General features: G+C 39.9%; 46 protein-coding genes, 1 tRNA gene and 1 pseudogene (1 of these 48 running past the window's edge). 18 read left to right on the top strand and 30 right to left on the bottom strand.

Features of this window, described 5'->3' with window-relative positions:
* Positions 1-1,183, top strand: the 3' portion of a protein-coding gene (gene eno / locus NEE14_RS00240; protein WP_251966270.1) for a phosphopyruvate hydratase. 98 nt of this gene lie to the left of the window's left edge; only the last 1,183 of its 1,281 coding nucleotides appear in the window; its start codon lies beyond the left edge, outside the window; its stop codon occupies positions 1,181-1,183.
* Positions 1,184-1,274: 91 nt separating this feature from the next.
* Here the strand turns inward: eno and NEE14_RS00235 are convergent, their stop codons facing one another.
* From NEE14_RS00235 to NEE14_RS00220, 4 genes are all read right to left on the bottom strand, one after another.
* Positions 1,275-2,669 carry a glycoside hydrolase family 27 protein gene (locus tag NEE14_RS00235; protein ID WP_251966269.1) on the bottom strand — a complete coding sequence of 465 codons (1,395 nt, stop codon included), beginning with the start codon at positions 2,667-2,669 and terminating at the stop codon, positions 1,275-1,277.
* 114 nt (positions 2,670-2,783) lie between these two features.
* A complete protein-coding gene (locus NEE14_RS00230) occupies positions 2,784-4,121 on the bottom strand; it encodes a Gfo/Idh/MocA family protein (protein ID WP_251966268.1) in 1,338 nt (445 codons plus the stop codon).
* 273 nt (positions 4,122-4,394) lie between these two features.
* On the bottom strand, positions 4,395-5,252 hold the full coding sequence (gene nadC, locus NEE14_RS00225) for a carboxylating nicotinate-nucleotide diphosphorylase (protein WP_251966267.1): 858 nt from the start codon (positions 5,250-5,252) through the stop codon (positions 4,395-4,397).
* Between the two features lie 9 nt (positions 5,253-5,261).
* Positions 5,262-5,633 carry a DUF4783 domain-containing protein gene (locus tag NEE14_RS00220; protein ID WP_251966266.1) on the bottom strand — a complete coding sequence of 124 codons (372 nt, stop codon included), beginning with the start codon at positions 5,631-5,633 and terminating at the stop codon, positions 5,262-5,264.
* 84 nt (positions 5,634-5,717) lie between these two features.
* On the opposite strand from NEE14_RS00220, the gene rlmH reads away from it, so the two are divergent.
* Positions 5,718-6,191 carry a 23S rRNA (pseudouridine(1915)-N(3))-methyltransferase RlmH gene (rlmH, locus tag NEE14_RS00215; protein WP_251966265.1) on the top strand — a complete coding sequence of 158 codons (474 nt, stop codon included), beginning with the start codon at positions 5,718-5,720 and terminating at the stop codon, positions 6,189-6,191.
* 21 nt (positions 6,192-6,212) lie between these two features.
* A complete protein-coding gene (locus NEE14_RS00210; protein ID WP_251966264.1) occupies positions 6,213-7,169 on the top strand; it encodes a D-2-hydroxyacid dehydrogenase in 957 nt (318 codons plus the stop codon).
* Positions 7,170-7,228: 59 nt separating this feature from the next.
* Here the strand turns inward: NEE14_RS00210 and NEE14_RS00205 are convergent, their stop codons facing one another.
* On the bottom strand, positions 7,229-7,954 hold the full coding sequence (locus tag NEE14_RS00205; protein WP_251966263.1) for a hypothetical protein: 726 nt from the start codon (positions 7,952-7,954) through the stop codon (positions 7,229-7,231).
* A gap of 821 nt (positions 7,955-8,775) precedes the next feature.
* Between NEE14_RS00205 and NEE14_RS00200 the strand changes: the two genes are divergently transcribed.
* The gene (locus tag NEE14_RS00200; RefSeq protein ID WP_251966262.1) at positions 8,776-10,110 is read left to right on the top strand and encodes a tetratricopeptide repeat protein; all 1,335 of its coding nucleotides are present in this window, start codon (positions 8,776-8,778) and stop codon (positions 10,108-10,110) included.
* 69 nt (positions 10,111-10,179) lie between these two features.
* On the opposite strand, the gene aroC is transcribed toward NEE14_RS00200, so the two are convergent.
* The 5 genes from aroC to NEE14_RS00175 form a co-directional block, all read right to left on the bottom strand.
* The gene (gene aroC / locus NEE14_RS00195; RefSeq protein WP_251966261.1) at positions 10,180-11,256 is read right to left on the bottom strand and encodes a chorismate synthase; all 1,077 of its coding nucleotides are present in this window, start codon (positions 11,254-11,256) and stop codon (positions 10,180-10,182) included.
* Between the two features lie 28 nt (positions 11,257-11,284).
* Positions 11,285-11,863: an FKBP-type peptidyl-prolyl cis-trans isomerase gene (locus NEE14_RS00190; protein WP_251966260.1), complete on the bottom strand. Its 579-nt coding sequence runs from the start codon at positions 11,861-11,863 to the stop codon at positions 11,285-11,287.
* 82 nt (positions 11,864-11,945) lie between these two features.
* A complete protein-coding gene (locus tag NEE14_RS00185) occupies positions 11,946-13,118 on the bottom strand; it encodes a MalY/PatB family protein (RefSeq protein ID WP_251966259.1) in 1,173 nt (390 codons plus the stop codon).
* A 91-nt stretch (positions 13,119-13,209) separates the two neighbouring features.
* The gene (gene ung / locus NEE14_RS00180) at positions 13,210-13,878 is read right to left on the bottom strand and encodes a uracil-DNA glycosylase (protein ID WP_251966258.1); all 669 of its coding nucleotides are present in this window, start codon (positions 13,876-13,878) and stop codon (positions 13,210-13,212) included.
* 26 nt (positions 13,879-13,904) lie between these two features.
* On the bottom strand, positions 13,905-16,406 hold the full coding sequence (locus NEE14_RS00175; protein ID WP_251966257.1) for a glycoside hydrolase family 95 protein: 2,502 nt from the start codon (positions 16,404-16,406) through the stop codon (positions 13,905-13,907).
* Between the two features lie 357 nt (positions 16,407-16,763).
* Here NEE14_RS00175 and NEE14_RS00170 point away from each other — a divergent pair.
* The 6 genes and pseudogenes from NEE14_RS00170 to NEE14_RS00145 all read left to right on the top strand — a co-directional run.
* Positions 16,764-17,198 (top strand): annotated as a pseudogene (locus NEE14_RS00170) (DUF4186 domain-containing protein); the annotation flags it as partial.
* A gap of 45 nt (positions 17,199-17,243) precedes the next feature.
* A complete protein-coding gene (locus tag NEE14_RS00165; protein WP_251966349.1) occupies positions 17,244-17,780 on the top strand; it encodes a GNAT family N-acetyltransferase in 537 nt (178 codons plus the stop codon).
* Between the two features lie 207 nt (positions 17,781-17,987).
* Positions 17,988-18,674 (top strand): response regulator transcription factor, encoded by a 687-nt coding sequence (locus tag NEE14_RS00160; protein WP_251966256.1) that lies wholly within the window; start codon positions 17,988-17,990, stop codon positions 18,672-18,674.
* Entirely contained in the window at positions 18,671-20,041 is a 1,371-nt protein-coding gene (locus tag NEE14_RS00155) for a HAMP domain-containing sensor histidine kinase (protein ID WP_251966255.1), read from the top strand. Before NEE14_RS00160 ends, NEE14_RS00155 begins: the two co-directional genes overlap by 4 nt.
* A gap of 147 nt (positions 20,042-20,188) precedes the next feature.
* Positions 20,189-22,837 carry a magnesium-translocating P-type ATPase gene (gene mgtA / locus NEE14_RS00150; protein WP_251966254.1) on the top strand — a complete coding sequence of 883 codons (2,649 nt, stop codon included), beginning with the start codon at positions 20,189-20,191 and terminating at the stop codon, positions 22,835-22,837.
* Between the two features lie 6 nt (positions 22,838-22,843).
* Complete coding sequence (locus NEE14_RS00145; protein WP_251966253.1) at positions 22,844-23,920, top strand: carbohydrate porin; 1,077 nt, start codon at positions 22,844-22,846, stop codon at positions 23,918-23,920.
* Positions 23,921-24,107: 187 nt separating this feature from the next.
* On the opposite strand, the gene NEE14_RS00140 is transcribed toward NEE14_RS00145, so the two are convergent.
* A tRNA-Ser gene (locus NEE14_RS00140) sits at positions 24,108-24,192 on the bottom strand.
* A gap of 199 nt (positions 24,193-24,391) precedes the next feature.
* Between NEE14_RS00140 and trxA the strand changes: the two genes are divergently transcribed.
* Positions 24,392-24,886 carry a thioredoxin gene (gene trxA / locus NEE14_RS00135; RefSeq protein WP_251966252.1) on the top strand — a complete coding sequence of 165 codons (495 nt, stop codon included), beginning with the start codon at positions 24,392-24,394 and terminating at the stop codon, positions 24,884-24,886.
* A gap of 183 nt (positions 24,887-25,069) precedes the next feature.
* Here the strand turns inward: trxA and NEE14_RS00130 are convergent, their stop codons facing one another.
* A complete protein-coding gene (locus NEE14_RS00130) occupies positions 25,070-25,612 on the bottom strand; it encodes a 30S ribosomal protein S16 (RefSeq protein WP_251966251.1) in 543 nt (180 codons plus the stop codon).
* Positions 25,613-26,107: 495 nt separating this feature from the next.
* Between NEE14_RS00130 and NEE14_RS00125 the strand changes: the two genes are divergently transcribed.
* Genes NEE14_RS00125 through NEE14_RS00115 form a run of 3 tightly spaced genes read left to right on the top strand, consistent with a single transcriptional unit; the run spans position 26,108 to position 27,611 of the window.
* Positions 26,108-26,656 carry an RNA polymerase sigma factor gene (locus NEE14_RS00125; protein ID WP_251966250.1) on the top strand — a complete coding sequence of 183 codons (549 nt, stop codon included), beginning with the start codon at positions 26,108-26,110 and terminating at the stop codon, positions 26,654-26,656.
* Between the two features lie 49 nt (positions 26,657-26,705).
* Complete coding sequence (locus NEE14_RS00120; RefSeq protein WP_251966249.1) at positions 26,706-27,113, top strand: hypothetical protein; 408 nt, start codon at positions 26,706-26,708, stop codon at positions 27,111-27,113.
* 45 nt (positions 27,114-27,158) lie between these two features.
* Positions 27,159-27,611 carry a hypothetical protein gene (locus NEE14_RS00115; protein WP_251966248.1) on the top strand — a complete coding sequence of 151 codons (453 nt, stop codon included), beginning with the start codon at positions 27,159-27,161 and terminating at the stop codon, positions 27,609-27,611.
* A 99-nt stretch (positions 27,612-27,710) separates the two neighbouring features.
* Here the strand turns inward: NEE14_RS00115 and mazG are convergent, their stop codons facing one another.
* From mazG to NEE14_RS00100, 3 genes are all read right to left on the bottom strand, one after another.
* Positions 27,711-28,499: a nucleoside triphosphate pyrophosphohydrolase gene (gene mazG / locus NEE14_RS00110; RefSeq protein WP_251966247.1), complete on the bottom strand. Its 789-nt coding sequence runs from the start codon at positions 28,497-28,499 to the stop codon at positions 27,711-27,713.
* An 83-nt stretch (positions 28,500-28,582) separates the two neighbouring features.
* The gene (locus NEE14_RS00105) at positions 28,583-30,643 is read right to left on the bottom strand and encodes a protein-disulfide reductase DsbD family protein (RefSeq protein WP_251966246.1); all 2,061 of its coding nucleotides are present in this window, start codon (positions 30,641-30,643) and stop codon (positions 28,583-28,585) included.
* Positions 30,644-30,660: 17 nt separating this feature from the next.
* The gene (locus tag NEE14_RS00100; RefSeq protein WP_251966245.1) at positions 30,661-31,578 is read right to left on the bottom strand and encodes an RluA family pseudouridine synthase; all 918 of its coding nucleotides are present in this window, start codon (positions 31,576-31,578) and stop codon (positions 30,661-30,663) included.
* 106 nt (positions 31,579-31,684) lie between these two features.
* On the opposite strand from NEE14_RS00100, the gene NEE14_RS00095 reads away from it, so the two are divergent.
* The 3 genes from NEE14_RS00095 to NEE14_RS00085 are packed head-to-tail and all read left to right on the top strand — an operon-like array spanning position 31,685 to position 35,173.
* Complete coding sequence (locus NEE14_RS00095) at positions 31,685-32,464, top strand: GDSL-type esterase/lipase family protein (RefSeq protein ID WP_251966244.1); 780 nt, start codon at positions 31,685-31,687, stop codon at positions 32,462-32,464.
* The gene (locus NEE14_RS00090; RefSeq protein ID WP_317259000.1) at positions 32,461-33,915 is read left to right on the top strand and encodes a DUF4153 domain-containing protein; all 1,455 of its coding nucleotides are present in this window, start codon (positions 32,461-32,463) and stop codon (positions 33,913-33,915) included. Before NEE14_RS00095 ends, NEE14_RS00090 begins: the two co-directional genes overlap by 4 nt.
* 22 nt (positions 33,916-33,937) lie before the next feature.
* Positions 33,938-35,173 (top strand): sugar MFS transporter, encoded by a 1,236-nt coding sequence (locus NEE14_RS00085; RefSeq protein WP_251966242.1) that lies wholly within the window; start codon positions 33,938-33,940, stop codon positions 35,171-35,173.
* 189 nt (positions 35,174-35,362) lie between these two features.
* Here the strand turns inward: NEE14_RS00085 and NEE14_RS00080 are convergent, their stop codons facing one another.
* From NEE14_RS00080 to folB, 13 genes are all read right to left on the bottom strand, one after another.
* Positions 35,363-36,934, bottom strand: coding sequence for a RagB/SusD family nutrient uptake outer membrane protein (locus NEE14_RS00080; RefSeq protein WP_251966241.1), 1,572 nt, complete (start codon positions 36,932-36,934; stop codon positions 35,363-35,365).
* A gap of 29 nt (positions 36,935-36,963) precedes the next feature.
* Complete coding sequence (locus tag NEE14_RS00075) at positions 36,964-40,095, bottom strand: SusC/RagA family TonB-linked outer membrane protein (RefSeq protein ID WP_251966240.1); 3,132 nt, start codon at positions 40,093-40,095, stop codon at positions 36,964-36,966.
* 621 nt (positions 40,096-40,716) lie between these two features.
* A complete protein-coding gene (locus NEE14_RS00070) occupies positions 40,717-41,553 on the bottom strand; it encodes an OmpA/MotB family protein (RefSeq protein WP_251966239.1) in 837 nt (278 codons plus the stop codon).
* A 119-nt stretch (positions 41,554-41,672) separates the two neighbouring features.
* Positions 41,673-42,086: a DUF3836 domain-containing protein gene (locus tag NEE14_RS00065; RefSeq protein ID WP_251966238.1), complete on the bottom strand. Its 414-nt coding sequence runs from the start codon at positions 42,084-42,086 to the stop codon at positions 41,673-41,675.
* A 584-nt stretch (positions 42,087-42,670) separates the two neighbouring features.
* Positions 42,671-44,806 carry a SurA N-terminal domain-containing protein gene (locus tag NEE14_RS00060; protein ID WP_251966237.1) on the bottom strand — a complete coding sequence of 712 codons (2,136 nt, stop codon included), beginning with the start codon at positions 44,804-44,806 and terminating at the stop codon, positions 42,671-42,673.
* A 112-nt stretch (positions 44,807-44,918) separates the two neighbouring features.
* On the bottom strand, positions 44,919-46,175 hold the full coding sequence (locus tag NEE14_RS00055; protein WP_251966236.1) for a hemolysin family protein: 1,257 nt from the start codon (positions 46,173-46,175) through the stop codon (positions 44,919-44,921).
* Positions 46,176-46,177: 2 nt separating this feature from the next.
* Positions 46,178-46,822 carry an LPS export ABC transporter periplasmic protein LptC gene (gene lptC, locus NEE14_RS00050; protein ID WP_251966235.1) on the bottom strand — a complete coding sequence of 215 codons (645 nt, stop codon included), beginning with the start codon at positions 46,820-46,822 and terminating at the stop codon, positions 46,178-46,180.
* 12 nt (positions 46,823-46,834) lie between these two features.
* On the bottom strand, positions 46,835-48,199 hold the full coding sequence (locus NEE14_RS00045; RefSeq protein WP_251966234.1) for a tetratricopeptide repeat protein: 1,365 nt from the start codon (positions 48,197-48,199) through the stop codon (positions 46,835-46,837).
* Positions 48,200-48,230: 31 nt separating this feature from the next.
* Positions 48,231-49,529, bottom strand: coding sequence for an outer membrane protein (locus tag NEE14_RS00040; protein ID WP_022455703.1), 1,299 nt, complete (start codon positions 49,527-49,529; stop codon positions 48,231-48,233).
* A complete protein-coding gene (locus tag NEE14_RS00035; protein ID WP_251966233.1) occupies positions 49,516-50,244 on the bottom strand; it encodes a type III pantothenate kinase in 729 nt (242 codons plus the stop codon). The genes NEE14_RS00040 and NEE14_RS00035 overlap by 14 nt, the downstream gene beginning before the upstream one ends.
* A gap of 103 nt (positions 50,245-50,347) precedes the next feature.
* Positions 50,348-51,094, bottom strand: a complete 747-nt coding sequence (locus tag NEE14_RS00030) for a copper homeostasis protein CutC (RefSeq protein ID WP_251966232.1) — start codon at positions 51,092-51,094, stop codon at positions 50,348-50,350.
* A gap of 165 nt (positions 51,095-51,259) precedes the next feature.
* A complete protein-coding gene (locus tag NEE14_RS00025; RefSeq protein ID WP_251966231.1) occupies positions 51,260-52,708 on the bottom strand; it encodes a monomeric [FeFe] hydrogenase in 1,449 nt (482 codons plus the stop codon).
* 37 nt (positions 52,709-52,745) lie between these two features.
* A complete protein-coding gene (gene folB / locus NEE14_RS00020; protein WP_251966230.1) occupies positions 52,746-53,099 on the bottom strand; it encodes a dihydroneopterin aldolase in 354 nt (117 codons plus the stop codon).
* Positions 53,100-53,216: 117 nt separating this feature from the next.
* On the opposite strand from folB, the gene NEE14_RS00015 reads away from it, so the two are divergent.
* Positions 53,217-53,603 (top strand): bactofilin family protein, encoded by a 387-nt coding sequence (locus NEE14_RS00015; RefSeq protein ID WP_251966229.1) that lies wholly within the window; start codon positions 53,217-53,219, stop codon positions 53,601-53,603.
* A gap of 83 nt (positions 53,604-53,686) precedes the next feature.
* Here the strand turns inward: NEE14_RS00015 and NEE14_RS00010 are convergent, their stop codons facing one another.
* Positions 53,687-56,227, bottom strand: coding sequence for an adenosylcobalamin-dependent ribonucleoside-diphosphate reductase (locus NEE14_RS00010; protein WP_251966228.1), 2,541 nt, complete (start codon positions 56,225-56,227; stop codon positions 53,687-53,689).
* 49 nt (positions 56,228-56,276) lie between these two features.
* On the bottom strand, positions 56,277-57,671 hold the full coding sequence (dnaA, locus tag NEE14_RS00005; protein WP_251966227.1) for a chromosomal replication initiator protein DnaA: 1,395 nt from the start codon (positions 57,669-57,671) through the stop codon (positions 56,277-56,279).

The raw sequence follows: 57,671 nt of genomic DNA, 5'->3' as shown, positions 1-57,671 counted from the left end.
GGCATCAGTGCCATCTGGTGCATCAACTGGTGAACACGAAGCCTTGGAATTACGGGATCAAGACAAAAACAGATATGGAGGAAAAGGAGTCTTGAAGGCTGTCAAGAACGTCAATGAAGTGATTGCTCCTGCGTTAAAAGGAATGTCGGCATTAGATCAAATGGGTATTGATCACGCTATGTTAGCTTTGGACGGGACTCCTACGAAATCTAATTTAGGAGCCAATGCCATTTTAGGAGTATCCTTGGCAGTTGCCAAAGCGGCAGCCAATTATCTGGATATTCCTTTGTATCGTTACATCGGCGGAACGAATACATATGTAATGCCGGTTCCGATGATGAATATCATCAATGGTGGTTCACATAGTGATGCGCCTATTGCTTTTCAGGAATTTATGATACGTCCGGTTGGAGCCAGCTCATTCCATGAAGGATTGCGAATGGGAGCAGAAGTATTTCATGCTTTGAAGAAAGTATTGCATGATAGAGGATTAAGTACAGCTGTAGGAGACGAAGGTGGTTTTGCTCCGGCATTGGAAGGAACCGAAGATGCTCTGAATTCTATCTTGAAAGCTATCGAGGCTGCCGGATACAAACCGGGTAAAGACGTTATGATCGGTATGGATTGTGCCTCTTCCGAATTCTACAAAGACGGTGTTTACGACTATACTATCTTTGAAGGAGAAAAGGGCGTGAAACGTACATCCGACGAACAGATTGATTATCTGGAAAAGCTTATCAATACTTATCCGATTGATTCGATTGAAGATGGTATGAGCGAGAATGATTGGGATGGTTGGAAAAAGCTGACTCAACGTATTGGTGACCGTTGTCAATTAGTAGGTGACGATTTGTTTGTTACCAATGTTGAATTCTTATCTAAGGGAATTCAGGAAGGATGTGCCAACTCTATCTTGATTAAAGTTAATCAGATCGGCTCACTGACTGAAACGCTTAACGCCATCGAAATGGCACATCGCCATGGCTATACGACAGTAACTTCTCACCGCTCTGGCGAAACGGAAGATGCAACTATTGCAGACATCGCTGTAGCCACCAACAGCGGTCAGATTAAAACCGGTTCGTTGAGCCGTTCAGACCGTATGGCTAAATACAACCAATTGCTTCGTATTGAAGAAGAATTAGGTGAACGCGCTGTATATGGCTACAAGCGATTGAAATAACACTGTTCAATAATCATTTGAGATTTAGTTCTAAAAAAGCCCGAAGGTGCAATATCCTCCGGGCTTTTTCATGGTTTATAAAGTCACGATGCTAATTCGTTACTTCATCAAGATTAGAACTAATCTTGCACAAGATTGAAGCATGAGGTTTCAATTCCCGTTCAATCTTATCAGAGACTTTTCCTAAATTTTGTCCTGTCCATAAATCAACCACTTCGACGGGACCTTCTATTCCAAGCTGTTTTAAATCCGCACCAACTGACAGCTCTTTATCATCTGAAGTATTAAACAAAGCCAAATAAATTGCTCCCGTTTGAGGATGACGAGATGTAATGACCACTTTTTCTGTATCATAATACAGCATACGGGTATCAACAGATTTTTTATGCATCTTTAGAACTTCTTCATTGGTCAGCAATGATAAAGTAAAATCATCACAACTCGGTAAATCCCCGCCAAACATCAAGGGTGAACGGAAAATCGTAAATAACGTCATTAACGAATATTGCTCATCTTTAGTAAGACGAGTCATTCGGTCTTCTCCTCTTTCCCCACGAATAGAGATTCGTCCCAAAGGTATCATATCGCAATCAGGCCAAGTTCCCGGCGCAATATAAGGATACCATTTCTGGCAAACAGACAATAGATGCTCCACATCTCCCCAAACATCCCATACATCATTTACCATACGCCACATATTCGCATGATTACGTACATGTTCGGCCTCCTCTACCGGCGTTTCACCAGGTGATGTACTAAAAACAATGGGGCGACCACAATGATCGATTGCATAACGTATCATCTCTATTTCATCCTTATGGTAAAATGGAGCCGACAAGTCATCCACTTTTATAAAATCAACGCCCCAATCAGCATACATATTAATGATAGAATTATAGTACTCCTGTGCTCCGGGTTTAGAAGTATCAACCGTATAATTATCAGAGAGCCATTGGCATAAATTCTCTTTTGAATAAATCTGATCGGCAGTGATACCATCCGTACCTTTTATTGGCCTTTTTTGAGCTACAGCTTCTTTCGGTATTCCACGCATAATATGTATTCCAAACTTCAAACCTTTCTGATGTACATAATCGGCCAATTCCTTAAAACCTTTACCTCCTTTAGCTGAAGGAAAACGATTCACTGCCGGCTGATATCGTCCATACGCATCCAACACATAATGCGGGTCTGTCTGGTTATATCCTCCTGCTTTATCATTCTCTACATACCAACGGATATCCACCACAATATATTCCCACCCGTATTTCAACAGATGTTCTGCCATATAATCCGCATTAGCCCTTACCTCATGTTCCTCCACAGTTGGGCCATAACAATCCCAACTGTTCCATCCCATCGGAGGCGTCTGTGCCCACTCTTTAAACTCATTTTCAGCAAAAGCCTTTCGCTCTGCTTCTTTCTTCTCTGTACAAGATAACATAAAAACTACAGAGAATAAACTCAATGCAATTTCTTTTATCATATTCAACAATTTTTATCCTTCCAAAAACACGCCAGCTTTTGATGAAAAGCCGGCGTGTTTTGATGAAAAGCTGGCGTATTTTAAATCATTCCTAGGCAGGAAATAAATCAGTTGTCATTTATCCCAATAAGGTAAGGTATAAGGATTCCTATATTTATAGTAATAAAGCCGATGATTGGCTGCTTCTTCGTCATCGCCAAAGCTTAATGTGGCTGGATCCCACTTCACCGGACGTCCCAGCTCGTGAGCGATATTATTCAGACAACACATGATATTGGTACTGCAACCTACTTCAACCGGAGCAATCGGATTCCGGCGTGAACGGATACAATTAACAAAATTCTGCATGTGTGATACTTCTGCTCCCATCGGGGTATCTTTCACCAGAGAAGGATCTGAACATTCAATATAACCGCGAGCCACTTTCAGCCAACCCTTTGTTCCTATAAACTTAATGCCAAGTTCGTTGGGATTATCCTTCCGGAAGTTTTCTATCACCTGCTCGGTTACGACTGTTCCATCCGCATATTTCATCGTGCAATATTTCGTTCCGTTATATCCGGCCGGAATATATTCAACAGGACCAGATCCATCCATACCCAATGCAGCTTGTGTTATATCATAATGATGGGCACCCCAATCGCCTGTTAAACCGTTTCCCGTCTCCCGATAATAACGCCAAACTGCCCACGGACCTTTTTCTTCCATTTCCGGATTATCAATTGGCGGACACATATCCGGATGATAATGCACATTCGGACTCGTAAGCGGTCCCATCCAGGCATTGAAATTCAAATAAGGAGGAACAGGTACTTCCGGCAGATCAAACGGTTTAGGAGGCTCACCAATATGAACCTGAACACTTTCAATATGACCGATTGCACCGGCACGTACCAATTCTATCGCCCGCTGGAATTCCCGGTCCGAACGTTGCTGGCTTCCCACTTGCAATACCCGGTCGTTGGCCCGGACAGCCCGCACCAAAGCTATACTTTCAGAAATCGTATAAGTCAGCGGTTTCTGCAGATAAACATCTTTAGATGCCTGGCAAGCATGGATGGCAGCTAAAGCATGCCAATGATCGGGTGTAGCAATAGATACGACATCAATATCCTTCCGGTCCAACAGTTCCTCATAAAACTCATAAGTATCACAACGAGGATTCCAGCCGGCTTTCTTTTGCCATTCTGTAACTCGCTTCATAAAACGCTCTCTTTTCAAAGCATCTACATCACATCCGGCCACTATTTGAATGCCCGGACAATTCGAAGCCGAGTAGAAATCACTCATTCCCTGACGGCCCAAACCAATAAAACCAAAGACAATCCGATCGCTGGGAGCATATTTTTGTCCGTTAACTGACCAACTGGGTAAAATCGTTAAGCTGGCTAATCCTAAAGCTGATAAACCTAAAAACTCACGGCGGTTCATCTTTTTCGTTTGTTTTTCCATGACATGTTATAATAAAGTTCTACAATAAAGACTCTCTTAGATTTAAGTGTATCCAACCACATCCGTATCAAAAATAATGCATTTCTTTTACATTTCCTATTATTCCTGAAGAAAATATAATAGCGATCTAACATTCTGAATAGTAAGAGATACTGATTCTGAAAAACAAAATAAACGAGAACCGTTTTCAAAACCCATTAATTTCGAAAACGGTTCTCGTTTATTTTAAGAAGAGGTGTTATCCTCTCTCCTTTTCTATATCGTAAAAGATTATCAACAAGCCTTGAAGCTCATATCCAAACCTTTTACAGAATGAGTCAAAGCTCCTACAGAAATGTAATCAACTCCACACTCAGCGTACTGACGCAACGTATCAAAAGTGATTCCTCCGGATGATTCAATTTCAAAGCGTCCGCCAATCATTTCAACAGCTTTCTTCGTATCTTCAGGTGTAAAGTTATCCAGCATAATACGGTCAACGCCTCCAATTTTCAATACCTGCTGAATTTCATCGAAGTTGCGGACTTCAATTTCAATCTTCAAATCCTTATGTTTTTCTTTCAGATACTCATGGCAACGAGTGATAGCAGCCTCTATACCGCCAGCAAAGTCAACATGATTATCCTTCAACAAGATCATATCAAACAAACCGATACGATGGTTTACACCACCACCGATACGAACGGCTTCTTTCTCAATCATACGAAGTCCCGGCGTTGTCTTGCGCGTATCCAACACGCATGTTTTGGTTCCTTCCAAAGCCTTAACATATTTGCGAGTTGTTGTAGCAATACCGCTCATACGTTGCATGACATTCAGCATCAGGCGCTCAGTCTGTAACAACGACTGTACTTTACCTTCAACTACAAAGGCAATATCTCCTTTTTTAACTTCAGCACCATCCTGTATAAAAACGGTCATTTTCAAATCCGGATCAAACGTATGGAAAATCAACCGGGCCATTTCTACACCAGCCAAAACGCCGTCTTCTTTTACGATCAATTGACTTTTACCCATCTCCGTAGCCGGAATACAACACAAGGTTGTGTGATCGCCGTCGCCAATATCTTCGGCAAACGCCAGACGAATCAGTTCGGCAATAAGCTGTTCTTTTGTTTCTTTTACGTTCATCTTCTGAAATTATTCTATTCTTATTGATTGTATTACTACTTTATCCCCTTCCACCTTATACGTTACATTAACCCGGTATGACTTGTTTCCCGCAGTCAGTTTTGCTACCAAAAAACCATTGTCTTTTTTATCTGCATGATGTAATAAAGAAAAAGAAGAAGGTTTGTTCGAACTAAAAAAGCCATTCAACATCGAAACAGCCTCCTGTGCGTTACAAGTCTTTGACTTATCCGCCAGAGCCATATCGACCGATTTATCCATACATGACTGTAAAGTTGTAGCATTTCCCGTTTTTAAGGCCGTCGTAATGGTTGTTATGTCTGCTGCTTGTACATGAATTGCCGCCACAACCAAGGCAATTAACAGTAAGAGTCGTTTCATCACTGATCTTTTTTGTGAATACTGGTTACAAAGATAAGAATTTTCCCTAACTTCGTCTTTGTAAATATAGAAATATAAAATCAAATGAAAATTTGTTTAGTAGTCATCGGAAAAACAGACGCTAATTACTTTTCGGAAGCGATCCGGGAATATCAGAACAGACTTGTCCATTATATTCCTTTTGAGATGCAGGTAATTCCTGATATCAAGAACGTCAAGAACTTATCTGAAAACCAGCAGAAGGAAAAAGAAGGCGAATTAATCTTGAAATCGCTACAGGCAGGTGATTATCTGGTATTGCTTGATGAAAAAGGAAAAGAATTTACGTCCATGCAATTCGCGTCCTATTTAGAAAAGAAAATGAACACGGTTTCCCGAAGACTGGTATTCGTTATTGGCGGTCCGTATGGATTCAGCGAAGCAGTTTATCAGGCAGCTTCCGAAAAAGTCTCACTCAGCAAAATGACGTTCTCACATCAGATGATTCGCCTAATCTTCGTTGAGCAAATCTATCGGGCCATGACCATATTGAATAACGAACCTTATCATCATGAATAATTTTATATATACAGATCAGATATGAAAATAGTAGTTTTAGATGGCAGAACACTCAACAAAGGAGATTTATCCTGGGATAGCCTACAGGCATTAGGAGAGTGTCATATCTACGAAAACACGCAAGAAGGCGAAGTAATTGAACGTTGCCAGGGCGCAGAAATAGTCCTGACCAATAAAGTCCGTATCCTGAAAAAGGAAATGGAAGCTCTTCCCGCATTGAAATATATCGGTGTTTTGGCGACAGGCTACAACGTGATTGACATTGAAGAAGCGAAAAAACGTGGAATCATTGTCACGAATATTCCAGCCTACAGTACAGACTCTGTCGTTCAAATGGTATTTGCCCACATCCTCAATATTGCGAATCAGGTAGAACATTATACACAGGAAATCAGAGAGGGAAAATGGACGCAGAATCCGGATTTCTGCTATTGGAACACCAAGCTGTTTGAGCTGGCGGGTAAAAAGTTGGGTATTGTGGGACTCGGACATATCGGTATGTCGGTAGCTCACGTAGCTCATGCGTTTGGAATGCACGTACTGGCACTTACATCTAAGTCTAAAGATCAGTTGGAAGATTATATCACTCCGGTTGATAAAGAAACCCTTTTCCGTGAAAGTGATATACTGACGCTCCACTGTCCGCTCACAGCCGATACTCATCATTTCGTCAATAAAGAAATGCTTTCGCTTATGAAACCTTCGGCTATCTTGATCAATACAGGCAGAGGACCTTTGATTGACGAACAAGCCGTAGCAGAAGCACTCAACAACCGGACTTTATTTGCGGCTGGCATGGATGTGATGTCAACAGAACCGCCATTAGCCGATAATCCGCTTCTGACGGCAACCCAATGTTATATCACGCCCCATATTGCCTGGGCTACTTATGAAGCACGCGTACGTCTGATGCAGATCGCCATTCAAAACATACGTTCTTTCCAGGAAGGACACATCATTAATAATGTAGCTATCTGAAAAGGATAAAAAGGAAACAAGGCTTGGCAGCAAACTGCCAAAGCCTTGTCCATTACAATTCACACACTCTCTTTTACGGATATTTTTCTTTTATCATAATAGCATATCGTCATCTCTCCCTTGGCCGGCAGATCATTGTCTTGTGTCTCAGAAACAACTATCCGGCGAAGTGTCAGCACATAATCCCCTTTCGGTACATTGGTAAAAGTAACCTCTCTTCCATCGTCTGATAAACTGCCATAATAAATCGCGTAGTTATCTTTCTCTGTTTCCAATGTTACTTCTATCTTTTCACCGGTCTTCAGCGCATCTCCTTCCCATTTCCAAGCCACATTATTCTGAATAGCGGCCAGATTTGCAGGAATGGCTACCGGAAGAACAGATGATTTTAATGCTGTATTTTTATATTGTTTGTTTTTAGCGCGCTGAAAAGTAAAATCCACCTGATCTACCTTTCCTAATTTTAAGGAATAACTATAATCAATCGGAGCTTTATCATTTACGTAATGATAGGCCATTGACTTATCATTCGCCATAATCTGTTGCTCTCCTGTCAGTTTTAACTCATTAAAAGCCTTATCTTTGTCTTTGACAAAACGGGCATAAACCCATGTATCCTGTGTGCTGGAAAATTCAACCCGATACTTCTGAAAAACGACATCTGTAGCTTTCAGATCTTCCGATAATTCTTCTGTACAAGAGAATAAACAGCTACACATAAGTAATGCCAATACACAGCTCACTATATATCCACTCCTTTTCATCCAAAAATTTACACGTTTCATAAATCTAATTATTAAATAATTCAATACAAGTTTTTTGCTCAAGCAGGTCTCAATGAATGTACCTAAAAGACTTCAGTCGAGAAACCTTGCTTCCCATTTCAATTTATTGAAGGGAAGGCAGCCGGCGTTCGCCTTACCTAACAATAAACGGAACAACAAAACTTAACTAAACAATCTATTTTAATTTAAGACCTTAGTCCTATCATAAATGGAAATACAGTAAGACGAAATCATATTCTTATGTATGGAAAAAGCTTTTATCCGAAAACATATCGTCTTGCGTTGATTTCCGGATGCAAAGATAGAGTACTTATTCCTTCGAAAGCAAAAAAATCGATGTACATAGGTGTTATCATAAATATATAATTATCAGTTGATTAATACAAATATATTATATAACACAATGTACAACTGCTATTTTATGCCCAATTTATTTCCATCGTAAAGCCAATATTCATCATATTTTATATATTTGCAACATGGGAAAAAAACTCAACATAATACGAATAACAAGACAACAATATCTAGGTATATTTATTTCTTTAGGATTTATCTTGTCCTTGTTTTTATCAGCTTGCAACGAAAAGAAGAACAAGACATACTTATTAACTCTTGAAGAAAAGATAAATCAACCGGACTCTGTGCTTTTAGCTTTACAGCAAATTGATTCTACTCAACTGAAAAAAGGCGATAAAGCATTGTATACCTATCTTCAATACGCCTGCTTAGATAAGCTAAAAAAGTTACCAGAAAACAGTCAGCCATTAGAACAGGCCTTGTCTTTCTTTATAAGCCAAAATGATTCTGACAGGCTGTGTAACATGTATTATCTTAAAGGGAAAATCAATCATAAACATTTTTACCTGTTAAAAGCGCAAGATGATTATGAAACAGCCTGTCAATATATTACGCCGCATACGGATTATAAATTGAGAATTGATCTAAAAATCAGTATGGGGAAATTGTATCATTTCTACCGCATTTACAATCAGGAGGAAACCCTTTTAGACGAGGCATCGCAATTAGCCATCCAGAATCAGGATTCATCCCTGATCACCAAATTATATATACTAAAAAGTAATCTGCTGAAGGAACAAAAGCGATACAAAGAAGCTTTAGCGTTTTTACATAAGACACAACCTTATACAAAGGCTGTTTCGACAAAACAAAGGGCTAAATTATATAACGAGTCGAGTATCATTCATTTATTCCTGTTACAAACAGATTCTGCCTATTATTATATGAACTTAGCTGCCCAAACAGATAGTCTGAATCCTCGATACAGACTACAACGAGAGGGACTGAAAGCCTATATCCAAAAGAAGGAATCAGCTATCGATTATTTCTGGAAGGTCATAGAAGCTATGCCGTTAGAGAAAAGAATCTTAGCCTACCGGTACGCTGCCAATGAAATGAAGCAGCAAGGCAAATTGGACGAATCACGTAAATTCCTGGAAGAACATGTACGCTTGCGGGATTCGACATATTTTGGTCGTAAGGAAGAATTACTGGAAAGAATACAAAACCTGCGTGAATACAAAACTCAGCAAGAGCATATTGTGCAGGTTGAGAAGGATCTGGCCGACAAAGTATTGCTTTTGCATCGGGTTGTAGCCTTTTTCGTCATTGTCATTTTATCTGTCTTTTTGTTTTATTACCGGATCAAACAGAACAAGAACAAATTGAAGATCCAGTTGCTTCGGACTGAACAAGAAAGAAACCAAAGTGATCTTAAAAGGAAAGAAGCGGAAATTCAATACCTGAAAGAGAAGGAAGAAAAAGAAGCGATTGCCCTTGCAAGATTGAATCAACGGCTTGAGTATTTCAAGCAGCTGAACGAAATAACTATTCCCATCTTGATGCAAAACCGGAATAAATCCGGAGCTTTGCATTTACAGGAAAATGACTGGACCATTATCCGTAATAATACAAATGCCTGTTTTGATCATTTTACCGACAGGCTGAAGGGACTTTATCCACAACTGACAGAAGAGGAAATCAATTTCTGCTGTCTGGTAAAAATGGAATTGCCTTTATCTGTCCTGGCTGAAATCTATCATATAGCTAAAGGCAGTATCTCACGCAAGAAAATGAGACTAAAGGAGAAAATCGGCATTGAAAATAGGAGTTTCGATGAGTTTATTACGTCCTTATAACAGCAGAAGAGTCAGACCAAGATCTTCTTGATTCTGACTCTCCTACTATATATGATTCGATTACGAACTTTACCAACAATTTCTCGTCTGCTGCATCAGCCAATAATCCAATATCGTCATGGCGGCCATTGCTTCCACGATAGGAACAGCCCGAGGTAATACACATGCATCATGCCTTCCACGAGCTTTCAGGATCGTATCATTACCTTCCATATCAACGGTCTCCTGTTCTCTTAATAAAGTAGCAACCGATTTAAATGCTACCCGGAAATAAATAGGTTGACCATTAGAAATGCCACCTTGGATACCACCTGAATGGTTGGTACGAACATTGATCTTCCCATTATCATTAAAGAAACAATCGTTCCGCTCTGATCCGCGGTATCCGGCCGCAGCAAAACCATCTCCATATTCAAAACCTTTGACGGCATTGATTGAAAGCATCGCATTTCCCAGTGCAGCGTGCAGTTTACCAAAGACCGGCTCGCCCAATCCCACAGGTACTCCCGTAATGACACCGGATATAATACCACCAATCGTATCACCTTGTCCTTTAACCTTGGCTATTAATTCTTCCATTTCAACAGCCTTTTCCGGGTCAGGACAACGCACCGGATTTTCTTCAATCCGGCTCAAATCATATGCTTCCCAGGATTTATCCAGACAAATATTCCCGACCTGAGATGTATAAGCATTGATATCGATTCCCTGCTTTGCCAAGATTTGACGGGCAATTGCACCGGCTACACAACGGGAAATCGTTTCTCGTGCTGATGAGCGGCCTCCGCCTCTCGGGTCACGAATGCCATATTTCATCTGATATGTATAATCAGCATGCGACGGACGATACACCTGCTTCATATTATCATAGTCGGCAGAATGCTGATTCTTGTTCCAGACAATAAATCCGATGGGTGTTCCCGTTGTCTTTCCTTCGTAAATACCGGAAAGGAACTGCACTTCATCATCTTCCTTTCTTGGAGTCGTAATCCGGGACTGTCCGGGTTTTCTTCGGTTCAATTCTCTCTGAATTGCTTCCATATCCAGTTCAAAGCCCGAAGGACAGCCATCAATCACACCTCCAATACCAGGGCCATGCGACTCGCCAAACGAAGTAAGTCTGAATATATTTCCAAATGTATTCATAAAACCCGAACTTGTATGATAGATTTATTTAATGACAACCACCGCAACCACAGCTATCTCCATGGTCATGGTCTCCACAACCACCACCGCAGCTATCGCAACCGCAGCCACAGCCTCCGGCCGGAGCAGTCATCGCAGCGATTTCTTCAGCTGTAGGATCATGCACGTCGATTACCTCTCCTTTGAAATGCAAAGTTTCACCTGCCAACGGATGATTGAAATCCATGACAACTACATCATCACGTACTTCCAGAACAGAACCATTCATCCGGTTTCCGTTTGAATCCATCATCGGAACTGTACGTCCTTCCTGAATCATCTCAGAGTCGAATTTACCATCTACTTCAAAGATATTCTTCGGCAGATCCAGTACGTAGTCTTCTTTGTATTCTCCATAGGCGTTTTCCGGAGCAATTGTAAAATCAAATCCGGCTCCTGATTCCAAACCCATTAAAGCATCCTCAAATGCCTGGATCATCGATCCGGTTCCATAAATAAACTTCAATGGAACTTCGCGTGTTGCTTTTTCCATCAATTCACGTTCTTCTCCTTCACCGACATACAGGTCATAGGTTACTGCAACGAATTTGTTTGCTGAAATTTTCATCTGTCTTTTTTATTTTGATTGATATATTGAGGACAAATATACAACTTATTTTCAACTGGTCCTTATACCTTCATTGAAAATCCTACCCGATAGCTTTCTTCAAAGATTCAAGTGCCTTGCTCAAAATAGAACGCGGGCAGCCTACGTTCAACCGCATGAAGCCTTCTCCTTCTTTTCCAAACATGGTTCCGTCGTTCAAGGCTAATCCTGCCTTGTCTTCAAACAGGTGAACCAAATCCGGTTGTGACAAACCAAGCTCCCGGCAGTCAAGCCAAATCAGGAAAGATGCCTGCGGACGATAGGCCTTTATCTGCGGAATGTTTTTCTTCAGATACTCATCTACGAAATTGACATTCTCAATGACATACGAACGCATCTGCTGTAACCATTCCGCTCCATAGGTATAAGCCGCTTTGGTGGCGGTGAAAGCAAAGATCGTTCCTGCATTCAATTCACCAGCTTCCAGGAAGGAATAAAATTTCTCCCGCAATTGGGCATCCGGAACAATGGCATACGAACTGACGATACCAGCGATATTGAATGTTTTACTTGGAGCCATAAACGTCACACTGCAGGCAGCAGCCTCGGGCGAAACCGTAGCAAACGGATGGTGTCTGAACTGCGGATAAGTCAACTCTGCATGGATTTCATCTGAAATAACCAGGATTCCATGGGCTGAACAAATCTGGGCCAACTTAACCAAAGCCTCTTTTTCCCACACAATACCACCCGGATTATGCGGATTGGAAAGGATCAGCATCTTACAGTCCTTATCAATCAGACTTTCCAGTTGTTCGAAATCCATCTTATATACGCCATCTTCCAGTTTCAACGGATTATAAACCACTTCGCGTCCCATACGGGTCGGAACCAAACGAAACGGATGATAAACTGGAGGCTGTATGATTACTTTATCACCAGGTTGGGTAAAACACTGAACTGCCAGGCCTATTCCTTTCACAATACCGGGGATATAAGTAATCCATTCCCGCTCAGCTTTCCAATTATATTTATAATGTAACCAGGTAAGAATACTTGCATAATATTCATCATCATCGAACGTATATCCGAAAATAGGATGTTCACACCGTTTTTTCAAGGCATCAATGATAAAATCTGGTGTTGCAAAATCCATGTCTGCTACCCATAATGGTATCAGATTCTCTTTTCCTTGATAAGCGTCCTTCAGTCCGTCGTATTTCACACAACTGGTTCCTTTGCGGTTAATAACCTCATCAAAATTATAATGTTTCATTTCTTTATAATAGACTTATACTTTTTAGGGGACAAAAATAATATAATTCAAGAATCTATCTTCATATTCAGTCAATTCTTTTCTGGCTTTCTCAGACAGACCAGTTAATCGGAGTCATCCCATGTTGCACCAAGAATGCATTCGCCTTACTGAAATGACGGCATCCGAAGAAACCATGATCCGCCGAACGAGGTGAAGGATGAGCCGCAGTTAATATCAGATGTTTACGCTGATCGATCAACGGAATCTTCTCTTTAGCATAAGCTCCCCACAACATAAAGACCAAATGTTCCCGTTCTTCACTCAACAACCGGATAACGGCATCGGTAAAGGTTTCCCATCCTTTCCCTTTATGCGAACCGGTTTGATAGGCCCGCACGGTCAAAACCGTATTCATCGAGAAGACTCCCTGTTCCACCCATTTATCCAGACAACCGGAAGAAGGCACAGGAAGTCCCAGATCGGTATGGATTTCCTGATAAATATTGGCCAGCGAACCGGGAACCGGCGTATGTTCCGGTACGGAAAAGCAAACACCATAATATTGTCCTGGAGTCGGATACGGGTCTTGTCCTAAAATAACGACCTTAACTTGTTCAAACGGACAGGCATTAAAGATATGGAATATCTGTGATCCTTTGGGAAGTACATGATAATGCGCGTATTCGTCTTTCACAAAGGCCGCCAACCGGGCAAAATAAGGCTGATCAAATTCCTTCTGAAGTCTTTTCTGCCAACTGTCTGCTATTTTGACTTGCATATACAATCTTCTTTCTAAAAAGTTCCTTATTTATTGACCGTACCCCGTACCAGATCATATACTTTTCCGGCTTCTGTCATCAGATCATATTCATAAACTTTCAGCAACAACGGGTATTGCGGTTGAATTTCATCTGATACCAACGGTTCTTTTATCTGGGCTGTTTTATAAAACGGATTCGGATTCTCTCCTTTAGCCTCGGCAAGTCCTTTTCCCTGTAACGGCACATACGAACGAATCCGTAAAAGTCCGCCCAGACGAGCATGAATCTTTCCGGACAAAAACTGACCATTTTTCCATTTCATATCTACCACAAATCCGCCACGAGCTGCCAACCCTTTCACTTCACCCTCCTGCCAAGCTTCCGGTAAAGCCGGAAGGACATGCAGAGCACCGTCATGACTTTGCAATAACATTTCGGCTACACCGGCCGTATAGCCGAAGTTTCCATCAATCTGGAAAGGCGGATGTGCATCCAGCATATTCGGATAAATCCGTCCTTGCGGATATTCTGTCTGCAACTCATCATTGGGCAACAAAGACAACAAGCTGCAAACCATTCTATAGGCATGATTTCCATCCAGCAGACGTGCCCAGAGATTAATTTTCCAACCCATCGACCAGCCTGTTGCTTCGTCTCCTCGTTGGATCAACGTATTCTTCGCCGCTTGAAACAAAAGCGGATGGGAATAAGGAGAAATCTGATTACTGGGATAAAGGCCATACACATGCGAAATATGCCGATGCTGGTCTTTTGGATTGTCGGCATCTTCCAGCCATTCCTGCAACTGATTGTATTTTCCGATCTGCATCGGTGGCAACTGTCCCAACATTCGCTGCAATGAGTCTTGATAAGCAACGGGTTCACCTAATATTTCCGCGGCCTCTCTGGCCTGACTCAATACATCAAAGACGATCTGATTATCCATAGTACACCCGGCTGTAATGGTTGATGCCTGGTTCACATCTTCTCCGCCCGGACCATGTTCGGGAGACATGGATGGAGCACTGACCATCCAGCCATATTTAGGGTGTTTTACCAAGAAAGACAAGAAGAAATCGGCGGCACCTTTTAGAACCGGATAAACCTCTTTCAGGAAGGCTTTATCTCCCGAATATAAATAATGTTGCCACAAATGAGTCGAAAGCCAGGCACCGCCATTGGGCCATGTCCCGTAAAAAGCATTATCAACCGGACCAGTTATCCGCCATAAATCGGTATTATGATGAGCCACCCAACCTTTGGCTCCATACATAACCCGGGCCGTTTCCTGTCCGGTTACCGACAAATCTTTCAACATGGCAAACAGCGGTTCATGTGTTTCCGGTAAGTTCGTTACCTCAGCCGGCCAGTAATTCATTTCCGTATTGATATTGATCGTATATTTCGAATCCCACGGAGGCAACAGCATATTATTCCAAATTCCCTGCAAGTTGGCAGGCTGTCCGCCAGGTTGCGACGAAGAAATCAGCAGATAGCGGCCATATTGAAACATCAGCGCTACCAAAGGTAAATCCTTTCCTTCCTGAAACCGGACTATGCGTTCGGTTGTTTCCAGCTGTTCGGCTTCGCTTTGTCCCAAATCCAACGACACCCGACTGTATTGTTGCCGGTAGCGGTTGATATGATCCCGACGGGCTTCTGCATAGGTTTTCTGCATCGCCGACGACAACTGCCGGGAAGCCTTTTTCCCTTCATTCGCACCAACAGTCTGATAATCGACGAAGTTCGTGGCTGCCGTCACATACAAGGTTACCGTATCGGCATCTTCTATATAAATATGCTGGTTATCCAGTTTCATTTTTCCGCCGGCCACATCGGCTTGCGTTTGCGTTTCTACTTCAATAACGCCCCGGATTCCTTCATGATCCGTTCCCCGACTCTGCATAATCAGTTCCTTTCCCTTCCGAAAGATCTTGCTTTTCAACGGAGAATCATATCCGATTGTCAGGTCCAGTTGCCCCGGCTTATCAGCCATATACCGGATAATGACAACAGGATCAACCTGCGAAGCAAATACTTCCCGCTTATAATGCACGCCATCTGCCTGATAGCGCGTTGTCGCGATGGCGGTTTCCAGATTCAAATCCCGAAAATAATCCGAAACTTGTTCAGGCGAAGTTCCTTTAATCACCAAGCTGCCCAACGTCAGGTAAGGCATTCCGTGCGAAGTACTGTAAAAAGTCTTGTCGATCAGCTTTTGGGCATCCGCATTCTTCCCGGCAAAAATCAAGTGTCTGACCGAGTCCAGATGGGCAAGAGCTGCCGGATTATCATTCCGATGCGGTCCACCCGCCCAAAAGGTTTCTTCATTCAACTGGATCTCTTCCCGTTCGATTCCACCATAAACCATGGCACCCAAACGGGAATTTCCCAAAGGCAATGCTTCCGACCAGCATTCGGCCGGCTGCTTATACCATAATTTCCATCTGCCACTATCCGCTACAGATATTTCATCTTGGGCCTGAGTATAATAAGGTAACAAACTTATACAAACCCAAAGGACATACACGAGGTTGTTTTTCATACGTTTTTCTTTATCCGGCTTTCATTAATACCTATGTAGGCAAATGTAGTCATTTCAGTAAGTAAAAAACACAGATTCCGTCTATTATTTTTATTTTCTTCCCGAACAATTCTTTAGTTCACGGCGCGGATTACTTAGTTCACGTCGTGGATTAAGTAGTTCACGCCGTGGTTTACTTAGTTCACGCCGTGAACTAAAGAATTAGTCACGAAGAAAAACTTTTTCACTGCCTATATCTTCATCTTTATCCGACTGTAATTCCAAGATTAATCGCCCCGGGGAATTTATTACCTAACGAATGATCCGTTTAATCCGGGAATTCATGTATCTTTACCCTACGAATCAAACAGGATCTATATGGAGAAATATATACAAGGCGATCTTTTTTCTTCCGATAAGGCAGACAGGCCGACCGACAAGACGGTAGCGGTTCCTGCCGGAAAGAATGATTCATTGGACGAACTGTTTGCCCGGCTTTCCCAGTCGGACTTCCGAAGCCGCTTTTCCCTGAAGGCGAAAGACAAGGCCTATATTCAGGAAAAAGGATGGGAAACAATCCGTCAGCATGCCGAAGATTTCATCCGGAAACGCCTTGCTCCTGCCCTCATTCCCAACGACGGACAACAAACTCCCATGCGAGGTCATCCGGTATTCATTGCCCAACATGCCACAGGTTGTTGCTGCCGTGGCTGTTTCTTTAAATGGCATCACATACCTGCCGGCAGGGAACTGACCACTGAAGAACAACAGTATGCCGTCGCCGTGATTATGGAATGGATACGTAGGCAACTGGAACCGAAATCTATTTCAAAACCCTCAAAGCAGCCGAATACGAAAATAATTCTTGAAACCGAACGTCTCATCTTGCGCGAACTTGTACAAAATGACTACAACGACCTCTGCCGATTACTGCAAGACGACGAAACGATGTATGCCTATGAAGGCGCTTTCAGTGACCGGGAAGTACAAGCCTGGCTGGACAAACAACTGAACCGTTACCATTCTTATCACTTCGGATTGTGGGCGATGATCCGGAAAGATACACAAGAATGGATCGGACAATGCGGTATCACGATGCAGACATACAAGGATCAGGAAGTTCCCGAAATAGGTTATCTGTTACAACGCCGGTACTGGCACCAGGGATATGCGACCGAAGCCGCCATCGCCTGCCGGGAATACGGATTTAACACATTACAATTCCCGGCATTGTATTCCATCATCCGAGACACCAATCAGGCTTCCCAACGCGTTGCCATCCGCAACGGGATGCAACCAATTGACACAATCGTAAAATATTACCGGGGAATCTACATGCCCCATGATGTATTTTGTGTCAGGAAAGAGGAAATACTGCCAACTGCCATTCCATAAATGCAGTTAATGTTGCAAACAATCTTCGATCAATGTACCCTATTATATAAGGTATACAGACAAGGAACCCTGACAAGCACTTGGTTTATCAGGGTAAAAATCCTATCTTTGTAGATAAAGAGAGAAGGAAAAGGCAGATATTGTTTCAAGTCCAATAGCAAGGCAAGAAACCTGTTCAGTTTTTAATCACCTTAATACAAACATTGCATGCAAACCATTTTGATTGTAGAAGATGAGAAAAGAGTAGCCGACTTACTGAAAATCGGCTTGGAAGAGAATGGATATCAGACCCTGGTTGCCTACGACGGAGCCATGGGATTACGCCTTTTCCAATCCAACTCGTTCCAACTGGTCATCTCAGATATTATTCTTCCGAAACTGGATGGTTTCGAATTATGCAAGGAAATCCGGAAAGTAAACGAGCGAATTCCGATCCTGATGCTAACGGCCCTGGGTTCAGCCGACGATAAGTTGGAAGGATTTGATGCCGGAGCCGACGATTACATGGTCAAGCCCTTTGACTTCCGCGAACTGAATGCGCGTGTCAAAGTATTGCTGAAAAGAAATGCAGAAACAGTGGTCAGACCGCCTGAACAGATAACCTATGCTGATTTATCCGTTAATCTGAATCTGCGCGAAGTAAGGCGAAACAATATCGCAATCAAACTGTCTCCAAAAGAATACAATCTGCTTTTATATATGTTGGAGAATGCAGAGAAAGTTATTACCCGCGTCGAGATAGCCGAAAAGGTTTGGAATACCCACTTCGATACAGGAACTAATTTCATCGACGTATATATCAACTATCTCCGTAAAAAGATAGATAAAGACTTTGGCAAAAAGCTGATTCATACAAAACCCGGAGTAGGTTTCATTTTATCCGATAAGTTATGAAAATACGTACGGCTCTCACACTCAAGAATACCGGAGCAACAGCAACGGTCTTTCTGCTCTGTATGCTGATGATTTACTTCGTCAGTGAACATACCCGCAGTACAACATTCTTTCATGACCTGAGAGGCGAAGCCATTACCAAAGCCCACTTGTTTCTTCAGAACCAGGTGGATGCTCAGACCATGCAATCCATTTACCTCAACAACAGGCAATTCATCAACGAAGTAGAAGTAGCTGTCTATACAACCGATTTTCGGATGCTTTATCATGATGCCATACAGAATGACATCATAAAAGAAGATAGGGCGATGATAAACCGTATCTTGCAAGAAAAAGAGATAGAATTCTATATCGGCAAATACCAAGGACTCGGTATGCTTTACTCGTTTCAGGGAAAAGACTATATCGTTACAGCCGCCGCTTACGACGGTTACGGCTACAACAACTTATACGAATTGCAGAAGACATTGTCTGTCCTTTTCATTGTAGGACTGACCTTGCTCTTTATCGTTGGTTACTTGTTGGCCCGTTTTTCCCTGAAACCTATCAGAGATATCGTGCAGGAAGCTGAGACGATTACCAGTTCACAAATGGACCGACGTTTACCGGTCAAGAACGAAAAAGACGAACTGGGCGAACTGAGCATTACATTCAATGCCTTGCTGGACCGGTTGGAAACCTCATTCAACTCGCAAAAGATGTTCGTCAGTAATGTTTCCCATGAAATGCGGACACCGTTGGCAGCCCTGATTGCCGAACTGGATTTGTCTTTACAAAAGGAAAGAACCGAACAGCAATACAAAGAAGCCATTCAGCATGCATTACAGGATGCCCGAAGAATGACAAAACTCATTGACGGCCTTCTTAATCTGGCCAAAGCCGACTATCAGAAAGAACAGATCAAGATGCAGGAAATCCGTTTGGATGAACTTCTGCTCGACGTCCGGGAATATATCCTGAAAGCTCATCCGGAGTACAATATACATCTCTTGTTCGTAGAAGAAGATGCGGACGACGACCGCCTGATTACAGTCAAGGGGAATTTATATCTGCTCAACATTGCCTTTTCCAATTTAATAGAAAATAACTGTAAATACTCGGCTGATAAATCATCGTTCGTCCAAATTTCTTATTGGGATAAATGGAGTATCATCCGTCTTTCCGACGATGGCATTGGCATGACGGATACCGAGAAAGAAAAACTCTTTACCTTATTCTACCGGGGAGAACAGGAAAAGCAAGTAGAAGGACACGGCATCGGGATGGCTTTATCTCAAAAGATCATCCATCTTCACCAAGGAAGCATTGCCGTGCATTCCCAACAAGGCGAAGGAACGACCTTTATCATCGAACTACCGCATATCTAACAAACCGAATTTCAGGCACAAACCATGCTTCTAATAGTTTTCTAAGAGCACTCTAATAGTTTTCTAACAGGCACCGGAAAAAGCCTTTCCTACTTTTGTGTCGTCGAAACGAAACATAGTAGTAACGCTTAATCATTCAAAGGTGCAATGTGGAAGAAAAAGAAACAAAAAGAGCAATCCTCTTTTAACACAGAAAAGGTATTTTTAGCTGCTACTCAGCCATTAGGTTCTGTCTTCAGTTATTTCCAGACCTGCCGGATCGGATTAACTTCCGAAGAGGTAGAAAAAAGGTTAGCCCGCTACGGAAAGAACGAAGTAGAACACGAACAGAAAAAGAATCCGTTCTCAACCTTCATCAAGGCTTTCATTAATCCGTTTATCGGCGTACTGACCGGACTGGTTGTTATTTCCTTTTTCCTGGACATTCTATTGGCCGATCCAGGAGAACAAGACTGGACTGCCATTATTATCATTTCAACCATGGTAATATCCAGCGCCATTCTCCGATTTTATCAGGAATGGAAAGCCAACTTGTCAAGCGAAGCTCTGTTGAAGATGGTAACAAACACCTGTTATGTTAAACGAAGCGGTACCAGCGATGAAGAAATAAACATTGCGAATCTGGTTCCGGGCGATATCGTTAACATAGCAGCAGGCGATATGATTCCGGCAGATATCCGTATCACAGAAGCGAAAGACCTGTTTGTCAGCCAATCGTCACTCACAGGAGAATCAGACCCTATCGAGAAACATGCCGAAATAAAAGAAGGGAAATATCATAAAGGAAGCGTCATTGAGTTAGACAACATCTGTTTCATGGGTTCGAATGTCGTCAGCGGATCCGCGACAGGTATTGTGTTCGAGACAGGGAACAATACTTATTTGGGAACTATTGCCAAAAGCATCGCCGGTCATCGTGCTGCTACTGCCTTCGATAAAGGAATCAGCAAGGTCAGTTTTCTGTTGATCCGCTTCATGCTGGTTATGATTCCTTTTGTTTTCCTCGTGAATGGACTAACCAAAGGAGACTGGCTGGAAGCTTTCATCTTTGCGATTTCGGTAGCAGTTGGATTAACGCCTGAAATGTTACCCATGATTGTTACGGCGAATCTTGCCAAAGGAGCCGTGGCGATGTCGAAGAAGAAGACCATCGTAAAAGATTTGAATGCCATTCAAAACTTCGGAGCCATGAATATTCTCTGTACAGATAAGACCGGAACACTTACCTGCGACCAGATTGTATTGGAGAAATATATCAACGCCGATGGCAGCAGTGATAACGACAAACGTATTTTACGACATGCTTATTTCAATAGTTTCTTCCAGACAGGACTAAAGAATCTGATGGATAAAGCCATTCTTTCACACATCAAAGAACTGGGCCTGGAATATCTGAAAGAAGATTATAAGAAAGTTGATGAAATACCATTCGACTTCACCCGTCGTAGAATGTCGGTCGTCGTTGAAGACAAACAAGAGAAAAGACAAATTATTACCAAAGGAGCCGTAGAAGAAATGCTGGAAATATGTTCACATGCCGAATTCGACGGTTCGGTTCATCCTTTTACTTCCGCCCTGAAAAAGAAGGCTCAGGAAATCAGTTTGCAAATGAATAAACAAGGTATGCGCGTTCTTGCCATTGCCCATAAAAGCTATTTGAGCAAGGCTTCCGATTTCTGCATCGAGGATGAACAAGACATGGTATTAATAGGTTTCCTGGCATTCTTGGATCCACCTAAACAATCAGCGGCAAGAGCCATCAAACAGCTACATGAATATGGAATAGAGGTTAAAATATTATCCGGAGACAACGATGCAGTCGTACAAACCATTGCCCGGCAAGTAGGCATCGACACCGGTAATGCTCTAACAGGCATTGAGCTGGAAGCCATGAACGAAGAACAACAACATAAGGCAGTCCGTGAGACAACAGTCTTTTCCAAGCTCACACCTATGCAGAAGACACAGATTATCACGTTACTTCAAGACCAACAAAATACGGTTGGCTTCTTAGGCGATGGTATTAATGACGCTGCAGCTCTCCGCCAGTCGGATATTGGTATTTCAGTCGATTCGGCAGTTGATATTGCCAAAGAAAGCGCCGACATCATTTTGCTGGAAAAAGATCTGATGGTATTGGAAGACGGAGTCTTGGAAGGCAGAAAGACATTTGGGAATATCACCAAATATATTAAGATGACGGCCAGTTCCAATTTCGGAAACATGTTCAGTGTTATGGCTGCCAGTGCATTTCTTCCGTTCTTGCCCATGCTCCCGATACACTTGCTTATTCAGAATTTATTATATGATATCTCACAAACAACCATTCCTTTTGACCGGATGGATGCAGACTACCTGAAGAGTCCTCGTAAATGGGAAGCTTCTGATTTGAGCCGATTCATGGTATTTATCGGTCCGATCAGTTCCATCTTTGACATCTTGACTTACCTCGTCATGTGGTATGTATTCAGCTGCAACAGTATCGGACAACAGACGTTATTCCAATCCGGCTGGTTTATCGAAGGGCTTCTTTCGCAAACTTTAATTGTACATATGATCCGTACCCGAAAGATTCCATTCTTCCAGAGCTGTGCCTCCTGGCAAGTAACGGGCATGACTTTCCTGGTCATGGCAATCGGTATCCTGATACCTTTCTCTCCTATCGGACATTCCATTGGATTAGAGCCGTTACCGCTGAGTTATTTCCCCTGGTTAATAGGAATCTTGTTATCCTACTGCATCCTGACTCAAATTATCAAGAACTGGTATATCAAACGATTTGTAAAATGGCTATAATGAACAATGGTGAGAAAAATAATTGTATGTTTAACGATGACGGTAGCTGCAATTGGCAGCCACCGCCTCGTTGCCCAGAGTTTGGTTCTGAACGATGTAACAGAATTAGAGACAAATTTCCACAAAGGATTTAAATGGATCAATCTGCTTCGGACAGAGCTAAGCATTCCTGTCAATAATCAGATAGCGTTTGAATTAGCATCTTTCAGTGTATCAAAGAGCAGTGATACATACATCGCAAATGATTTACAGACTTTTTCAAATATCGACGCAGGAAACATACCGTGGACACTGGCTGTTCTTGGCATCAATTGGCAGATGAAAAATTCATCTCTCTTCATCGGGATACGTAATATTAACGAAGACTATTTTACGTCACCATGTACTGCCTTGTTTACAAACAGTTCCTGTGGTATTTTTCCTACTATTTCGGCTAATTATCCAATAGCCAATTACCCAGAGGCTTCAGTTGGAATAGATTATAAACTAAACATGAATAAATGGTTTCTCGAAACCTCTATTTACAACGGAACCGGGCATCATAATTTATCAGGTAAAGAAAACCTATTCCGCTTTTGCCCGCAAACAGACGGAATATTCAGTATCACTTCCTTAAATTATCAAAACTATGGCAACAGTTATTTTATGGGTATTGCTTTATATAACGGGATGTATCCTTGTAATGAAGTGGGAATCCAAGAAGAAACAATCAAGACACAAAAGAAAGGGATGAGCGCTACCCTATGGACTTATGCAGAACAAACATTAGTTCCCCAAGTGAAAGTATTGGCTCAATATTCATTCAGTACCCAAAGAAACAAAGGATGCCGGTATTATCTCGGTAGTGGTTTGATCTTATATACAACCCGATCAGAAGGAGGTCTCTTTATCGACTATGCAGATTTTTCTTCTATGGGAGAATGTGCTTGCGAAATTACCTGGAAATTTCCTTGTCTGAAAAACGGATACTTGCAACCAGCCTTGCACTTCATTAAAAACACATACGGGCAAAACCTGGTCGGCATGATTCGATTCGGTTATAATCTGAGCTGGAATGCGCATAAATCCAAATCAGCTTTCTGATCCATTCTACTTTTCGATACAGAAACACTTTAGCTATTTTTTCAGTAACGATTTAGTAACGATTCTGTATCAGAAACTATTTTCTCAAGGACTTTCGATGTCTGCCGACTAAATATAAAAAGTCCCGTAAAACATTCATTCTACGGGACTTATATTCTCCTCTCAGCTTTCTGGTTTTAAGCTTCAGCGGAGAGAGAGGGATTCGAACCCCCGGAACCTCTCAGTTCAACGGTTTTCAAGACCGCCGCAATCGACCACTCTGCCATCTCTCCAGTCGTTTCCAACATGTTTTGCAATCGTTTTGTTCTCAATTGCGGTGCAAAGGTAAGGATTATTTCCGAATCTGCAAATTTTCACAGCTGTTTTTTTCTTGTTTTCCCAAGAAATAGAATTATTGATCGCTAATAAACTAAACTCTAATATTATTTGTTACATTTGTAGGACGATAATAAATTCATTAATAAGTACTTTATGCGCAAATTAAGAAACTCTCTGTTTATACTGACAGTATGTGCTGCTTTCAGTTGCTCGATGTCGGCAAAACCGGATAAGGCAAATGAAGACACGGCTAAAGCAACGACTGAAACAACAACTACGGCCGAAGGAGAAGTGGTAAATATCACAAAGGCTGAATTTCTTACGAAAATATTTAATTACGAAAAGAGTCCCAATAAATGGGTTTACGAAGGGAACAAACCTTGTATCATCGACTTTTATGCAGACTGGTGCGGTCCTTGTAAGGCGGTGGCTCCGATCTTAAAGGAACTGGCATCCGAATACAAAGGCAAGATCATTATCTACAAAATAAATGTGGATAAAGAAAAAGAATTAGCCGGAGCTTTTGGTATAAGAAGCATACCAACGATGCTGTTCGTTCCTCAGACGGGAACACCGATGATGTCGCAAGGCGCACTTCCTAAAGAAGAATTGGTTAAACAAATTGATAGTTTCTTATTGAAGAAATAAATCCTTATAGAATAGGCAAGGTTACAAGCCGCTGTTTGTCTGCAAACAATCGGTTTGTAACCTTGCTTGTTTATATACATAAGCGACTGCTCAGGCGCATCAGGCCAGCATTCGTCTGGACACAAAAAAAGAGAGCATATCAGATAAACTGATATACTCTCCCTTATTAAGCTTTTGCACGAATTATTCTGCGCTTTCAGCCGGTGCTTCTTCAGCAGTTGTTTCAGCAGCAGCTTCTGCCTGTTTTGCAGCTTCAGCAGCAGCCTTTTCAGCTTTCTTCTGAGCTAGCGCTTCAGCTTTTACTTTGTTTACTTCTTTTTCAGCTTCCAAACGAGCAGCCTTAGCAGCCTTAGCAGCTTCAGCGTCTTTGTTCTTGATAGCTTCGAAAGAAGCCTGCTTGCTCTGTTTCCATGCCTGGAACTTTTCTTCAGCCTTAGCTTCGTCGAACGCACCCTTCTTTACACCTTCCAATAAGTGTTTCTTCAAGCAAACACCTTCGCGAGAAAGAATGTTACGTGCTGTATCTGTTGGCTGAGCACCTACCTGCAACCAATACAAAGCTCTATCGAAGTTCAAATCTACTGTAGCAGGATTAGTGTTCGGATTATAAGAACCTATCCTTTCAATAAATCTTCCATCACGTGGAGCCCTGCTGTCTGCAACTACGATCTGATAAAAGGCATAACCTTTGCGACCGTGTCTTTGTAATCTAATTCTTGTTGCCATTTGAAATAATAATTTTAATTAAGCTGTTTGTATTAGCATTTTGCGGGTGCAAAGGTAATAAAATACTTTTAATTCTACAATGTTTTATTCCACATTTTTCTGCCATTTATCCTATTTTCAACCAGTTTCTTCTTTCAAGCCTATAAATGACAGGTAACATTCCCAAATTATTTTCGAGTCAGTCCTGTTTATAACAAACCGTTTCACCCGGGTGGAACGATCATTCCACCCAGGTGGTTCGATCGTTCCACATAGGTGAAGAGATCGTTCCACCCTTGTGAAACGATAAAAATCATACGAGAAACGGGAATAAACTTACTGAAGAACAAGCTAATACTGCCCGAACAAGAGATTTTCTACTCACCTATACAACCAATCAACTGGTTTTACACGCCATTTCTGCCCAAGCCGAACGGTTTTCAAAGCCGCATTTTTCCAGAAATATTCCTCGAAATACAGGAATAATTTGTAAGTTTGCCTGCAAATGAATTTTGCATGCTAAATATAGAAAAAGATATTGCAGCCCATCTTCAGGATCCGGAAAAGCGAAGAAAAGCTTTTTCGCAAGTTGTATCGTTATATGGAGAGAAGCTGTACTGGCAAATTCGGAAAATGGTGCTCAATCATGAAGATGCCGACGACTTGTTGCAGAATACATTCCTCAAGGCATGGACAAACCTCGATTATTTCAGGGGAGAGGCCAAAATATCTACCTGGCTTTTCAAAATAGCCATTAACGAATGTATCACATTTCTGAACAAACAGCGCACACAGAATAATATCTCCATTGATGATGCAGACGTATTTCTGCTCGAACGGCTAAGAAGTGATGAATACTTTTGTGGTGATGACATCCAGCGGAAATTACAAGAAGCGATTGCCCTGTTGCCCGACAAGCAACGACTTGTATTCAATATGAAATATTTTGATGACATGAAATATGAAGAGATGTCGGAAATTTTAGGAACATCTGTCGGTGCCCTAAAAGCTTCCTACCATCATGCCGTCAAAAAAGTCGAGGAATATTTAACAAAAGATGTTTAAACCTTTCTCCCCGACTGTTGTCAATAGTTATATAAAAAATAAGTAAACAATGAAGATCGAAGACAATAATCTGAAAAACAAACTAAAAGAAAATCCATTCAGTACACCAGAAGGCTACCTGGAAGGATTGACAGATCGGATTATGAAACAAATTCCGGAAGAAACTATCATGCCGGAAGCCGAAAAAGTTTCTCTTCTGGATCGGTTACGCCCATTCCTATATATGGCAGCCATGTTTGCAGGTTTAGGATTATTCTTTAAAACGATTGCCCGCTTTGACGCCAGCCATACTGATGGAAGAGACACAACGTCATTGCTCGTAAAATCCATTAATCCAACTGATTCTAAAAAGATCATCATGGAATCGACTTATGATGAAGACGAAGAATTTTTGCATTACCTCGAGAACCAGTACACCGATGTTTTAATGCAAGAAACCCTTGATGGAGTGGAATAAATAAAATAATTTCGATAATTAACTTTTTTTTCATCTAAAAATGATATGAATAAATTTATAGTATATATATTTGCGGTGTTTTCAATAATACAGGTCACAGAGGTGATCGCCCAACCTTCCAAACAACATAAAGGGTTTGATCGGGAGGCTTACGAATCTAAAAAGAATGCATTTATAACGGCAGAATTAAAACTGACACCTGAGGAGGCAGCCGCTTTTATTCCTTTGACGAATGAACTCGAACATAAGAAATTTGAAGCCAGTCAGGAATGCCGGAGAATAAATCGGGAGCTTCGTAAGAAAGAATCCCCGCTTGAGAAAGACTATAATCAAGCAATTGATGTATGTCTGGAAGTTCAAATGAAGGAAGCTGAACTGGAGAAAGAATATTATAATAAATTCAGAAAGGTCCTTTCACCGGAAAAGCTTTACAGATATAAAAATGCGGAAATGAAATTTGCCCGTATTTTTATGAAAGAAAGAAACAAGAAAGATTAAAATTAGATATTATCATTATTTGTGTTTTTTGTTTAGATTTAGTTTTGGCGTTTAATTTTAGGGAGGGGTAGCGACGTGATGTCGGTCCCCTTTTTTTGTTTATAAGCCTTTGGCTTTTGCTTCATTCCAGATCGCGTCCATTTCAGCTAAAGTCATATCTTTCAATGAACGTCCCTCTTCCTTCGCCTTCTCTTCCAAATAATTGAACCGGCGAATAAATTTCAGATTGGTTCTTTCCAGTGCATTATCCGGATTGATCTTGTACAGACGAGCTGCATTGATCAGGCTAAAGAACAAATCACCGAATTCGGCTTCCATCTTGTCGGCGTCCATTTTATTTATTTCTGCCTTCAGCTCATTGAATTCTTCGTTCACCTTATCCCATACCTGCTCACGTTCTTCCCAGTCAAAACCGATGTTACGGGCCTTATCCTGTATCCGATGCGCTTTGACTATTGAAGGCAACGAAGCCGGCACACCGGCTAATACCGTCTTGTTTCCACCTTTTTCTTTCAACTTCAGCTGTTCCCAGTTCTGCTCCACCTTTCCGGCCGTATCTGCTTCTACGTTTCCAAACACATGCGGATGACGGAAGATCAGCTTATCGCACAAACTGTCGCAAACATCCTTGATATCAAACTCACCTTTCTCATCTCCTATCTTGGCATAAAAGACAATATGCAACAACAAATCGCCCAACTCTTTCTTGATGTTCACCTGATCGTCGCGCATCAAAGCCTCACAAAGCTCATAGGTTTCTTCAATCGTATTGGTACGCAGGCTTTCATTTGTCTGCTTACGATCCCACGGGCATTTCACCCGCAATTCATCCAGAATATCCAGCAACCGGCCGAATGCTTCCAGCTTTTCACTTCTTGTACTATTCATATTTCTTTGATTTGTATATACCTGTTATTATAAAGAAAGAAAAGGAGAACCGGTTGTTCTGGTTCTCCTCTCCTATCATTCGTTTATTTTGATTTAAACTGCTTCAATCCGTTTTCGAGGAACTGAATATATAGTGAAACATCCTCGTTAAACGCATACGACGGCCCGAGTGGTTTTCCGTTGCCATCGAGCGTCACATAGAACGGCTGGGCATTGGCACCAAACTTACTCCGCTGCAAGTAGCTCCACTTGTCTCCTACCGTCTTTAATGTACGTTTCTTGCCATTTTCTTCTATCTGGATAGGTTCCGGCAGCTTCGTCTTGTCATCCACCATCAAAGTGATCAGCACATAATCCTTTTCCAGTAAGTCTTTCACCCGTGCATCCGTCCAAACCGAAGCCTCCATCTTACGGCAGTTGACACAACCGTAACCAGAGAAATCTATCATAACCGGCTTATTGTTCTTCCGCGCATATTCCATTCCCAACTCATAATCGTCAAAGGCCGCGTGTACTTCACTATTATATAAGTTGAAATCCTGCGTATATAAAGGCGGAGCAAAAGCACTGATTGCTTTCAACGGCGCACCCCACAAACCGGGAATCATATAAATAGCAAAGGCAAACGAGATAATTGACATAAATAACCGGGGAACAGAAACATACTTCAAGTCACTGTCATGACTGAACTTGATTTTTCCCAACAGATAGAATCCGAGTAAGGCAAAGATGGCTATCCACAAAACGATAAAGACTTCACGATCGAGCAGACGCCAGCCATAAGCCAAATCAGCTACCGACAAGAACTTCAAAGCCAAAGCCAATTCCAGGAAACCTAAGACTACCTTGACAGAGTTAAGCCAGCCACCTGATTTCGGCATATTCTGCAACATATTCGGGAAGATGGCAAACAGACTGAACGGAATAGATAAAGCCAAAGCAAAGCCGAACATTCCGATAGCCGGTCCGATAGCTGTACCCATCGAAGCCGCCTGTACCAGCAATGTACCAATAATCGGACCCGTACAAGAGAAGGAAACCAGCACCAGCGTAAACGACATAAAGAAGATGCTGATAATACCGGTTGTAGAATCGGCCTTGCTGTCCAGCTTGTTGGTCCACGACGAAGGCAATACCAATTCGAAGGCTCCAAAGAAAGAAACAGCGAACAAGACCAACAACAAGAAGAAAATAATATTGAAAATGGCATTGGTCGACAAATCATTCAAAGCACTTGCCCCGAACAGACCTGTAATCAGCAAACCCATTACCAGGTAGATAACAATAATTGATGCGCCATACGTCATAGCATCCCGAATGGCTTTCTTCCGGTCTTTGGTACGCTTCAGGAAGAAACTAACCGTCATCGGGATCATCGGCCAGACACAAGGAGTCAATAATGCAACCAGACCACCCAAGAATCCGGCAAAGAAAATAAACAACAAACTGTGATCAGCTGCCGTAATTGTCGCATCCCCAAAAGCTTTCAGCTCCTCAATCACCGGTTCCCATAAATCAGAAGGACCAACCGATTGAGACTCCATAGGCTTGACCAAAGCGGCAGGCTGGTTCTCTTCTGTCGCCGCTACTTCTTCTTTCACTTCCTCAGCAGATGTATCAGCCACAAGTTCGTCTGCCGGACTTGTGTCAGATTTCGCCTCCAACGCCGCTAAAGTCTTATTTACATCAATGCTTTTCTTATCAAATGAGAATTCTTCTTTTTCCGGAGGCAGGCAGTTTTCATCATTACATGCCATAAATTCAACGTAACCTTCCAGCTTTAGACCTTTTGGATCGGTCACCTCGATCTTCTGCGTAAAGGTTACATTCTTGGCAAACCAACGCAGATTCATGTTAAACTGCTCATCGAATACAGTTGTCGCTTCCTTCGAGGCTATCGGCTCGCCGATTAATTTGGCGCCTTTTACCGTTTCAAAAGCAAACGAAGTTGAAACAGGTCCTCCTTCAGGAAGGTTCATATCATATAAATGCCAGCCATTGTCGATCGTAGCCGTAAAGGTTAATGTCTTTTCAACCGATTCGGAATCATCCAGTTTAATCTTCCACTTGACAGGCGTTAATATCTGCGCTTGCCCAACCCATGCGACCAAAGTCAGCAACCATAAACATAAAAATCTCTTCATATAAAATAATGTGTTTATCAGTTTTTACTTGTCAGTGATTTGAATGAATCCGGAATACGCGTATCAAAACGCATCTCCTCGCCGGTTTCCGGATGAATAAAATACAACCGCTGCGCATGAAGCATCAGTCGGCCTGTCGGATCCGTTTCGGCTCCATATTTGTAATCTCCCGCAATCGGATGCCCGATATATTCCATTTGAGCACGGATCTGATTCTTCCGGCCGGTTTCCAGGTTCAACTCCAACAATGTATATTTATCATTCGAGCGCAACACCTGATAACGCGTGATCGCTTCCTTTCCTCCTTCAGCCACAACATAAACCCGAGCTTCAGCGTTTTCCTTTAAATTAGTAGTCAGCAAATCCGAATCTTTCTCCGGACGTCCTTCCACCACAGCCACATATGTCCGCTCAGTAATCATATCATTCCAGTTTGCCTGCATCTTTTCCTGTACGGCACGCGTCTTCGCAAACATCATCAGTCCGGAAGTTTCCCGGTCCAAACGATGCAAGACAAATATTTTATTTCTGGGATCACTCTTCTTCAAATAATCACTTAAGATATGATAAGCCGTACGTTCGCGCACTTTGGCTGTCGCAACAGAAAGCAAGCCTTCCTTTTTATTGATGACAATTACAAAATCATCCTCATAAACAATATTCAACAGCTGATTATTAAAGGCTACTTTCCCCCGTTCATAACTGATTGTTACAACATCTCCCGGCTTAAGCGGAGTATCAAACTGCGTTGTCACTTCCTGATTAACCAATATCTGCCCATGTCCTAACAAAGCTTTTACAGATGACCGGCTTTGTTCCTTCAACAAATCAAACAAGAATGGGAGCAATGTCGTTTCCTGCTCGATTGTAATATTTCTTCCACGCGGAGCTTTTCCCGCCTGTCTCGTTTTTTGGTAGCTAAAGCGTCTGTTCATATAATTTATATTCCAATATATCGTACAAAGATACGGGCATTTTTGTGATTTGAAAAAATTATCTGTTTCTTTGTATGTCAAAATCAATTAATAAGTTGGAGATAGTATGAAAACGAAGATCTGTATAAAGCTACTTAGCCTGTTAGCCTGCCTGTTTTGCCTTGGACAGACAAAAGCCATTGAAAAGAAACATCTCAATATCGTATTCATTGGGAACAGTATTACTTACGGAGCCGGTTTAACAGATCCGACCCACGATGCTCCACCCGTCTATACTGCTCTATATTTAGGCAAACAGGCCGGCATTGGAGAAGTTAAATACTCCAATCAGGGAGTAAGCGGTTGTACAACGGTCGACTATCTGCCAGAAACCCAAACCTTATTTACCAAAATGCAACAAGCTGCCGATCAGTTTAAGGATGAAGACTGGGCAACGATGGTATTTTCTATTATGTTAGGGACGAACGACAGTGCCATCAAAGGAACGAACGGCTGTCCGGTTTCACCAGAACAATACTATAAAAATATGTCTACGATCATCAACAAACTGCTTGAACTTTATCCAGGCTGCAAAATTGTACTGAACCGGCCCATCTGGTACAGTCCGAATACCTATAATGGTTCTATGTATTTAAAGGAAGGATTACTTCGCCTCCAATCATATTATCCGGAAATCCAGAAACTGGTCGAAGCCTATTCACAGACAAATCCGGGTCAAGTATTCTTAGGAGACACAGAAGGATTTGACTTCTTTAAAGAGAACTACGATAAATTTCAACACGAAGACGGCAATGCCGGCATATTCTTCTTACATCCTACGAAGGAAGGAGCCAAAGATTTGGGAGAATTGTGGGGTAAAGCTATTTACGAAGCTATCAATCAATGAAAGAACGTAATAAGATTCGGCAATTTATACAAGGATTAAGACAGATCATTGTTCAAAATCCGGTAGAGGCATGTCTGGCGTGTATTTTTTTCATACTATGGTGTAGTCTGGAAAATTACGGAGGCCAGTTCATCCAAACCTTATTGAGATATAGCCCGATGGTATTCTTGGTCGCCTGCATATTGCATCATAAAACATCAGGCAGATTGCAGATATTATATTACATCAGTCCTTTATTACTGATACCGTTTTATTGGGTGAACGAAAGCATTCTTTTGCGTTACCTATTCACATTCGGAGCGATACAACTCCTTTATATTCTGTCATTCAATAGAAAGAAGGACTCCGATTTTATATATTCTTTCTTGAGTTATATCAAACTCATTGCCATTACGGTCTTCCTATCATCCGTTACCTGGAGTGTGTTGCTATTGATCACTTTCTCTATCCGCTATATATTTGATATCTGGCAAGGATCGTCCGAACAGATAATCCAATATACGCAAGCTTTCTCCTACGGATTGTTGGCACCTTTGTTTTTTCTCCAGTTCAATTCCATGAAAGAAGAATCAAAAGAAGCATTCAACACATTTCTGTCTTTTCTGGCAAATTTTATTCTGTCGCCGTCCTTGTTAATTTACAGTGTAATCTTGTATTTGTACATTTTCAAGATTATCCTTACATTTAATTTACCAAAAGGACAGATAGCCTATCTGGTTACCGGCTTTGTCAGTTTATTGTTCCTTCTGAAAGGCTGCCAGTCATTTCTGCGTCAACGCTATTATGATTGGTTCTACCGGCATGCGAGTTTACTTTCCATACCTACATTAATACTTTGCTGGATTGGTATTTATTACCGCATTTCTCAATACGGATTTACAGTACCACGAGTTTACCTAATAGTTGTTGTCCTACTATTGACTTTATTATCCCTGTCTTTTTTCACCAAAAAGGTCTCCCATTATTATATCATTGCCTGGACAGCAGTTGTTATCACCGTAGGAATATCATACATTCCCGGTATTTCTGTACAGGATATAGAGACTTCTTCTCAGGAAGGGCGAGATCACTCAGGGAACGATTCATCAAGTAAAATCCAATTCATCTCGATAGAAAGTAATGAACCAGTCGATATTGCTTCTTATCATAAAGCATATTTCATAAATCCATATAGGAATGAAGGTAATTACTTTCAGACAATACATGACAGTCTATTTATTTACATAGAAAACAAATTAGTACTGAAAGAAGGTTATTCCCAACTACTGAACATCCAACTGACAAAGGCTGGAATAGATTCTTCAGATTCTATTCCGGAAGAGAAATATGCCTGTATGCTTGAATATACAACAGACTCAACAAAGTTCGTATTTGAGCGATTACATATTCAGCGTACCGATACAACATTCCAACTGACGGATGTACTTCCAAAATGTTATTTAATGAAATGAACTTTCTTAACTCATCAAAACAATGAAACAAACAAATAAATCTCTTTTCCGTGCAGAGAATGGAAAATCTTACCTGATTCCATTTATTTTAATTACTTGCCTGTTTTTACTTTGGGGATTTGCCCATGGGCTGCTCGACGTCTTGAATAAACATTTCCAGACAGAATTTACGATGTCGAAAGCAGAAAGCGGATTAGTCCAGTTTGTTACTTATATAGCTTATTTCCTAATGGCTTTGCCTGCCGGCAGTTTTATGAAGCGATTCGGATATAAACGAGGAATCATCTTCGGCTTACTATTATTTGCCTTAGGAGCCTTTTTATTCATTCCCGCCGTGATGATTCATTCGGCATCACCTTTCCTCGTCGCTTTATTCATTATAGCATGCGGATTATGTATGCTTGAAACTGCTGCCAATCCTTATTCTACTGTACTTGGACCAACAGAATCAGCGGCACAACGCCTCAATCTATCTCAGTCATTTAATGGCTTAGGTTGGATTTTAGGACCATTAGTAGGCGGCTTATTGATATTCGGTGCAGAACAAGGTGACCAATTTGCCTTGGCAAGACCTTATTTATTAATAGGAATAGTAGTCATTGTTGTTGCTCTTATATTCTGTTTCATTCACTTACCAGAAATAAAAGAAGAAATTATTGATGAAGCTTTCCCGGATGAGAAATCAACACTAAAGGAAATGACTCCAACCATTCCACTCTGGAAACGCAAACAATTCGTACGAGTCGTCATTGCCCAAGCCTGTTATTGTGCCGCTCAAACTGGCATATTCAGCTTCTTTATCAACTACGTAACGGAAATAGATACACAAATAAGTAATACACAAGCAGCCAAATTCCTGGCTTTCGGAGGTATGGCTCTGTTTATGTTTGGCAGACTAACCGGAAGTTTCACCATGAAATGGTTAAAGCCCAACAAACTATTACGACAATATGCCTTTTTAAGTATAGTTTGCATGCTGCTTGTTATTTCTTCCATCGATGTAATATCACTATATGCTCTTTATTGTTCTTTCTTCTTTATGTCTATCATGTTTCCAACCATTTTTGCCTTAGGGCTGGAAGGTATGGGCAGTAAAACGAAGAAAGCCTCTTCTTATCTTGTCATGAGTGTAGCAGGCGGAGCTTTCAGTCCCATTCTAATGGGACATATCGGAGAAAGTCAAATGGCAATTGGCTTTATTATTCCCTTATTAGCCTTTTCATACATATTATATTTTGCTTTTACATGCAAAGATTAAATGTATTATCCAGTTCTTAAAGGCAGGATCACAAAATTCCCCTTTAAGAACTGGACATTATTTCTTAAAACAGACTTAGTCTGGTATGAACTACACTCACATTCAATTCTACAAATAAAAAACCGCACCCATAAATTATGGGCACGGCTTTCTCAAAAATGCAATATTTACTACTATTTAAATAAGATATTATTCTCTTGCATATCCAGGATTCTGTTCCAAATTCGGATTACGCTGAATTTCATTTACAGAAATAGGCCATAACAAATCTGTTTCCTTAATAGTAGCACCCGCAGCATTGGTTGCACCTACCAAGTCAACCCAAGTAATCTGTCCTTTAGTTGTATCTGAGATATTCGGGAATTTACCTACACGTACACACAAATCCCACATCTTAAATTCCAGTGGCATTTCACGTAAACGTTCATTCCAACATTCTTCAATAAAGGCTTGCTTACCTAAAGTTTGCAGATCTGCAGCAATTTCATCAACAGTTTTGCCGTCCATGTTAGCTCTAGCTTTTACCTCTGCCAAATATCTTGCAGCTTCAGCTGTAACACCTGTAGACTGAGCTATTGATTCTGCTGCATCCAATAATGTCTCAGCATAACGATAAATATTCCAGTCCTTACTACCTTTACCCGTGTTTTCCATAGCATCCTGATCAAAGTAGTACCAACAACCTGCGACATCAGAAGTCCAAGTCTTATTGTTTGTTGTATTGGTATATTCCCAAACAAAGAACTGCTGAGGCTGGATACGGAGGTCGTTATCTTCATAGATATTCAGATAACGATCTATCGGACCATGAGTACGTTCGAAGATTGAATATTTGTCAAATACAGAAACAGCTGAACTACTGAATGCATAAGTAGGCAACCAACCACTTGTTGAGATGGAAGCATCATGCTCGTAAGAATAAATGACCTCAGCGTTGTTGTCGACAGTACGCAACTGGTTGTATGCGCTATTCAGAGCCTTGTCTGTATTAGTCAACAGGCTATGCTGGCCAGAGTTAATGATAGACTTAGCGGCTTCAGCTGCTTCTGAATACTTGTGCTGGTACATATACACATCGGTCAACAACATGTATGCTGTATTCTGAGTGATATGATGACTATCTGTGAAGCGACCATTTGTTAGATTAGGAATAGCTTCCTTCAAGTCAGTCTCAATCTGAGCATAAATAGTAGATGTTTCTGTACGTGGCAACTCCATGTTTTCAGCAGCTTCATACGGTTCTGTATAAAAAGGAACTGCACCAAAAGTCTTCACCAAATAGAAATAGCTGAAAGCACGGAAAAATTTAGCTTCCGCTATAAGACGTTCACTAACGCCTGCTTCAGTATAATTAGCCAAAGGAATGTATTTGAGAGCCTGATTTGCACGGTTGATACCCTCATAACATGCATCCCAAACACCATCCATCTTGCTTGCCATCTCAATCGTGTGATCTTGACGGGTCAATAAACGGCTGTACTTACATTGTATTTCCTGGTTCTCATAGCTATTAGTAAAATAACCAGTTAATTCTTCTGGCAGGGAAGCGAAAGTATTGACGTACGCACTACCGAAGCCAACATAATTACTGACAGCACCTGTTCTGTAAAGGTTGTAGATGGCACCTTCAGCTCCTTCTTGAGTCCGGAAGAGAGACTCCGTTGCCATAGAAGAGCGTGGATTCTCTTCCAAGAAATCGTTGCAAGCCGAGAAACTCATTAATCCGACTAATGCAACTGTTATTGTTAATATATTTTTCATTTCTAATTTCTTAAATAATGATTGATTAATTAAAAGGTAACATTAACACCAAATGTAAATGTTCTTGCTCTCGGATAAGAGAAGAAGGTCATGTTCTGACCGAACTTAGATGTTGATGAAGTTGATTCAGGATCATAACCCAAGAAGTCATTAGCTGTAATCAAGAACAAGTTGTTACCACTGGCGTAAACTCGCAAGCCAGAAAGACCAATCTTCTTAGCAATGCTTGAATCGAATGTATAACCAAGCTGGAGCATGTTCAAACGAAGATAAGAACCGTTGCAAATCCACTGAGAATCACTGGTTGTATCACCACCTTTGTGACCAGAGTTAGCCAAGTAAATCATCTGTTCCATTGTTTCTGGATTTGTACCGTCGTATGCATCATATAGGATGTTTTTCAAACCGTTGGTAATACCAAAACGGTCATAAGTTGAGTGCATAAAACGCTGCCAAGCATCAACTCCCCAAACAAACTGGAAATCAACTGTCAAATCAAATCCTTTATAAGAGAAATTATTTATCCAGCTACCGGTCCAGTCAGGTAAACCTTTACCAAGAATCTCTTTGGACTCGCTACGTCTTGCGTGACCAATCTGAGTCTTTTCACATTTACCTGCTTCATAATCTTCTACTGTCCAAATACCTTCACGAACAACTCCATAGAAACTACCCATACTTTCACCAACGCGAAGGATTGTACCACCATTAACCCAATCATCCATATAGATATCAGCGTCAGAGTCTCCCAGTTTAGTGATTTCGTTCTTATTGAAGTTGAGATTCAAAGTAGAGTTCCAAGTAAATTCTCCCTGAATCGGTGTCGCATTAACCATGATATCAACACCTTGGTTACGAACCGAACCGATGTTTTTGAAAATTGTAGAGTAACCTGTTGAATGAGGAACAGGGCAATCAAGCAACAAATCTGTTGTATTCTTCAAATAGTAAGACACATCAAAATTCAAACGGTTCTGGAACAAACCCAAGTTGAAACCTGCATCAAACTGAGCCGTCTTTTCCCACTTCAAATCCGGGTTTGGCATATTATTCACATACAATGATGGAACACGTGCACCATTAAACAATGTCGTACTCGCAGAAACAAGGCCCAATGACTTGTACGGATCGATTTCAGAGTTACCAGTCAAACCAAAACTTGTGTGGAGTTTCAAGTTGCTAATATAGTTGTTATCCTTCAAGAAGTCTTCCTGAGAAACGTTCCAAGCCAAACCTGCTGATGGGAAAAATGCATATTTGTTATTCGCACCAAACTTAGAAGAACCATCGACACGTCCTGTAACAGTAGCAGAGTAACGATCCTTATAAGTATAAGCAAAACGCAAGAAGTAAGAGTTCATGGCCCAACGATTCCATGATGATTCTGGAGAGCTTGGAAGTGTACCGAGCCCCATGTTGTTATCTTCGAAGAAGTCATCGAAGAAACCTTCAGTATAACTTTTGTTATATCTATATGTACGTTCCTGCCAAGAAAGACCAGCCATGGCATTTAAGCGATGTTCTTCCCACGTTTTATTGTATGTCAGGTAAGTTTCTTCCTGCCAGTACATAGTCTGCTCATTATTGAACTCAGCCCATCCATTTGGCATAGAAATATTGTTTAATTCCTTAGAAGAATATCCACGATAGTCAATATTGTGGAAGTCCATACCAAACTGGGTCTTCAAATCCAATCCTTCAAGGAGATGGAATGTCAATGCTGCATTACCGAAAATCTGCGTATTATATTTCATACGCTTTTGTTCATTCAAGATAAATACAGGGTTAGACATACCTTCAAATCCCAGGACTTCATTAATTGTCGAAGATGTACTTGTTGTATATTTACCTGTATTAGGTTCATAGACTGGCAACCAAGGCAACATTTCTATCATTGTACGACGGGCATCCTGGCCCCCTGTATCCTCAGGAGTATAACGCCCCCAAGTATGATTGACCATAACATTCACTGAAGTAGACAACCACTTAGTAGGATCCGCATCGTAAGTCATCTTTGCATTCAAACGTTTATTGTATGTATTATTTACAATACCTTCCTGATCTGTGAAGTTCAAGAATGCACCCATAGAAGAATTTTTACCTGCCTGCTGGATATTCAACTGGTGGTTGTGAGAAACGGCATTACGAGTTGCTTCATCCTGCCAGTCTGTGTCATAGAGAGGATTACCGTTTGAATCGAAGTAAACAGGATCGTTGAACCAGTCTGTACGATTCAAAGACCAGTTAGTACCTTGGTATTTGTTTTCATTTTCCAAACCGATCATGAATGCATCACACCATTCCTGAGCATTCAAGGTTTTCATCTTACGAGCCATTGAGCTAACACTTACAGATCCCTGATAGCTCACAGAAATACCTTCACCGTCTTTCTTACCTCGTTTTGTTGTTACCATAATAACACCATTAGCACCTCGAGCACCATAGATAGCAGCCGCAGAAGCGTCCTTCAGCACTTCCATTGACTCAATATCATTCGGGTTAACTAATGCGAAGTTTTCCATTACTACACCATCAACAACATACAACGGGTCTGAAGAAGAGTTTATAGTAGCCATACCACGGATAATTACGCGGTTATTGTAAGCTCCCGGCTGGCTTGAGTTTGAGAAGATGTTAACGCCAGAGACCTTACCACGCAGGTTATCCAAAGCACTAAAACTCTGCTGTTTTACCAATTCTTCACCTTTCGCTGTTGCGATAGAACCTGTAACATCTGATTTACGCATTGTTCCATAACCTACAACAACTAATTCATCCAAAGCCTGTGAATCTTCTTTTAAAGTAACATTGATAGAAGACTTATTTCCAACGGTAACTTCTTCTGTCAGATAACCAATATATGAAATCTGAAGAACAGCGTTTTCCGGAACTTCCAAAGAATAGTTACCATCAAAATCAGTAATAGTACCTACAGTAGTTCCCTTTACTATAACATTTGCACCAATAACTGGCACACCAGCAGCGTCAACAACAACACCTGTCACTGTTTTTGACTGCAAAGTTTCATGAACAGACACATTGTCTTTTCCGTTTACTTGAGCATCAGCCGCGAAAGCTGGAGAAACCAACGCTGAAAATGCTGTGGCTAAAAGACAAGATGAGATTTTCATGGAATTTTGAAAAATCAACTCTTTTCTCATTTTCTTACTTTCTTTTATAAATTAAGAATTTTCATCTTTTTTCTTTTTTATTTAAAGCCAACAATTCTATCCTTCCTTTCAATTTTCTATTAGCAAAGTTGATGAAAGAAATTTTGGCACATGATATTAGAACATAATATTATTATAACTTATATAAAGTCTCAAGCGTTCCGGCGACAAAGATAGAAAAAAAAGTTTTTCAGCTTCATCTTTTTGCATTTTTTACACAAAGAGAATTGTAAAATAGAAAATATGGGAGGCATCTCTTTTAATAAATAATAGATATTCAGATATTTAAGTTAACAAAAGCAAGAGATAGCAGTTTTTTTGATTTTAACTTACCATTAATATTCGAAGACTTTATAAACAATAAAATCAATTACAACAGAAAAAATCAAGATAAATAAATTGCTCCAAAAGCATAAAAATATAATACAAAAAATAAACCTATTCCCTTGCAAATAAATCAGAAGTTTCTTCTTTTAATACAAATTGTCAAAAACATTTCAGCTATCTAAAAAAAACGCCAAATTAACTTTAATTAAAAAGCAGTTTATTTTTCAAACAAAAGGGCTGGCCTAAACGCCAACCCTCATCTATCACAAGCAACCATTAAATTTTTCAATTCAAGATCTTTAATAACTCATCTAATTTTGGAGCTATAATTATTTCTGTCCGTCTGTTTTTACTTCTACCATCAGCAGTTTCATTATCTGCAACCGGCATAAATTCACCTCTACCTGATGGAACAATTTGCATTGGACTCACGCCATAATCTTTTGTCAGTATTCGAACTACCGATGTTGCACGAATCACACTCAAATCCCAGTTATCTTCAAATCTCGCAGTATGGATTGGCTTCGTATCAGTATGACCTTCTATATTAACATCCACATCTTTCTGCTTATTTAATACTTCTGCCAGCTTGGCCAAAGCTTCCTTTCCTCGCTTGTCGACAGTTGCACTTCCCGACTGGAACAACAATTTATCAGACATGGCCACATATATTTTCCCATTTTCTTCACGAACGCTCAATTCATCACTGCTAAAGCCCATCAAAGCATCCTTCACACTTTGCAAGATACTCTGTACTTTTTCATTTTGGGCATTAATCAAATCTTGCAACTGGTTGATCGTTCGTTCCCGTTCATCCAACTCCTGCATCTTCTTCGTCAGCAACTCGTTCAGCTTATCTTGTTCTCCTAAGTTAGTATTCAGCATTTCACGATAACTGCGAATATTTCGACGCATATCTGCAGTATCACGCATCAGCTGAGACAATCGAGCAGACAACTGGTCGTTCTCATCCCGGCAATCTACTAATTGCTTCTTCAATGTTTCTTCCCGCTGCAAAGCCTCCAACCGGCCATTTTCTGCAATTAAATACTTCTTCTTCGTAACGCAAGAGGTTGAACTTAGCAATAACAAAACAGCAACAAAACACCCAAACTTTTTCATATGATAAACATTAAAATCAACTTGTGCGAAAATAATAATAATTTCATGTCAGACTACAGAATACAACAAAAAAAGCGATGAAATAATCATCGCTTTTTTCAAATTATCAGTTTATCGTCTTAAGAAAAGATTTCATTATAATTTGAAGCAGGAATACTCAGTGTCTGCATGTTTAAATCAAACTGCTTTGTCTTTTGATTCCACATACCATAATTAGACTCAATCATTTGCTTTTTATCATCATATGTATAAGTCGTCTGGTAGAATGGAAGCCATTTGTTTTCATCAACATTCCAACGATATGCCTTTTTCACAGAAACTTTTCCAGCTTCATTATAAACAAATTCATATTTTACCTGTTTGTCTAACATTCCATTATCATCTTGTAAAAAGATTGTTTTGGATGTAATCAGACCATTTTCCTCTTTCGTATCATATAAATAGTTCCTTGGAGAAGCTGCATTTGCAACCAAACCACAAACTAAAGTAAATGCTAAAGTAATAATGCTTTTTGAAAAAGATTGAGTTTTCATAATTGATTGTTGTTTTTATAGGTTGTTTTATTTTGACACTGCAAAGATGCATAGCTTTCAGGACATAACCAAATAATTCCTGACAAAATGATAGCAAAATACAAGTATTTAACCATATTTAATCTTACATATTCAAATAATCAAATATAATCAAATATTATTCTTACATTATGCTAGTTTCAAATTATTATATAGGAAAGATTTAAATGAAATAAATCAAATGAAAAATCCAATATAAAAGTAAAACACACACATAAAACCACAAAAAAATTACATTCAAGTTATAAATCATAAGAAAGAGCATATTCTGATTCAATTTTTCAAGAGGAAGCTAAGAGCAAATACAAAATGCCAAGCTCCAGAATAAAAATGATTCTCGGGAGTTTTGTTTTCAATTCCCACGAATTTCATTTTTTATTCCTACGAGTTTTATTTAGAACATATTCAACATAAATAAAACATATATAGTATAATCCTTCCTTAATTACTCCACATACAAAAAAAGGCCATTCCGAACCCTGTCGGAATGACCTTAACCTTTAAATATATAACGCCTTATATCAAGGCTATTTATTCAAAGCCTATTAATAGAAACGAATACGATTATCTTCAATATCAGCCTTGTTTACCAACGACTGAATTGCCTGATAAGAGAAACGATAAGCATTTGTAGCATCCAATGAACGAACAACATCTGCCTCATTGAATTCTTTAGTATCGGTATTTTCAGCTATTACTTTAAATACATATACACCATTATTACCCTTCACAGGAGCACTTAACTGATCTACTTGAGCTAAAGAAACTGCAGCATTCAAGTTTGGTTCAACACCAATACCAGAAATTCGACGTGTCCCGAAAGAAACGAATTTGACGCTATCCACTGAAGAATTCATGGCTTGAGCATAAGCATCTAAAGAAGTCAGATTCTTCGCAGTCAAATCAGCAACGATCTTATCACCCTTCTTCTGGGCAACCAATTCAGCCTTTAAAGAAGGAGCTACTACATCTACAGGCGTATATCCCTTTGGCATGCTCTTCTCTATGGCAGCAATCACGAATTTATCATCACATTCAAAAATCTCTGATACACTTCCATTATCATTCTGGAATGCCCAGCGAATTACAGGACGAGAACTCTTAATTGATCCCAATACTTGATTATCAGGAGTAATTGTTACGTTGGAAATTACATTGTATCCGGCAGATTTAGCAGCTGTATCCAATTTAGCAATATCTCTATTCTTTGAAATGAACTGATTCAATTCATTGTAAATATTACTATATGTCTTTGAACTTGGAGATACAGTCATATCAATATCGGCAACTTTGTATTTAGCTACATCAGCTGTCTTTTCAGTCACTTTCACCAAATGTGTTCCATACATAGATTTTACAACCGCTACCTGATTTACCGGTGTTGAGAAAATAGCATTCTTAAATTCCTCGTTAACGCCTCTCAAAGCAGTAGCCTCAGTAAACCAACCTAACTCACCACCATTCTGAGCAGCCTGATCAGCAGAATATTTCTTAGCCAGTTCTGCAAAATCAGCACCTCCTTTAATCACGTTCAGCAAACTATCAGCCAATTCTTTTGTTCTTTCTTCAGTTTGACCAGCCAACATAATATGACTAACTTTTACAGAATCAGGAGCAGTAGTTTTACCTACCAGCTTAAACATTCTGTATTTGTCGTTTTCAAAGACCGGACCATAAACAGCACCCACTTCGGCCGTTGTAGCAAATTGTTTCAACTCCGGATCAAAAGCTTTCTCTGTAAAGAATACATCCATATAAGGTACTTCTGAATTTTCATTAACAAGATCAGCTACGTTGTCACTTGTTGTGAACTCAGATTTCAAAGCCTCAATATCTTGCTGGGCATTATTATAATCTTCCTGGCTCGGACGAATATCAACAGCCAAATATTTGATTACCTTCGTTTCCTTCTGCTTATATAATTCCTTACGCTGATTATACAATTTTTCGATTTCGCCTTTACTTACTTCGATCGTTGAATCAGGTATAGATGAATATGACTGCATAGCATAGACGATATTAGCCGTCTTTGCATTTTCATCAAAAGATTCCTTAGCATCCAATTTATTAGCAGAAACAGCCTTTGCTAATAAAGTAGTAAACTTCTGCTCCAAACGCTGACGCTTAATATTCTTTTCCCAGAACAACCAGAAATTACGAGCTTTGATCAGCTGATCCTGCTGTTCTGCCGGCATACTGGCGATATTGTCATTATCAATAGTCTTCAGGAAATTTAACAATGCATTTCTATCAAAAGCGCCAGTTTGAGGGTTAACAAACATCTGCATCTGCTGAATCATCGGAGAAATATTCTCACCTTGAACCATATCAAACAATTCTTCAGGAGAAACTTCCATACCTATTTTTTCAGTTTCTTCACCTAAAACGATGTCTTGTACCATCGCATCAAAAACGCTCTGACGGATCTGAGTCTGATACTCTTCAGGTAAACTTGTTGAACCCGTCTGCATCTTATACATCTCGGTCATTTCATCAACACGAGCCTGATAATCATGAATACTGATTACTTCTCCATCAATTTCACCAACACGTTCTTGCGATTGTCTAAAATAGGTTGAACCCGAATTTAAAAAGTCTCCAATGATAAAAGCGAACAACGCTAATCCCACAACAAGGACCAGCAGTCCAGCTTTGCTTCTAATTTTTTCTAGCGTAGCCATTTATCTTATTTTATTTTTAAAGTTTATATCTATCTTTTTAGCATTTTCATTTTAAGAGCACGAAGATACGAAAAAAAGGACATGCAACATCATTTTACTCATTTTTTTTCACTTATACACTTACTTTCATCCGTACCAGCTCTATTTTAGTCGCTGTAGCCTTAACGATTTTAAAAGTATATTTACCGTATTCAATAGATTCATTCAGCTTGGGGAACTTCTGATAGTAATGCAAAATCAAACCTGCGATTGTGACATAATCATCCGATTCGGGCAAGTCAAGCCCAAACATTTCATTAATTGCATCAATTTCCATGCGTCCCGACAGCAAATATTCATTTTCAGAGATTTTGCGTGCGACCTCACGTTTCATATCATGTTCGTCTTCAATTTCTCCAAAAATTTCCTCAACCAGATCTTCCAATGTAACAATTCCTGAAGTTCCTCCAAATTCATCAACAACGACAGCCAGACTCTTTTTCTCCTGCATCAGTACTCGCATTAATTTATTCGCAGCCATCGTTTCAGGAACAATGGAAACTTTACAAAGTTGCTCAAGCCAATGGTCAGGGTGTTTGAACAGCTCGGAAGAATGAATATACCCAATAATATTGTCAATGTTGTCATCATAAATAAGGATTTTGGAAAGACCAGTTTCAATAAACCGGGAGCGAAGTTCGTCGGTTGTTACATGCTTATCACATGCAACAATTTCCGTACGCGGAACAATACAATCACGGACCTTTACATTTGAGAATTCAAGAGCATTCTGAAAAATCTTTACTTCAGTATCCATATCAGAATCTTGAGGTGCATCTTCTATACTTTGCTGGATAAAATAATCCAAATCTACTTTACCCAAAGTATACACGCCGGAATCTTTCAGATTCTTTACTCCGGCAAGTTTCAATATTAGAAATGACAATAAAGAAGAGAACTTTGATACTGGATATAAAACTATATATATAATGTATAGCGGAACAGCAAAAAGACGTAAGAAAAAGTTAGGATCTATTTTAAAGATTGTTTTCGGAATAAATTCACCCGTAAATAATATCAATATTGTAGAGATTATTGACTGTATCAGCACAATTAAAGCCTCTTGATCAACAAAATGCGCAATCCATGGCTCCAACAAAATAGCCATTTGTAAACCATATACAACCAACGCAATGTTGTTCCCAACCAACATGGTTGAAATAAACTGGTTAGGATTATGAAAGAAAACGTCTAGAATTTTGCTTGTAAGGCTTTTATCCTTTTTGTCTAATTCAAGGCGCAGTTTATTTGCAGAGACATATGATATTTCCATCCCTGAAAAGAAAGCGGAAAAAGCTAATGAAATCAATATATTGAATAAAATTTCCACCCTTATTTTTTATTTAAAGAATCGACAGCAAAGCTGTTTTCAACTTGAACGGTATCTGATGCAGATTTAGGAGTATCTTCTACCGGGAATTCGCCCTGGGAATTAAAAATCTTATACCGAGTCATATTTTGGTTTGATTCAAAACCTACACCTGTAATAATCTGTTCTTTCTGTTGAATCCGAATATACTTGTCTGAGTAAACCTTTTCTTTTTTCTGATCCCAAAACAACTCAGAAGTGTCAAACTGTTCACCCTGCAGACTCTCTACTTCTACATTTCCTATTAAGTGCCACAGCCCTTTTTTGTCAAAATAATAAGCAGTATCTGCTTTTATACTTGCTTCAGAATGGAATAGTGTATCGAACTTCTCTACATAAATACCTTCCGGGAAATACCAATATGGCTCTTTCGCTTTACCAAAGACAATCCATTCCGCCGCTTCAATCCGATAACGAGTGATACCGGAATCTGAAATCAAAGTGTTTACCTGAGTTGCCTTCATCGTATAACTCTTTTCAGGATCATAAGTAGCATCAACAACCTCCTTTACTTCCTTAGAACAGGCAACCGTAAATAAAAGAAGCATAACAACTACCCTCGGGATAGTTGTTATGCTTAAAATATCTGTTACACGTATAAAACGCATCAACCTACAAAATTATCGAACAACAGTTGTTTCACCAATCCAACCACCAACTGTAAATGATTTACCTTTTTCCAGATCCGGATGCATAAATACTTCTTCAGTAGATGGTAAGTGAGCGCTATAAGAAGCGATCAAGCTGTTAGCTTCATCGGCACAACTTGGATCAACTGATTTAGCCTTCTGGAATTTATCAATAGCTGCATAATATACGGCTCTTGCCAATACCGGGTCATTCGGATAAACGCTCTTGGAAGTTGCTGCATACATTTTACCCATCAACATATAAGGAGCGCCATAATTAGCATTCAAAGCAATAGCCTGACGGCAATATTCTCTGGCTTTAGAATAATTCTTTTGATCGAATGTCAACAAAGCAATCATATAGAAATCTTCTGCTTTTGTAGCAGCATCAGATTCCATGTTAGCTGCTTCTTCAAAGAATTTAATTGCAGTCTCATAATCCTGCTTCTTAACAGCCTGCTTAGCCAAACCCATTGCAGATTCAGCAGTCGGTTCAATAGCATGAGCATAACCTGAAGCAGCAAAATAAGCTTCAACTTCCTGGCAACGAGATTTACGCAACAAGGCAATTGTCTGTTTCAAGAAATCCAGATTTGTCTTGTTCTCTTCTACTTTAGAACCATATACATTCTGCAATGTTTCACAATCAGCGGCGCCACTATTAGCAAAATTAGTTTCAACATTAGTTTGATAAGCTTGTAATGTTTTCACTTCTTTATCATTATTTGCTGCTTCAGCGGCTTTGATCTGTGCATCAATGATGTTTGCAGCAGTCAAATAATCCTGAATATACTGATCCTTGAAGTTCGGATCAGCTTTCATTTTCTGCAAAGAAGCAAACATGAAATAAGAAACAGCTTTTACTTCACACTTATCTCCTTTTTCTGTGATTGCCTCTTTAGTCCAGTCATACAAAGCATTTGCATCCAGATTATCACCCGCATATTTTACATAATCTTCAGCTTTGTTGCCAATGATCCAATCTTTACCATACTTACGGTCATTACCAAAGTATTTAATACGTTTATCATAAACTTCCATCAAATCATTAACCAACTGAGCTTTTTTAGCAGGATCTTTTTCATTCTCAATCTGCCAAGCTACAATTCTTACGCCATATAAATAAAGATCCTTTGTCGAAGCCGGACATTCATTGTATGCAATCTTCCAGAATTCCAAGGCGTCTTTAAAATTACCTCCTTTTGCATAAGGTACAAACAAACTAATGTTAGTGATACAGCGTACGCTATCTTCACCAGACCCAAACTGAGTTCCGTTATCTACCCCTTTTTGGGCGTATGCTCCCAATGTTCCCATTGTACAGCCAAGAGCTAATAATAATACTTTGATCTTCATATCTATTTTTCAATTAAAGTTAACTATATTATTAATCCAATTTAAACTTAAAGAACCAACGTTCATTAAACGTATAATTCACGGTTACGCGAAAATACTGTTCATCAACCATAAATGCCTGTTCAGGTTTAACCTTTACATACTCAAATGAAACATTTACAATCGAACGATTATCTACTAAAGGCAACCCCAAACCTAAACTTGCGCCATATTCATTATAACCGTATCCTTTATTGCCGTTCTCTGCAGACTGATTAACTCGCACGTATGAATCGCCGTAATGAAAACCTGCCCGATAACGAATACGATTAAAATAATTTCGAGCTCTTGCATTTGGTTCATATTGTGCACCTATTGCAAAACGCGTACGATTTTGGAATGTGCCTTTCTCCCCCATGAAACTGGCGTTATTCCAATCTTCATATAAAAAATCTGCTGCCAGTAACAATTTATCTATCTTCATGTAAGATAAGCCTATTCCAAACGAATTTGGCAAATCATAACGAAGACCCTGAATTGTATCTGTAGAAGACTCAATCACTGTAGAATTACTTATCTCTAATTTTTCAATACGATCATAAGTCTTTACATTCAACCGGTTATTCGGCGAATACGTCAATCCTAAAGTCAAGCTTTCTGTTGCACTTAAAGGATGAGTATACTGCAAACCAAAATCCATCTTCATATCCTTAACCTTCATCTGGCGAACACGATGATTGGCATAAGGAGACGAACCATCGTCCTCATTAGAAGAAAACATCAGATATTGGGCATGTTCTATATTTCCGAATAAGAACCCGAAATTAGCACCTATCGCTAATCTCTTCTTCCATATATCTATAGACAATCCTCCATACAAATCGTTTAATCCCCCTGTACCAGAATATGTATTCTGATATGTAGCATCTCCTATGGTTGAGACTTCTCCAAATTTATACCCGACAAAAGAATAGGGTAATAACCCAGCACTCATCGCCAACCATTTTGTAATAGGAAATTGAATAGCAACATACTCTAAATTACCACTCAAATGATTGTACTGATTCGACTGATCTTTAAATGAAGAAGCCTTCAAAGACGCTCCAAAATCAAAAATAAAGGTCAAAGAATCCATACAACTGTAAGATGCAGGGTTCATCGGATTTATTTGTTCAGGAGAACGCAAACCAATCCCTACACCTCCCATTGCACGGCCAGCACCAAAAGAACGATCAGCAATTTCTCCAAACCCAAATCGAGTATAAGGAGATGCTGTATTGTTTTGTCCCCAAACCGACAATTGAGTCAACAACAAAACTCCCGACAAAATAAATTTCTCAATTTTCAACATTGTACTCTAAGATTCTATTTAATCCTGTCAACACTAAATTAATGTCTGCAAAGATGGAGTTTTTTAATCGGCTTTCAAAATAAAACGAATGTCCTCCCGTTAAAAAAACCAAAACATCCGAATATAATTCCTTTACCGTATCAATATATCCATCCATTTCAAACACTATGCCATTCACCACACCGGCCCGGATTGCATCTTCCGTACAAGTTCCCCATAAGGGAACCTCTTCCCTCTCATCTAGTAGAGGTAATTTCTTTGTATAATCATTTAACGCTTTAAAACGGGTTGTCATACCTGGAGAAATATTTCCTCCTATATAGGCTCCCGAAGCTTCCAAAATTTCATAAGTAATACACGTTCCTGCATCAATAACCAGAATATTCCTATTTGGCTGAACATAATATGCTCCAACGACTGCTGCAATACGATCCTTACCTAATGTTTGAGGTGTTTTATACTTGATAGTTATGGGTAACTTGACCTCGTTATCAAAAAAGATAAAACAAGAAAGACGCTCATTCAAATAAGCGATCAACTCTTCATCTACATCAGACACTGTTGAATAGATTCCTTTATCCAAAGGATATACGTCAAATAACGGCGCTATCTTCTTTTTATCGAAACCCTTATAAACAAAAGAAGCTACCAGCTTTCCTTCTGCATATACAGCTACTTTTGTAGATGTGTTTCCTTGTTCTACAATCAAATTCACCTCAAAATGATATTTTTCGCAAAGGAAAACAAAATTCATGAAATAAGCTCCATTCTTTTTGTTTTTCTTTTATGTTAACACCAAATTCTTATATTAACCTCATTTACTTTTCCAATCCATAAACAAACCGAGATACCTTTTTACGGTCTGTCTGTACTGTTTCGAATTCTGATGAAACGGCATTGCTTCCCATAGGGACCTCTTCTTTTCTATATTCCATCTGACTCTGTATAACGCTTCTCGCAGATGTATGAAATTCAACGGCTCCCGTTTCCCGTTCAATTTGATCGATATTAGTATCTCTTACACCACAACCCGGCATAATGATAATACGGCCAGCTGCTTTTTCAACCAACTTTTTAATTAATGGAATTCCTTTAAAGGCATCTGATTGTTGTCCGGAAGTTAAAATCCGGTCACATCCTAATTCTATTAACTGTTCTAATGCCTTAAAAGGATCTCTACAAACATCAAATGCTCTATGACAGGTTACTGACAGAGGCTTAGCTGCATCAATCAGTTTCTTCATCAAAGGAACATCAATATCACCTTCTTTCGTCAGGCAGCCAAACACGACCCCATGAACGCCAAGTTGTTTACACAGATGAATATCCAAAAGCATAGAATTTACTTCTGCATTTGTATAGAGGAAATCTCCTCCCCGCGGACGAATGATAACATTGATATCTATCTGAGATGTCAATTGCTTGGCTGTCATTATTTCCCCGTAACTTGGAGTTGTTCCTCCTTCAGGAATACCAGCACAAAGTTCTACTCTCGAGGCTCCTCCGGCTTCTGCCTCCACGCAACTTTGTGCTGAATTCGCACATATTTCAATGATACGTTTCATTCTATACAAATGTTTATGTCCATCTCGAAATATGAACCAACAATCATATTTCATTACATTATACAAAGATACAATCCTTTTCGAAACTATCTCAAATATGAATTACAAAATTCATTGAAAGCTTTTTTATCCATACGCTTTCAATTTGCATCAAAAACCAAAAGACTATTTATCACCAGTAATTTTTGCCAATTCTTTTAATAATTGCTTTTGGCCGACAGATTTATCTCCATATACACTTGGCCCCGTTACACAGCCACCGTCACATGCCATTACTTCTACAAATTGAGCAGGAGCCTTACCCATCTTCGCATATCCTCTAAGCAACGAAACATTCTTTTTATTCAATCCCGCTACTTGTATAGCATTAACAGAATCTTTTTGTAAACAAACTTTTACAGCATTTACGACTCCTCCACTTTGGGCGAATCCATAAGCTTCTCTTGAAGCTGTTGATAGTAGAGACATCGGCGTTACAGTATCCAGGTTTATATCCATCCCCGTAAAAATAGAAGCTACTTCTTCAAAAGTAAGTGCATAATCTACACAAGGATCTATTTTTACTTCTTTACGCTTAGCTACACAAGGGCCAACAAAAACTATCTTGGCATTGGGACGTTCTTTTCTCACCATTCGAGCCGTATAGTACATAGGTGAGCCCGTTGTTGATACATATTTTTTCAAATCAGGTATATGTTTTTCTACCAATTGAATATATGATGGGCAACAGCTGGTAGTCATAAAAGACTGTCCTTCATGAAGCTTTTCTTTTAACTCTTCTGCTTCTCTCCGGGTTGTTTCCATTGCTCCTTGAGCAACTTCCATCACATCCGTAAAACCAATTTGTTTCAACGCTCCGTAAACCTGCTCTTTAGTACAGCCAAATTGGCCAAGTATGGATGGAGCAACTATAGCAACTATCTCCGTTCCTTTTTTTATCTGCTGTAAGATATCAAAAACTTGTGATATCTCAAAAATGGCGCCAAACGGACATGCATTCAAGCATTTTCCACAATAAATGCATTTTGATTCATCGATATGTTCAACTCCATATTCATCCTTACTAATAGCCTTCACCGGACAAACTTCCTCACATGGAATCGGGATATACACGATCGCATGATAAGGACAATTTTGATAACACTTTCCACAACTGATGCATCTTTCATGATCGATTTCCGCTTTTCCGTTTTTCTTAAAATGGATAGCGTCTTTCGGACAATTCATGTAACAGCTTCTGGCTACACATCCTCTGCATAAGTTGGTGATCTCATAATTAACAGAGACACACGAAGAGCATGCTTCATCTATTACGCACATCAAGTTTTCCTTCAAATTTTCTGTACGTTCCAATGCCTGCTTTGCATATGTTGATAATGGTGTAAGCTCATCCTTTTCATCGCTCATATCAAACCCCAACAACGGAAGTGTTTTATATTTCAATACAGCTCTTTCCTTATAGATACAACACCGCCCTTTAGGCTTAGCACGGCGAGGACTCCATTTAATGGGTATACGATCAATCTCTTCAACTAACCTATCTTCTTTCCATAGCTTTACTAAATTAGCTAACAAACTATGGCGAACGATCATCACATTATTAGTATATGCCATAAACATAGTATTTATCCTTTCTAAAACTATTTAATAATTAATCATTCAATAATACGGCTGCACTTTGTATATCTCCACCAAAAGGAGGATTAAGTTTCGCCAATTTAATTTGAACATGTTCAATCTTCGGGAAACGGATTTTTAAAGCTTTCACTATTCGCCCAGCAACATGCTCGATCAACTTTGAAGGCTGTTCCATTTCTGATTTAACCACGTCATATACCTCCGCATAATTTACTGTATCATCCAAACTATCACTCTCAATAGCTTGGATCACATTCACTGTAAGCAGTAAGTCAATAATAAACAAATTGCCGACCTGTTGTTCTTGAGGACCTACACCATGATATGCGTAGAACTTCATCGATTTTAATTCAATCTGTGTTGTCATATCTATATTTATCCATCCACCTGCAATTCCTGAATTTGGCTTTAAATATAGTCCAAATTAAACGCCTCAGCAAAAAAATAGTCTATATTTGCAAGACATTCGTAATATTATTGCCCTATGATTGGAAACAAACAAAAGAACGAAGAACAAACAAGCAATGGTTTGCATAATACGCTATCTGCAGGTACAACCATAAAAGGTAATATTTCTACAGATACTGATTTCAGACTTGACGGAATTGTTGAAGGTGACATCCACTGCAAAGCCAAAATTGTAGTAGGCCCCAAAGGGAGCATCAAAGGAAATATCGTTTCCAATAATGCAGAAATACATGGAAATGTAACGGGTTCTATTCAAGTAACGACAAAACTCGTTTTAAAAGCAACAGCGAAAATCCAAGGAGATATTTCTGCGCCTAACATTGAAATTGAGCCCAATGCCATTTTCAACGGAAAATGTACCATGACTGCTGCCACTGCAGAAAAAGATTCCATCCAACAATAGTAAAAATAAAAAACCTTCTGATCTAAACAGAATGTATCAATCAGAAGGTTACAATTACATAATTATTTATTTATTTAGAATTTTTATCCACAACGAGAGGCGCCACAGTTTGTACAAATCAAACATCCTTCCTGATAGACCAAAGTCTCTTGGCCGCAATTAGGACATTTCTGGCCTTTTGCTTCCGTTCCATTAGGCAGATATTTCTTTAATGCACGTTCTACACCGTTCTTCCACGTATTGATTGACTCATTATTTAAATCCATGCCTTGAACTAATTTAATTACCTGGTCAATAGGCATGCCATAACGCAATACTCCCGAAATCAGCTTCGCATAATTCCAATATTCCGGATCAAACTTTCCGTCCAACCCTTCAATGGTCATCTTATACCCCCGCTTATTCTTAAACTGAAAGTCATAATGTTTCTTTCCATCTTCATCATAACTCTTAATGATCGAGCCTTTCACGATGTTCTTCGGAACCATAATGCCTTCTTCATCATCAGCCAATCCTGTAAAAATTTCGTACGGACGGCCATTCAACAAGCCCACAAACGCGATCCACTTTTCTTTTTTATTCTGGAAACGGACAACATCAGCCTCCAATTCCCTCGGGCGAGTAGAAACAATTACCGGAGGCTGCATACAATTGCAATCATCCTTCTTTTTCTTCTTATCAGTTGCAATTAATACGCCGGAACGAGACCCATCCCGATAAACTGTACAACCTTTACAACCACTCTTCCAAGCTTCTACATACAATTGATCTACCAGCTCCTCTGTTACGTTATTAGGCAGGTTAATTGTAACACTAATAGAATGGTCAACCCATTTCTGAATACGCCCTTGCATTCGGACCTTCTGCAACCAATCCACATCATTTGAAGTAGCTTTAAAATACGGAGATTTCTCAACCAAGCTGTCTACTTCTTCCTGAGAGTATTTTTTCGTCACAGAATAACCATTGGCTTGCATCCAAGTTACAAACTTATGATGAAAAACAATATATTCTTCAAAAGCATCTCCTGTCTCGTCCACAAAATCAACACGTGAATCAGCATCGTTCGGATTTACCTTTCTACGTCTTTTATAGACAGGCAAAAAGACGGGTTCTATTCCCGACGTTGTCTGAGTCATCAAACTGGTTGTACCCGTTGGTGCTATTGTCAAACACGCTATATTACGACGACCATATTTCACCATATCCTCATACAAGGAAGGATCAGCTTCTTTCAGTCGGTTTATAAACGGATTATTTTCTTCTCGCTTTGCGTCATATATTTCAAAGGCTCCACGTTCTTTAGCCATATTTACAGACGAGCGATATGCAGCCAAAGCTAAGGTCTTCTGTACTTTTTCTGCAAAATCGGTAGCTTCTTCTGTACCATAACGCAAATTCAGGGCAGCCAACATATCACCTTCTGCAGTTATCCCCACACCAGTACGACGTCCCATCAATGTCTTTCGCTGAATCTTTTCCCATAAATAATGCTCAGGCTGCTTAATTTCCATAGATTCCGGATCAGATTCTATTTTCTTCAATATCAGTTCTATCTTTTCAGATTCCAAATCTATGATATCATCCATAATGCGCTGAGCCAATCCGACATGCTTTTTGAATAAATCAAAATCAAAATAAGCATCTTTTGTAAATGGATTAACTACATAGGAATAAAGATTTATAGCCAACAAGCGACAGCTGTCATACGGACACAACGGGATTTCACCACAAGGATTTGTAGATACCGTACGGAATCCCAAATCAGCATACGAATCAGCGACAGATTCACGTAAAATCGTATCCCAGAACAATACACCCGGTTCTGCTGATTTCCATGCATTATGAATTATCTTTTTCCATAATGCAGAAGCGTCAATATCTTTTACATAATCCGGATGCTCTGCATGAATAGGATACTGCTGCCGGTATATCTTATTATTAATTACAGCATCCATAAACTCGTCATCTATCTTCACTGAAACATTGGCTCCGGTCACTTTGCCTTCAACCATTTTTGCATCAATAAAAGACTCTGAATCCGGATGCTTGATAGAAACAGACAGCATTAACGCTCCCCGACGGCCATCTTGGGCTACCTCACGAGTAGAATTCGAATATCTCTCCATAAATGGGACAAGTCCTGTCGAAGTCAATGCAGAATTTTTTACAGGAGAACCTTTCGGACGGATATGAGACAAATCATGCCCTACGCCTCCTCTACGTTTCATCAACTGAACCTGTTCCTCATCAATTCGAATAATAGCACCATAAGAATCAGCTGGACCATCTAAACCTATAACAAAACAATTTGATAACGAGGCTACCTGATAATCATTTCCAATTCCGGTCATCGGACTTCCCTGCGGAATAATATAGCGGAAATGATCAAAAAGATCAAACAACTCCTGCTCAGATAATGGATTAGGATATTTATTCTCTATCCGAGCAATTTCACGGGCTAAACGCCAATGCATATCCACAGGCGACTGCTCATAGATATTTCCAAAAGCATCTTTTAGGGCATATTTATTTACCCATACTTTCGCCGCCAATTCATCACCGGTGAAGTATTCTAACGATGCTTTAAAAGCTTCGTCAAAAGTATAGATTTTACGTTCCACTGTTATTCATTTATAATTATGGTGATCAACAATTTATAACTATCTTAAATTAGCTTTTCAACAAGCTCTCAATCTCTTCTACTGAAGTGCGGAAAGACTTATTTGTATCAATCTGATCTTTGATCGTCTTGCAAGCATGCAAAACAGTTGCGTGGTCTTTCTTTCCAACAATCTTTCCTATATGAGAAAAAGAGCAGTCAGTATATTTTTTAGCCAAATACATGGTTATCTGGCGTGCTTGTACTATTTCGCGTTTACGGGAATTTGTCTGGATAGCAGACAATTCCAAATTAAAATATTTACATACGGTTTCCTGTATGGACTGAACTGAAATCTGTTTCTTTTCCAAACGAACAGAAAGGCTTACCACCCGTTTAGTAAGAGACATATCAATTTCCTTATTGTTGACCAGAGAATTAGCCATTAAAGAGACCAATATACCTTCCAAATCCCGTACATTCTCCGTTACATTATTGGCAATAAAATTGAAGACATCATCAGGAATTACAATACCGTCATGTGTCATCTTGTTCTTCAGAATCTTCTTTCTCAAATCCAGATCAGGACGGCTCAATTCTGCTGTCAATCCCCATTTCAAACGAGTAAACAGACGTTCTTCCATACCTTGAAGCTCAACAGGAGGTTTATCAGATGTCAAAACCAACTGTTTATTCAACATATGCAAATGATTGAATATATGGAAAAAAGTATTCTGCGTTTTATCCTTACCAATAAATTCTTGTACATCATCCAATAACAGGACATCCACGCCCTGATAAAAATACAAGAAATCATTGACATTATTTTTTCTTACAGCATCTGTAAATTGCGTACTAAACAAATGCGCAGAAACATACAAGACTTTCTTTCCAGGGTGCAACTGTTGTATACGATTACCTATGGCATGACACAAATGCGTCTTACCTACACCCGAAGCTCCAAAAATAAACATCGGATTAAAAGCTGTCTTACCCGGATTCTGAGCAATGGCCTCACTTGCAGAACGCACTAATTTATTGCTTTCTCCTTCAAAATAATTCTCAAAACTATATTTAGGATTCAAATAAGAGTTCCAATCTTGGGGAGCCCGCTGATCAAACAGACCCGGAACTGACGTACGAACCGGAGCAGACTTTACCGCCGGCTCTGGATGACAATCCATCATTGCTCCTTCGTCTGTTACATCGCCATACGTAGCTACACGATATATCAATGACACCTCTGGTCCCATTACTCGCTGAACTACAGGCATCAGTAAATTCTGGAAATTAGCTTCAATATATTCTCCAAAAAAATTAGAAGGCACCAAAATCCTAAACTCTTTTTTCTCATTAAAAGAATAAGGAATTATCGGGCGGAACCACGTATTAAACTGTTCCTCCGGTAAAATGTCCCTTATAATTTCCAGGCACTTATTCCACAATATTTTACAATCAGACTGCAT

This window comes from Parabacteroides sp. AD58, from assembly GCF_023744375.2.
In the GTDB taxonomy this organism is placed as follows: Bacteria; Bacteroidota; Bacteroidia; order Bacteroidales; family Tannerellaceae; genus Parabacteroides; species Parabacteroides absconsus.
This window is presented reverse-complemented; position numbering and strand designations above follow the sequence as displayed.

Coding starts and splice junctions, on each gene's coding strand:
- NEE14_RS00235 (WP_251966269.1), bottom strand. CDS start 2,669: ATGATAAAAGAAATTGCATTGAGTTTATTCTCTGTAGTTTTTATGTTA.
- NEE14_RS00230 (WP_251966268.1), bottom strand. CDS start 4,121: ATGGAAAAACAAACGAAAAAGATGAACCGCCGTGAGTTTTTAGGTTTA.
- nadC (WP_251966267.1), bottom strand. CDS start 5,252: ATGAACGTAAAAGAAACAAAAGAACAGCTTATTGCCGAACTGATTCGT.
- NEE14_RS00220 (WP_251966266.1), bottom strand. CDS start 5,633: ATGAAACGACTCTTACTGTTAATTGCCTTGGTTGTGGCGGCAATTCAT.
- rlmH (WP_251966265.1), top strand. CDS start 5,718: ATGAAAATTTGTTTAGTAGTCATCGGAAAAACAGACGCTAATTACTTT.
- NEE14_RS00210 (WP_251966264.1), top strand. CDS start 6,213: ATGAAAATAGTAGTTTTAGATGGCAGAACACTCAACAAAGGAGATTTA.
- NEE14_RS00205 (WP_251966263.1), bottom strand. CDS start 7,954: ATGAAACGTGTAAATTTTTGGATGAAAAGGAGTGGATATATAGTGAGC.
- NEE14_RS00200 (WP_251966262.1), top strand. CDS start 8,776: ATGTATTATCTTAAAGGGAAAATCAATCATAAACATTTTTACCTGTTA.
- aroC (WP_251966261.1), bottom strand. CDS start 11,256: ATGAATACATTTGGAAATATATTCAGACTTACTTCGTTTGGCGAGTCG.
- NEE14_RS00190 (WP_251966260.1), bottom strand. CDS start 11,863: ATGAAAATTTCAGCAAACAAATTCGTTGCAGTAACCTATGACCTGTAT.
- NEE14_RS00185 (WP_251966259.1), bottom strand. CDS start 13,118: ATGAAACATTATAATTTTGATGAGGTTATTAACCGCAAAGGAACCAGT.
- ung (WP_251966258.1), bottom strand. CDS start 13,878: ATGCAAGTCAAAATAGCAGACAGTTGGCAGAAAAGACTTCAGAAGGAA.
- NEE14_RS00175 (WP_251966257.1), bottom strand. CDS start 16,406: ATGAAAAACAACCTCGTGTATGTCCTTTGGGTTTGTATAAGTTTGTTA.
- NEE14_RS00160 (WP_251966256.1), top strand. CDS start 17,988: ATGCAAACCATTTTGATTGTAGAAGATGAGAAAAGAGTAGCCGACTTA.
- NEE14_RS00155 (WP_251966255.1), top strand. CDS start 18,671: ATGAAAATACGTACGGCTCTCACACTCAAGAATACCGGAGCAACAGCA.
- mgtA (WP_251966254.1), top strand. CDS start 20,189: ATGTGGAAGAAAAAGAAACAAAAAGAGCAATCCTCTTTTAACACAGAA.
- NEE14_RS00145 (WP_251966253.1), top strand. CDS start 22,844: ATGGTGAGAAAAATAATTGTATGTTTAACGATGACGGTAGCTGCAATT.
- trxA (WP_251966252.1), top strand. CDS start 24,392: ATGCGCAAATTAAGAAACTCTCTGTTTATACTGACAGTATGTGCTGCT.
- NEE14_RS00130 (WP_251966251.1), bottom strand. CDS start 25,612: ATGGCAACAAGAATTAGATTACAAAGACACGGTCGCAAAGGTTATGCC.
- NEE14_RS00125 (WP_251966250.1), top strand. CDS start 26,108: ATGCTAAATATAGAAAAAGATATTGCAGCCCATCTTCAGGATCCGGAA.
- NEE14_RS00120 (WP_251966249.1), top strand. CDS start 26,706: ATGAAGATCGAAGACAATAATCTGAAAAACAAACTAAAAGAAAATCCA.
- NEE14_RS00115 (WP_251966248.1), top strand. CDS start 27,159: ATGAATAAATTTATAGTATATATATTTGCGGTGTTTTCAATAATACAG.
- mazG (WP_251966247.1), bottom strand. CDS start 28,499: ATGAATAGTACAAGAAGTGAAAAGCTGGAAGCATTCGGCCGGTTGCTG.
- NEE14_RS00105 (WP_251966246.1), bottom strand. CDS start 30,643: ATGAAGAGATTTTTATGTTTATGGTTGCTGACTTTGGTCGCATGGGTT.
- NEE14_RS00100 (WP_251966245.1), bottom strand. CDS start 31,578: ATGAACAGACGCTTTAGCTACCAAAAAACGAGACAGGCGGGAAAAGCT.
- NEE14_RS00095 (WP_251966244.1), top strand. CDS start 31,685: ATGAAAACGAAGATCTGTATAAAGCTACTTAGCCTGTTAGCCTGCCTG.
- NEE14_RS00090 (WP_317259000.1), top strand. CDS start 32,461: ATGAAAGAACGTAATAAGATTCGGCAATTTATACAAGGATTAAGACAG.
- NEE14_RS00085 (WP_251966242.1), top strand. CDS start 33,938: ATGAAACAAACAAATAAATCTCTTTTCCGTGCAGAGAATGGAAAATCT.
- NEE14_RS00080 (WP_251966241.1), bottom strand. CDS start 36,934: ATGAAAAATATATTAACAATAACAGTTGCATTAGTCGGATTAATGAGT.
- NEE14_RS00075 (WP_251966240.1), bottom strand. CDS start 40,095: ATGAGAAAAGAGTTGATTTTTCAAAATTCCATGAAAATCTCATCTTGT.
- NEE14_RS00070 (WP_251966239.1), bottom strand. CDS start 41,553: ATGAAAAAGTTTGGGTGTTTTGTTGCTGTTTTGTTATTGCTAAGTTCA.
- NEE14_RS00065 (WP_251966238.1), bottom strand. CDS start 42,086: ATGAAAACTCAATCTTTTTCAAAAAGCATTATTACTTTAGCATTTACT.
- NEE14_RS00060 (WP_251966237.1), bottom strand. CDS start 44,806: ATGGCTACGCTAGAAAAAATTAGAAGCAAAGCTGGACTGCTGGTCCTT.
- lptC (WP_251966235.1), bottom strand. CDS start 46,822: ATGCGTTTTATACGTGTAACAGATATTTTAAGCATAACAACTATCCCG.
- NEE14_RS00045 (WP_251966234.1), bottom strand. CDS start 48,199: ATGAAGATCAAAGTATTATTATTAGCTCTTGGCTGTACAATGGGAACA.
- NEE14_RS00040 (WP_022455703.1), bottom strand. CDS start 49,529: ATGTTGAAAATTGAGAAATTTATTTTGTCGGGAGTTTTGTTGTTGACT.
- NEE14_RS00030 (WP_251966232.1), bottom strand. CDS start 51,094: ATGAAACGTATCATTGAAATATGTGCGAATTCAGCACAAAGTTGCGTG.
- NEE14_RS00025 (WP_251966231.1), bottom strand. CDS start 52,708: ATGGCATATACTAATAATGTGATGATCGTTCGCCATAGTTTGTTAGCT.
- folB (WP_251966230.1), bottom strand. CDS start 53,099: ATGACAACACAGATTGAATTAAAATCGATGAAGTTCTACGCATATCAT.
- NEE14_RS00015 (WP_251966229.1), top strand. CDS start 53,217: ATGATTGGAAACAAACAAAAGAACGAAGAACAAACAAGCAATGGTTTG.
- dnaA (WP_251966227.1), bottom strand. CDS start 57,671: ATGCAGTCTGATTGTAAAATATTGTGGAATAAGTGCCTGGAAATTATA.